At 38.6% G+C, this 54,971-nt stretch carries 65 protein-coding genes and 1 pseudogene (1 of these 66 running past the window's edge); 39 read left to right on the forward strand and 27 right to left on the reverse strand.

The features are described from left to right. Window positions 1–160 precede the first annotated feature (160 nt). Together ACH0CI_RS08370 and ACH0CI_RS08375 are read left to right on the forward strand one after the other, a co-directional pair. The gene (locus ACH0CI_RS08370; protein WP_335387679.1) at window positions 161–643 is read left to right on the forward strand and encodes a DUF2243 domain-containing protein; all 483 of its coding nucleotides are present in this window, start codon (window positions 161–163) and stop codon (window positions 641–643) included. Continuing rightward, window positions 636–1,394: a cytochrome c oxidase assembly protein gene (locus ACH0CI_RS08375; protein WP_033580546.1), complete on the forward strand. Its 759-nt coding sequence runs from the start codon at window positions 636–638 to the stop codon at window positions 1,392–1,394. Before ACH0CI_RS08370 ends, ACH0CI_RS08375 begins: the two co-directional genes overlap by 8 nt. Before the next feature lie 37 nt (window positions 1,395–1,431). Here ACH0CI_RS08375 and ACH0CI_RS08380 read toward each other — a convergent pair whose 3' ends face one another. Beyond that, window positions 1,432–2,316, reverse strand: coding sequence for a YitT family protein (locus tag ACH0CI_RS08380; protein ID WP_033580547.1), 885 nt, complete (start codon window positions 2,314–2,316; stop codon window positions 1,432–1,434). 301 nt (window positions 2,317–2,617) lie between these two features. On the opposite strand from ACH0CI_RS08380, the gene ACH0CI_RS08385 reads away from it, so the two are divergent. Both ACH0CI_RS08385 and ACH0CI_RS08390 read left to right on the forward strand, forming a co-directional pair. Further along, entirely contained in the window at window positions 2,618–2,743 is a 126-nt protein-coding gene (locus tag ACH0CI_RS08385) for a hypothetical protein (RefSeq protein WP_016764808.1), read from the forward strand. A gap of 98 nt (window positions 2,744–2,841) precedes the next feature. Further along, a complete protein-coding gene (locus ACH0CI_RS08390; RefSeq protein ID WP_335387682.1) occupies window positions 2,842–3,315 on the forward strand; it encodes a hypothetical protein in 474 nt (157 codons plus the stop codon). A 28-nt stretch (window positions 3,316–3,343) separates the two neighbouring features. On the opposite strand, the gene ACH0CI_RS08395 is transcribed toward ACH0CI_RS08390, so the two are convergent. Beyond that, window positions 3,344–3,802 (reverse strand): GyrI-like domain-containing protein, encoded by a 459-nt coding sequence (locus tag ACH0CI_RS08395; RefSeq protein WP_047750500.1) that lies wholly within the window; start codon window positions 3,800–3,802, stop codon window positions 3,344–3,346. A gap of 251 nt (window positions 3,803–4,053) precedes the next feature. Between ACH0CI_RS08395 and ACH0CI_RS08400 the strand changes: the two genes are divergently transcribed. After that, window positions 4,054–4,488 (forward strand): hypothetical protein, encoded by a 435-nt coding sequence (locus ACH0CI_RS08400; protein WP_033580550.1) that lies wholly within the window; start codon window positions 4,054–4,056, stop codon window positions 4,486–4,488. 88 nt (window positions 4,489–4,576) lie between these two features. Here ACH0CI_RS08400 and ACH0CI_RS08405 read toward each other — a convergent pair whose 3' ends face one another. Then, a complete protein-coding gene (locus ACH0CI_RS08405; protein ID WP_335387684.1) occupies window positions 4,577–4,804 on the reverse strand; it encodes a hypothetical protein in 228 nt (75 codons plus the stop codon). A gap of 128 nt (window positions 4,805–4,932) precedes the next feature. Between ACH0CI_RS08405 and ACH0CI_RS08410 the strand changes: the two genes are divergently transcribed. Next, window positions 4,933–5,931 (forward strand): NADP-dependent oxidoreductase, encoded by a 999-nt coding sequence (locus ACH0CI_RS08410; protein ID WP_406901251.1) that lies wholly within the window; start codon window positions 4,933–4,935, stop codon window positions 5,929–5,931. A 40-nt stretch (window positions 5,932–5,971) separates the two neighbouring features. Here the strand turns inward: ACH0CI_RS08410 and ACH0CI_RS08415 are convergent, their stop codons facing one another. Next, window positions 5,972–6,604: a YitT family protein gene (locus tag ACH0CI_RS08415; RefSeq protein WP_406901253.1), complete on the reverse strand. Its 633-nt coding sequence runs from the start codon at window positions 6,602–6,604 to the stop codon at window positions 5,972–5,974. A gap of 417 nt (window positions 6,605–7,021) precedes the next feature. On the opposite strand from ACH0CI_RS08415, the gene ACH0CI_RS08420 reads away from it, so the two are divergent. Next, a complete protein-coding gene (locus ACH0CI_RS08420) occupies window positions 7,022–7,846 on the forward strand; it encodes a 5'-nucleotidase, lipoprotein e(P4) family (protein ID WP_028414438.1) in 825 nt (274 codons plus the stop codon). Here the strand turns inward: ACH0CI_RS08420 and ACH0CI_RS08425 are convergent. Together ACH0CI_RS08425 and ACH0CI_RS08430 are read right to left on the reverse strand one after the other, a co-directional pair. Further along, window positions 7,787–8,053, reverse strand: coding sequence for a hypothetical protein (locus tag ACH0CI_RS08425; RefSeq protein WP_406901383.1), 267 nt, complete (start codon window positions 8,051–8,053; stop codon window positions 7,787–7,789). The genes ACH0CI_RS08420 and ACH0CI_RS08425 overlap by 60 nt on opposite strands. 191 nt (window positions 8,054–8,244) lie before the next feature. Next, complete coding sequence (locus tag ACH0CI_RS08430) at window positions 8,245–8,814, reverse strand: GNAT family N-acetyltransferase (protein ID WP_013083913.1); 570 nt, start codon at window positions 8,812–8,814, stop codon at window positions 8,245–8,247. A gap of 312 nt (window positions 8,815–9,126) precedes the next feature. Here ACH0CI_RS08430 and ACH0CI_RS08435 point away from each other — a divergent pair, with 312 nt between their 5' ends. Beyond that, window positions 9,127–9,918 (forward strand): sulfite exporter TauE/SafE family protein, encoded by a 792-nt coding sequence (locus tag ACH0CI_RS08435; protein ID WP_335708074.1) that lies wholly within the window; start codon window positions 9,127–9,129, stop codon window positions 9,916–9,918. A gap of 29 nt (window positions 9,919–9,947) precedes the next feature. Here the strand turns inward: ACH0CI_RS08435 and ACH0CI_RS08440 are convergent, their stop codons facing one another. From ACH0CI_RS08440 to ACH0CI_RS08450, 3 genes are all read right to left on the reverse strand, one after another. Further along, window positions 9,948–10,673 carry a class D sortase gene (locus tag ACH0CI_RS08440; protein WP_406901254.1) on the reverse strand — a complete coding sequence of 242 codons (726 nt, stop codon included), beginning with the start codon at window positions 10,671–10,673 and terminating at the stop codon, window positions 9,948–9,950. 1 nt (window position 10,674) lies between these two features. Then, window positions 10,675–11,808: a processed acidic surface protein gene (locus ACH0CI_RS08445; protein ID WP_335708072.1), complete on the reverse strand. Its 1,134-nt coding sequence runs from the start codon at window positions 11,806–11,808 to the stop codon at window positions 10,675–10,677. Window positions 11,809–12,151: 343 nt separating this feature from the next. Beyond that, window positions 12,152–12,283 carry a hypothetical protein gene (locus ACH0CI_RS08450; RefSeq protein WP_013057845.1) on the reverse strand — a complete coding sequence of 44 codons (132 nt, stop codon included), beginning with the start codon at window positions 12,281–12,283 and terminating at the stop codon, window positions 12,152–12,154. A 351-nt stretch (window positions 12,284–12,634) separates the two neighbouring features. Here ACH0CI_RS08450 and ACH0CI_RS08455 point away from each other — a divergent pair, with 351 nt between their 5' ends. The 4 genes from ACH0CI_RS08455 to ACH0CI_RS08470 all read left to right on the forward strand — a co-directional run bounded on the left by ACH0CI_RS08455 (window position 12,635) and on the right by ACH0CI_RS08470 (window position 17,261). After that, window positions 12,635–13,192 (forward strand): thioredoxin family protein, encoded by a 558-nt coding sequence (locus ACH0CI_RS08455; RefSeq protein WP_335708460.1) that lies wholly within the window; start codon window positions 12,635–12,637, stop codon window positions 13,190–13,192. A gap of 383 nt (window positions 13,193–13,575) precedes the next feature. Continuing rightward, the gene (locus ACH0CI_RS08460) at window positions 13,576–15,219 is read left to right on the forward strand and encodes a glutamate/serine transporter AimA (protein ID WP_047750503.1); all 1,644 of its coding nucleotides are present in this window, start codon (window positions 13,576–13,578) and stop codon (window positions 15,217–15,219) included. A gap of 301 nt (window positions 15,220–15,520) precedes the next feature. Further along, a complete protein-coding gene (locus ACH0CI_RS08465) occupies window positions 15,521–16,144 on the forward strand; it encodes a LysE family translocator (protein WP_155007959.1) in 624 nt (207 codons plus the stop codon). A 271-nt stretch (window positions 16,145–16,415) separates the two neighbouring features. After that, on the forward strand, window positions 16,416–17,261 hold the full coding sequence (locus tag ACH0CI_RS08470) for an N-acetylmuramoyl-L-alanine amidase (protein ID WP_406901256.1): 846 nt from the start codon (window positions 16,416–16,418) through the stop codon (window positions 17,259–17,261). Between the two features lie 46 nt (window positions 17,262–17,307). Here ACH0CI_RS08470 and ACH0CI_RS08475 read toward each other — a convergent pair whose 3' ends face one another. From ACH0CI_RS08475 to ACH0CI_RS08500, 6 genes are all read right to left on the reverse strand, one after another. Beyond that, complete coding sequence (locus ACH0CI_RS08475) at window positions 17,308–17,625, reverse strand: DUF3243 domain-containing protein (protein WP_013083905.1); 318 nt, start codon at window positions 17,623–17,625, stop codon at window positions 17,308–17,310. 219 nt (window positions 17,626–17,844) lie between these two features. Continuing rightward, window positions 17,845–18,351: a PCYCGC motif-containing (lipo)protein gene (locus ACH0CI_RS08480; protein WP_080974266.1), complete on the reverse strand. Its 507-nt coding sequence runs from the start codon at window positions 18,349–18,351 to the stop codon at window positions 17,845–17,847. An 84-nt stretch (window positions 18,352–18,435) separates the two neighbouring features. Continuing rightward, entirely contained in the window at window positions 18,436–19,056 is a 621-nt protein-coding gene (locus tag ACH0CI_RS08485; RefSeq protein ID WP_335708341.1) for a class I SAM-dependent methyltransferase, read from the reverse strand. A 58-nt stretch (window positions 19,057–19,114) separates the two neighbouring features. Continuing rightward, window positions 19,115–21,673, reverse strand: coding sequence for a heavy metal translocating P-type ATPase (locus ACH0CI_RS08490; protein WP_335708340.1), 2,559 nt, complete (start codon window positions 21,671–21,673; stop codon window positions 19,115–19,117). A 31-nt stretch (window positions 21,674–21,704) separates the two neighbouring features. Next, entirely contained in the window at window positions 21,705–22,064 is a 360-nt protein-coding gene (locus tag ACH0CI_RS08495; RefSeq protein WP_335708339.1) for an ArsR/SmtB family transcription factor, read from the reverse strand. A 300-nt stretch (window positions 22,065–22,364) separates the two neighbouring features. Continuing rightward, the gene (locus ACH0CI_RS08500) at window positions 22,365–22,793 is read right to left on the reverse strand and encodes a PAS domain-containing protein (protein ID WP_335708338.1); all 429 of its coding nucleotides are present in this window, start codon (window positions 22,791–22,793) and stop codon (window positions 22,365–22,367) included. A gap of 187 nt (window positions 22,794–22,980) precedes the next feature. Here ACH0CI_RS08500 and ACH0CI_RS08505 point away from each other — a divergent pair, with 187 nt between their 5' ends. The 8 genes from ACH0CI_RS08505 to qoxD all read left to right on the forward strand — a co-directional run bounded on the left by ACH0CI_RS08505 (window position 22,981) and on the right by qoxD (window position 29,596). Continuing rightward, a complete protein-coding gene (locus ACH0CI_RS08505) occupies window positions 22,981–23,220 on the forward strand; it encodes a hypothetical protein (RefSeq protein WP_033580560.1) in 240 nt (79 codons plus the stop codon). Window positions 23,221–23,300: 80 nt separating this feature from the next. Further along, window positions 23,301–23,453, forward strand: a complete 153-nt coding sequence (locus tag ACH0CI_RS08510) for a hypothetical protein (RefSeq protein WP_335708337.1) — start codon at window positions 23,301–23,303, stop codon at window positions 23,451–23,453. Between the two features lie 479 nt (window positions 23,454–23,932). Then, a complete protein-coding gene (locus ACH0CI_RS08515) occupies window positions 23,933–24,280 on the forward strand; it encodes a rhodanese-like domain-containing protein (protein WP_335708336.1) in 348 nt (115 codons plus the stop codon). 307 nt (window positions 24,281–24,587) lie between these two features. Continuing rightward, window positions 24,588–25,166: a hypothetical protein gene (locus ACH0CI_RS08520; protein WP_013057828.1), complete on the forward strand. Its 579-nt coding sequence runs from the start codon at window positions 24,588–24,590 to the stop codon at window positions 25,164–25,166. Window positions 25,167–25,732: 566 nt separating this feature from the next. Next, window positions 25,733–26,686, forward strand: a complete 954-nt coding sequence (gene qoxA, locus ACH0CI_RS08525) for a cytochrome aa3 quinol oxidase subunit II (RefSeq protein WP_013057827.1) — start codon at window positions 25,733–25,735, stop codon at window positions 26,684–26,686. Between the two features lie 46 nt (window positions 26,687–26,732). Then, the gene (gene qoxB, locus ACH0CI_RS08530; RefSeq protein ID WP_013083896.1) at window positions 26,733–28,676 is read left to right on the forward strand and encodes a cytochrome aa3 quinol oxidase subunit I; all 1,944 of its coding nucleotides are present in this window, start codon (window positions 26,733–26,735) and stop codon (window positions 28,674–28,676) included. After that, window positions 28,676–29,284, forward strand: coding sequence for a cytochrome aa3 quinol oxidase subunit III (gene qoxC / locus ACH0CI_RS08535; protein WP_013057825.1), 609 nt, complete (start codon window positions 28,676–28,678; stop codon window positions 29,282–29,284). The genes qoxB and qoxC overlap by 1 nt, the downstream gene beginning before the upstream one ends. A gap of 3 nt (window positions 29,285–29,287) precedes the next feature. Then, window positions 29,288–29,596 (forward strand): cytochrome aa3 quinol oxidase subunit IV, encoded by a 309-nt coding sequence (gene qoxD, locus ACH0CI_RS08540; protein WP_013057824.1) that lies wholly within the window; start codon window positions 29,288–29,290, stop codon window positions 29,594–29,596. 29 nt (window positions 29,597–29,625) lie between these two features. Here qoxD and ACH0CI_RS08545 read toward each other — a convergent pair whose 3' ends face one another. Beyond that, complete coding sequence (locus ACH0CI_RS08545) at window positions 29,626–29,964, reverse strand: hypothetical protein (RefSeq protein ID WP_028414424.1); 339 nt, start codon at window positions 29,962–29,964, stop codon at window positions 29,626–29,628. 1 nt (window position 29,965) lies between these two features. Continuing rightward, window positions 29,966–30,745 carry an undecaprenyl-diphosphate phosphatase gene (locus tag ACH0CI_RS08550; protein WP_025751115.1) on the reverse strand — a complete coding sequence of 260 codons (780 nt, stop codon included), beginning with the start codon at window positions 30,743–30,745 and terminating at the stop codon, window positions 29,966–29,968. A gap of 181 nt (window positions 30,746–30,926) precedes the next feature. Between ACH0CI_RS08550 and ACH0CI_RS08555 the strand changes: the two genes are divergently transcribed. The 3 genes from ACH0CI_RS08555 to ACH0CI_RS08565 all read left to right on the forward strand — a co-directional run bounded on the left by ACH0CI_RS08555 (window position 30,927) and on the right by ACH0CI_RS08565 (window position 32,945). Then, window positions 30,927–31,340, forward strand: a complete 414-nt coding sequence (locus ACH0CI_RS08555; protein WP_406901259.1) for a hypothetical protein — start codon at window positions 30,927–30,929, stop codon at window positions 31,338–31,340. Between the two features lie 101 nt (window positions 31,341–31,441). Beyond that, on the forward strand, window positions 31,442–31,984 hold the full coding sequence (locus ACH0CI_RS08560; protein ID WP_406901260.1) for a GNAT family N-acetyltransferase: 543 nt from the start codon (window positions 31,442–31,444) through the stop codon (window positions 31,982–31,984). A 133-nt stretch (window positions 31,985–32,117) separates the two neighbouring features. Beyond that, window positions 32,118–32,945, forward strand: coding sequence for an LCP family protein (locus tag ACH0CI_RS08565; RefSeq protein ID WP_406901261.1), 828 nt, complete (start codon window positions 32,118–32,120; stop codon window positions 32,943–32,945). A gap of 34 nt (window positions 32,946–32,979) precedes the next feature. On the opposite strand, the gene ACH0CI_RS08570 is transcribed toward ACH0CI_RS08565, so the two are convergent. Beyond that, window positions 32,980–33,243 (reverse strand): hypothetical protein, encoded by a 264-nt coding sequence (locus ACH0CI_RS08570; protein WP_013057818.1) that lies wholly within the window; start codon window positions 33,241–33,243, stop codon window positions 32,980–32,982. Between the two features lie 413 nt (window positions 33,244–33,656). On the opposite strand from ACH0CI_RS08570, the gene hutI reads away from it, so the two are divergent. Beyond that, window positions 33,657–34,934 carry an imidazolonepropionase gene (hutI, locus tag ACH0CI_RS08575; protein WP_335708352.1) on the forward strand — a complete coding sequence of 426 codons (1,278 nt, stop codon included), beginning with the start codon at window positions 33,657–33,659 and terminating at the stop codon, window positions 34,932–34,934. Between the two features lie 75 nt (window positions 34,935–35,009). Then, window positions 35,010–35,384 (forward strand): DUF7674 family protein, encoded by a 375-nt coding sequence (locus tag ACH0CI_RS08580; protein WP_335708351.1) that lies wholly within the window; start codon window positions 35,010–35,012, stop codon window positions 35,382–35,384. A gap of 47 nt (window positions 35,385–35,431) precedes the next feature. Here ACH0CI_RS08580 and ACH0CI_RS08585 read toward each other — a convergent pair whose 3' ends face one another. Continuing rightward, on the reverse strand, window positions 35,432–35,725 hold the full coding sequence (locus ACH0CI_RS08585; RefSeq protein ID WP_013083888.1) for a DUF3817 domain-containing protein: 294 nt from the start codon (window positions 35,723–35,725) through the stop codon (window positions 35,432–35,434). A gap of 260 nt (window positions 35,726–35,985) precedes the next feature. Between ACH0CI_RS08585 and ACH0CI_RS08590 the strand changes: the two genes are divergently transcribed. The 4 genes from ACH0CI_RS08590 to ACH0CI_RS08605 all read left to right on the forward strand — a co-directional run bounded on the left by ACH0CI_RS08590 (window position 35,986) and on the right by ACH0CI_RS08605 (window position 41,173). Further along, the gene (locus ACH0CI_RS08590; protein WP_335708350.1) at window positions 35,986–36,561 is read left to right on the forward strand and encodes a TetR/AcrR family transcriptional regulator; all 576 of its coding nucleotides are present in this window, start codon (window positions 35,986–35,988) and stop codon (window positions 36,559–36,561) included. Window positions 36,562–36,594: 33 nt separating this feature from the next. After that, on the forward strand, window positions 36,595–37,044 hold the full coding sequence (locus ACH0CI_RS08595; protein ID WP_034270292.1) for a DUF6188 family protein: 450 nt from the start codon (window positions 36,595–36,597) through the stop codon (window positions 37,042–37,044). Window positions 37,045–37,166: 122 nt separating this feature from the next. Continuing rightward, entirely contained in the window at window positions 37,167–40,205 is a 3,039-nt protein-coding gene (locus ACH0CI_RS08600) for an efflux RND transporter permease subunit (protein ID WP_335708349.1), read from the forward strand. 245 nt (window positions 40,206–40,450) lie between these two features. After that, window positions 40,451–41,173: a GDSL-type esterase/lipase family protein gene (locus ACH0CI_RS08605; RefSeq protein ID WP_335706848.1), complete on the forward strand. Its 723-nt coding sequence runs from the start codon at window positions 40,451–40,453 to the stop codon at window positions 41,171–41,173. Between the two features lie 29 nt (window positions 41,174–41,202). Here ACH0CI_RS08605 and ACH0CI_RS08610 read toward each other — a convergent pair. Together ACH0CI_RS08610 and ACH0CI_RS08615 are read right to left on the reverse strand one after the other, a co-directional pair. Next, window positions 41,203–42,243, reverse strand: a pseudogene (locus tag ACH0CI_RS08610) (alkene reductase); the annotation flags it as partial. A 173-nt stretch (window positions 42,244–42,416) separates the two neighbouring features. After that, a complete protein-coding gene (locus ACH0CI_RS08615; protein WP_080754499.1) occupies window positions 42,417–42,536 on the reverse strand; it encodes a DUF4023 domain-containing protein in 120 nt (39 codons plus the stop codon). Between the two features lie 206 nt (window positions 42,537–42,742). On the opposite strand from ACH0CI_RS08615, the gene ACH0CI_RS08620 reads away from it, so the two are divergent. Next, on the forward strand, window positions 42,743–43,060 hold the full coding sequence (locus tag ACH0CI_RS08620; RefSeq protein WP_028414413.1) for a hypothetical protein: 318 nt from the start codon (window positions 42,743–42,745) through the stop codon (window positions 43,058–43,060). Window positions 43,061–43,302: 242 nt separating this feature from the next. Further along, window positions 43,303–43,800 (forward strand): DUF6584 family protein, encoded by a 498-nt coding sequence (locus ACH0CI_RS08625; protein WP_335706849.1) that lies wholly within the window; start codon window positions 43,303–43,305, stop codon window positions 43,798–43,800. A 33-nt stretch (window positions 43,801–43,833) separates the two neighbouring features. Here the strand turns inward: ACH0CI_RS08625 and ACH0CI_RS08630 are convergent, their stop codons facing one another. Then, window positions 43,834–45,021, reverse strand: coding sequence for a macrolide family glycosyltransferase (locus ACH0CI_RS08630; protein ID WP_335706850.1), 1,188 nt, complete (start codon window positions 45,019–45,021; stop codon window positions 43,834–43,836). Window positions 45,022–45,240: 219 nt separating this feature from the next. Here ACH0CI_RS08630 and ACH0CI_RS08635 point away from each other — a divergent pair, with 219 nt between their 5' ends. Continuing rightward, window positions 45,241–45,957, forward strand: coding sequence for a CPBP family intramembrane glutamic endopeptidase (locus ACH0CI_RS08635; protein WP_047750514.1), 717 nt, complete (start codon window positions 45,241–45,243; stop codon window positions 45,955–45,957). A gap of 149 nt (window positions 45,958–46,106) precedes the next feature. On the opposite strand, the gene ACH0CI_RS08640 is transcribed toward ACH0CI_RS08635, so the two are convergent. Both ACH0CI_RS08640 and ACH0CI_RS08645 read right to left on the reverse strand, forming a co-directional pair. Then, window positions 46,107–47,216: a GerAB/ArcD/ProY family transporter gene (locus ACH0CI_RS08640; protein WP_028414409.1), complete on the reverse strand. Its 1,110-nt coding sequence runs from the start codon at window positions 47,214–47,216 to the stop codon at window positions 46,107–46,109. 15 nt (window positions 47,217–47,231) lie between these two features. Continuing rightward, window positions 47,232–47,465: a hypothetical protein gene (locus ACH0CI_RS08645; protein ID WP_274862557.1), complete on the reverse strand. Its 234-nt coding sequence runs from the start codon at window positions 47,463–47,465 to the stop codon at window positions 47,232–47,234. 222 nt (window positions 47,466–47,687) lie between these two features. Here ACH0CI_RS08645 and ACH0CI_RS08650 point away from each other — a divergent pair, with 222 nt between their 5' ends. From ACH0CI_RS08650 to ACH0CI_RS08665, 4 genes are all read left to right on the forward strand, one after another. Further along, window positions 47,688–47,960 (forward strand): hypothetical protein, encoded by a 273-nt coding sequence (locus tag ACH0CI_RS08650; RefSeq protein WP_274862556.1) that lies wholly within the window; start codon window positions 47,688–47,690, stop codon window positions 47,958–47,960. Between the two features lie 84 nt (window positions 47,961–48,044). Next, window positions 48,045–48,236 (forward strand): hypothetical protein, encoded by a 192-nt coding sequence (locus ACH0CI_RS08655; RefSeq protein WP_098248097.1) that lies wholly within the window; start codon window positions 48,045–48,047, stop codon window positions 48,234–48,236. Between the two features lie 42 nt (window positions 48,237–48,278). Continuing rightward, window positions 48,279–48,650 (forward strand): hypothetical protein, encoded by a 372-nt coding sequence (locus tag ACH0CI_RS08660; RefSeq protein ID WP_274862555.1) that lies wholly within the window; start codon window positions 48,279–48,281, stop codon window positions 48,648–48,650. 44 nt (window positions 48,651–48,694) lie between these two features. After that, complete coding sequence (locus ACH0CI_RS08665; RefSeq protein ID WP_335706851.1) at window positions 48,695–49,228, forward strand: GNAT family N-acetyltransferase; 534 nt, start codon at window positions 48,695–48,697, stop codon at window positions 49,226–49,228. 128 nt (window positions 49,229–49,356) lie between these two features. Here the strand turns inward: ACH0CI_RS08665 and ACH0CI_RS08670 are convergent, their stop codons facing one another. After that, window positions 49,357–50,106: a MerR family transcriptional regulator gene (locus ACH0CI_RS08670; protein ID WP_335706852.1), complete on the reverse strand. Its 750-nt coding sequence runs from the start codon at window positions 50,104–50,106 to the stop codon at window positions 49,357–49,359. 158 nt (window positions 50,107–50,264) lie between these two features. On the opposite strand from ACH0CI_RS08670, the gene ACH0CI_RS08675 reads away from it, so the two are divergent. Beyond that, window positions 50,265–50,717, forward strand: a complete 453-nt coding sequence (locus ACH0CI_RS08675) for a MarR family winged helix-turn-helix transcriptional regulator (protein ID WP_335706853.1) — start codon at window positions 50,265–50,267, stop codon at window positions 50,715–50,717. Window positions 50,718–50,739: 22 nt separating this feature from the next. Further along, window positions 50,740–52,347, forward strand: a complete 1,608-nt coding sequence (locus ACH0CI_RS08680) for an MDR family MFS transporter (RefSeq protein ID WP_028414403.1) — start codon at window positions 50,740–50,742, stop codon at window positions 52,345–52,347. A 35-nt stretch (window positions 52,348–52,382) separates the two neighbouring features. Here the strand turns inward: ACH0CI_RS08680 and ACH0CI_RS08685 are convergent, their stop codons facing one another. Then, the gene (locus ACH0CI_RS08685; RefSeq protein ID WP_165573525.1) at window positions 52,383–52,535 is read right to left on the reverse strand and encodes a hypothetical protein; all 153 of its coding nucleotides are present in this window, start codon (window positions 52,533–52,535) and stop codon (window positions 52,383–52,385) included. 25 nt (window positions 52,536–52,560) lie between these two features. After that, window positions 52,561–52,743 carry a YolD-like family protein gene (locus tag ACH0CI_RS08690; RefSeq protein WP_013083869.1) on the reverse strand — a complete coding sequence of 61 codons (183 nt, stop codon included), beginning with the start codon at window positions 52,741–52,743 and terminating at the stop codon, window positions 52,561–52,563. Between the two features lie 612 nt (window positions 52,744–53,355). Between ACH0CI_RS08690 and ACH0CI_RS08695 the strand changes: the two genes are divergently transcribed. Beyond that, window positions 53,356–54,971, forward strand: the 5' portion of a protein-coding gene (locus ACH0CI_RS08695) for an assimilatory sulfite reductase (NADPH) flavoprotein subunit (RefSeq protein ID WP_406901262.1). Its footprint extends 193 nt past the window's final position; only the first 1,616 of its 1,809 coding nucleotides appear in the window; the start codon lies at window positions 53,356–53,358; its stop codon lies off the right edge, out of view.

A 54,971-nucleotide genomic window follows, 5' to 3' on the forward strand; every position in this document is an offset into this window, starting at 1 on the left:
TCGCAAATACTATCCTATACCTTTATGGTGAAAAAATGGTGAAAACGTGATTAGGATATAGCTCCTATTTTTCCATATTATAGATTCATTTCTCTTTAATAGGGTATACGTTCATTAGAATCGATATAAACTTAAAGAACTGGCAGGGAGGGATATATATATGGAAAAGAAGCACGAAGCAACTGCAAATCAGCGCGTGGTTCACCGCGCTCGAAATAGCTGGTCAGGCTTTTTGTTTGGCGTAGGGTTAGTTGCTTTTATTGATGAAGCAGTGTTTCATCAGCTGCTTCATTGGCATCATTTTTATGATAAGTCCACAACGGCCGCTGGTTTAGTGTCAGACGGTTTGTTTCATGCATTCAGCTGGTTCGCTACAATTGCATCACTTTTTATGGTGGCAGATCTAAGGCGCCGGGGCGGCTGGTGGGTGAAAAGGTGGATAGGAGGAGTATTGCTTGGAGCGGGGGCGTTTCAGCTTTATGACGGGATCGTGCAGCATAAGCTTATGGGCCTTCACCAAATTCGGTACGGAGTGAAGATTGCACCTTACGACATTACGTGGAATGTACTTGCATGTTTGATGCTGCTTATTGGCATCGTTTTAACATGGTTTACACGTAAACAAGGTGCACATCATGATTAAATATGAAGTACTATCTCAGCTTTTATTAGCCCTGCCTTTTGTCGCTGCCTTTTTTTTATACGTGTGGGCTGTAACGTCTTCAAATGCAACGTATAGAAAATGGTCATTATATAGGACGTCCAGCTGGACACTTGGTATTTTATGCGCCATATCTTCTGTAGCAGGACCGCTCGCAGCTCGTGCTCATATGGACTTTACCGCGCATATGACGGGGCATTTGCTTTTAGGTATGCTAGCTCCGCTTTTAATGGCGTTAGGAGCACCTCTTACACTGCTGCTTCGCACGCTTCCGGTTCATGCAGCCAGAAAGGTGTCAAAACTTTTAAAAGGACGGTTTGTTCGGTTCATCAGCAGTCCGGTGACAGCTTCTGTTCTTAACGTAGGAGGACTTTGGATTCTTTATACAACAAGTCTGTATGGCATGATGCATCACTCTTTTTTCGTGCATGTCGCTGTACATATTCACGTATTTTTAGCCGGCTATTTATTCACCGTATCGATGATTTCAATTGATCCTTCGCCGCATCAAAAAGCTTTTACGCACCGAGCGTCCGTATTGGTTCTTGCTCTTGCCGCCCACGGTATTTTATCAAAATATGTGTACGCTCACCCGCCTATGCACGTCTCGGCAGAAGAGGCGCAGCAGGGGGCTATGCTGATGTATTACGGAGGCGATTTAATCGACTTATGTTTAATTGTACTTCTTTGTTATGAATGGTTTAAGCGGGTTCAAAAAGTCTCTTTTACATAAAAACGCGCAGAAAGCATCATGCTTTCTACGCGTTTTTTTAGTGAATGTTTCGTTTTTTAAAGCGTCCGCCGCGGACTTCGGTAATATCTGCAACGGCTAAAAAGGCAGTAGGGTCAAAATCTTCAACAATGGTTTTTAGCTTTGATTCTTCAAGGCGCGTAATGATGCAGAAAATCACTTTTTTATCATCGCCCGTATAAGCACCTTCACCGTGCAAATAGGTAACGCCTCGACCTAGACGCGCATTAATCGCATCGCCGATGTCATCAGAATGATCACTAATAATCCAAGCTGATTTTGATTCTTCCAATCCTTCTACAACTGTATCAATGGCTTTAGCCGCAATGATGTACGCAAGGATAGAATACATGGCGCGGTCCCACGTGAACACAAATCCCGCTGCTCCTAAAATGAAGAAGTTGAAAAACATTACAATTTCTCCTACAGAAAACGGAATTTTTTTACTGATTAAAATGGCAAGTATCTCCGTACCGTCAAGCGCTCCGCCGTAGCGAATGACGAGTCCAATTCCAATTCCGAGAATAATCCCTCCAAAAACGGTAGCAAGAAGAACGTCTGCGGTAAACGCGGGGACATGGTGAAATCTAGAAGTTAAGATGGATAAAACCAGTATGCCAAAAATAGTGGAAAGGGCAAATGTTTTTCCCATTTGCTTGTACCCGATAAATACAAACGGAAGATTTAGTACAAAAAGAAAGATTCCTAGATTTACGCCGGTAATATGCGAAAGCATGATGGAAATACCGGTAATTCCTCCGTCGACAACGTGGTTTGGAACAAGGAAGATTTCAAGTCCTGTGGCCATGAGCAGGGCACCGATCGCAATAGCGATGGCCCTACCGAATACCTGTCCCTTGGACAGCTTTCGGTGCTGAATTTTCGCTTTTTCGAGTTCTGTCATTTGCATGTCTCCTTTGATGTCTCCTATGTATTTCTCACTTTAGAAAAGTGAAACTATCTTTAATTATACCTTACTATGCACAATTAGTGGGAATAGACGACTTAATTACTTGTTTCAACCTATAAAAAAAGCCTGCTTTAGAGTCATAAGCAGGCTTTTTAAAGAGTAAAACGATGAAAAAAGATAGTTGGCTTCACGGCTTTAACTATATAGAGGCTTGATGAAAAAATGATGAAAATGCCGGCATGTGCGGTAAGAAAATCGGGGATACTAGTTAAAAAGGCCAAAAGGAGATGACGAAATGAGCGTGTGGATGATGTATAATCACTTGATGCACTCGCAAATCTTTTTAAGCAGCGTATTAATTAGCGGTATTCTTCTTGTTAGCGGAGGATTTGTGTACGGCAGAATAATGAGTAAAAAGTGAACCTAATATTGCCGCGGATAGGTTGTTAATGGAAGATGCTCAATAGTAGCTTGGTTAATGTTATACTTGCTCCATAAGCTTAGCGTGGAGGTGTCAGCATGAGCAAGCATCATGATCTAACAGCATCATACGGAGAATCGCTAGTGACGTGTGAACATCAGTTTGAAGCTAGCTATTACTATCATCAAGTGCGCGAACAGTGCATGAATCAGATTCATGAAATAAGCAAAGCGGTAGCTGAATTCACCGTTGATTTTACAGATGAAAGTTTGAAAATATTAGAGCTTCTTTACTATGATCTAGAAGACGGCGATCGCTTTGACTATTTTTCAATGACAAAAGAAGAATTCGAAGAGTGTATGGGCGTATACTTTGGTGAGGTGGTTACGTCTACTATTGATGAAGCGCGCTGGGTTGTGAAAGAATATCCGCTTATGGAAAACAAGTATGTGACCGGAATTGAAAAAGGGAATTTTTCACTCATGTTTCCCCATGGCTTTTTTAACCATAAAGAGCGTCATCCAGAGTGCGTTTTTACTCTTTATCATTTATATAAACAGCTGCAAAAATAGGAAAAAGGTGAACGTAAGTTCACCTTTTTTAATGTCCAAGCTTTATGGGAATATAAATATCCATTTCATATGTATCACTATATAAATTGCCGTGTATAGCTGTATTTACAATTTCAAGAGCAGGACCTTCAATCATGCTGTAAGGAGAGTTCGGCAGCCATTCATTCCAGATGCTGTTATACGTCGACCCAAGCGATGTAATGGGACCTCTGTGTTTAAACTGCAGGTATGTAAACGAAGGAAACGTATGAACGCTCATACCGCTTGGAATACAAGCCGTATCAGCTACTTCTGTACCTGCAATATAAAAATAATTTTCTCTTTTCGGAGCCATGCAAATGCCTGTAATCATATGAGGTTCTTTTGAAGAAGTAATCATTTCTTTTTCTTTAAGTATTTGCTTCAAAAGATTCTCTTTTTGATACTCTCCGTTTTTTGCTATGCCTATCACTGAAAATCCTTCTTTATATACAACTTTACCTTGCATAATCCACCTCGAATTTTTCAAGCTCTAGCTTTTATTCTATCAATCATAAATTACTTTACCGTGATTGTAACATAATCTTAAGTAGATATCGATGCAGAAAATGGAACATTACAGTAGCCAGCTTTTGTGAATTAAGAAATAGTTTTAACAAGCTGGTTTAAGGAGGTCTTTGAACTCTTAGTCATGTAAACTAAAAGGTAAGTATATACTTTATTACCGTATATTCCATATAAATAAAGGGAGGGAAAGTAATGGGAGACGTGATTCAAAGCCAGCTGAATATATTTTCATCGCAGTCTCAAAGCGTTCAGTCGTTGACTTACGGTTCTGAAACAAGCATTTTAACAGTAAATGCTGAGACGAAAAAAAACAATCAGAAGATGAAAATAGATGGGTTTGCGACAATTGAAGCAAACATTCCTCTTGGATTAACTAGTTATCAATACGGGGTAACACTTAGAGTATATAGAAATTCTCAGCTTTTGTTTTCACAGAATTTACAGCAAGGAGCTGCAGCCGTTCTAACACTGTCATTTACTCAGCAAAATGCTCTTTCTTTTACATGGGTAGATACAGTAGCATCAATTGGCACATACACGTACTCAGTCAGAATGGAATTTTTTGTCCGTTCTTCAACTGGGGTGAGCGTTCAAACGACTACCCGTGCAATTGCGATTACTACATAAAAACAGCGCCAGAATTCTGGCGCTGTTTTTTTACTGATGCAACACTTTATTTATATAACGTTTACGAAGAGTAAATCCGGGAAACTCCTTAATATAAGTCAAAATGGTAGCTAAACCAGTAGTCGTCCTGCACATTCTTTGTGTTTGAAGCGACAATATGCTCATAACCTTGTTCATCTGTGGCAATCCAGTTATAGTTGATATCCATTTTAATCGGATACATATTGCCTTTTTTAAACAAAATAACGGGGGGAGTTACTTCAACAAACTCGTTTAGTTTTTTAACAACATTTTCTTTACAGCGAATTAGCTCCATGTCTTTTTCTCCTTCGGTGTTATTGCACAATCATATTTTTTGCGTTGTGCACAATATATAATTTAAAATAACAAAGGTAAGTTTAGCACATTTTACAAAAAACAGAGAAATAAAAAGGAGCGATATCGATGAATGAACAAATTTTATTAGCAGAACGCCCAAAGGGAATGCCAACAAAAGATACGTTTAAATACGAAAAAATTGAAATGCCTACAGCGAAAGAAGGCGAGGTACTTGTTCAAACACTTTACCTTTCTGTTGATCCGTATATGAGAGGACGCATGAACGATACAAAATCATATGTTCCTCCATTTGAGCTAAACGCACCGCTTGCAGGCGGCATTGTAGCACGCGTAACGGAATCAAAATCAGATCGCTTTAAAGAAGGCGATATCGTGACAGGTATGCTTCCTTGGAAACGCTATTCAGCCGCAGAAGCAAAAAACTTACAGAAAGTTGATCCAGAGCTAGCACCAATTACAACGGCTATCGGCGTTCTTGGTATGCCTGGTCTCACAGCTTATTTTGGACTACTTGAAATCGGTCAGCCAAAAGAAGGCGAAACAGTAGTCGTTTCCGGTGCAGCAGGTGCTGTTGGATCTGTTGTTGGTCAAATCGCTAAAATTAAAGGCGCACGTGTTGTCGGCATCGCAGGTTCTGAAGATAAAATTGCTTATTTAAAAGATGAGCTCGGATTTGATGAAGTGATTAATTATAAAAAAGGAAATGTGAAAGAAGCATTGAAAGAAGCGTGTCCTAATGGAGTTGATGTTTACTTTGAAAACGTCGGCGGAGAGATTTCAGATGCAGTTGTTAGCTTATTAAATAAATTTGCGCGCATTCCACTTTGCGGCCAAATTTCACTGTATAACTTAGAAAAACAAGATGTTGGACCACGTGTTCAAACATCTTTATTAATTAACAGTGCGCTAATGAAAGGGTTTATCGTAGCCGACTATGCTGACAAATTCCCTGAAGGCATTAAGCAGTTAGGCGAATGGGTGCAGCAAGGGAAAATCAAGTACAGCGAAAACGTAGTAGAAGGTTTTGAAAATGTACCTGAAGCGTTCCTTGGGTTATTCGAAGGAGCAAACTTAGGAAAACAGCTTGTAAAAGTAGCAGAATAAGCGTAAAAAAACCGTGCGGGATCATTTCCGCACGGTTTTTTTACATAGTTGAAGCCGTTTGTTGTTTGGCTTCTTCTTCAATATGTTCACCAGTTCGTTCGATTGGCGAGCGTTTGTGATAGCGTCCAAGCAGTCCTGTCATGATGAAAATACCAATTAACGAATAAAGAACTTGAACTACGCCGAATACCACTGTTGCAGAGCCTACAATCAACACATCTGTCAAAAGCATTGTTTTACCTGGATTAATGCCAAATCGTTTATCAAGAAACACGCATAGCATGTTGATTCCGCCAAGAGAAGAGCCGTGGCGAAACAAAAAAATCAGTCCAATGCCAACGATAACGCCGCCCACAACCGCGGCTACAAGCGGATGCGGAAGCGAAAACGAAAAGTTGGCAGCTAATAAATCGGACATCACTGACATCAGGCTAACGCTGATGAAGCTTTTTATCGTAAACTGCAGTCCAATTTGTGTAAGAGCCATAAAATAAAACGGTAGATTGATGATAAAGAACAATACCCCAAATGAAATACCGGTTAAATGCTGCAGCACAATGCCAAGTCCGGCCGTTCCGCCAATAACGAGGTTAGAAGCGGTTAAAAATTGAATTCCGATGGCAACGCATAAGCAGCCAAAGGTAATCCATCCCCATTGTTTTACGTGATTCATATCTCCATCCCCTTTTGTATATTTATACAATACTTTCGATAGAAAACACCGTCTTTTAATTCACAAAATCTATTTTACTATATATCTTTTCAAAAAAAAGCACTTTTGTGAGAGAATCTAACACAAGATAAAAAGTTAGATAATTCAGATTTATTGAGTTCTTCTGGAGCAAATGAGTGATAAGCCGATATGTTTCTAAAAAAAGATTAAAAAGAAAGAATGAGAAAAACGGATTTTGGAAAATGTATAAACAAATATTTGGATAATGGTCAAAAAAAGGGAAGGAATATCAGTTAAAACGAAATATTTTAATTATTAATTAAAATATTATTCGTATTTGTGTTGATTTTTTGTTTGATTGAGGTAATATATAACATCATTAGCATGAAAATATGTAGAGATGGAAGTGGATGCAAAATGAATAAGAAATTATCAGCGTTGACAGGGGTGGCTGTACTTGCTTTTTCGCTTACAGCATGTGCCCCTCAGCAGGAAAAAGAGGTTTCTGCTGAGAAAAAAGAACCCGTTCAAAATCTAGCTGATCAGCAAATTATGGCGGACGCTTGGTACCAGACATCCGGCGAAATGAAAGCTTTGTATTACCAAGGCTATAATACAGGGAAGCTTCGTTTAGATGAGGCGCTTGCAAAAAGTACCGATAAAAAGCCTGCCATTATTTTGGATTTAGATGAAACCGTGCTTGATAATAGCCCATTTCAAGCTTCAGCCATCAAAACGGGTAAAGGATTCCCTTATAAGTGGGATGAATGGGTGCAAGCAGCAAAAGCGAAAGCAGTGCCAGGTGCTGTCGATTTCTTGACGTATGCAGATCAAAAAGGTGTAGATATTTACTACATTTCAGGCCGTACAACTTCTCAGCTTGAGGCAACAATTAAAAACCTAAAGAATTTACATATTCCTCAAGCAACCAAAGACCATGTGCTGTTGACGGGTCCAAAAGACGAAGGAAAAGAAACGCGCCGTCAAAAAGTAGCGACGAATCATAATGTAGTCCTGCTGTTTGGTGATAACTTATCTGATTTTAGCGGCTTTGATAAAAAGTCGATGAACGATCGAAATAAGCTTGTAGAAGAACAAAAAGAAGCATTTGGTCAAAAGCTAATTGTGTTTCCAAATCCAATGTATGGAGATTGGGAAGGAGCTATTTATAACTACGACTACTCAATTTCGGACAAACAAAAAGATAAGCTTCGCCGCGAACAGCTTCAATATTTTAATTAAAAATAGGTTGAAACATAACGAAATCGCTCCAATCAAAAGGCGAACAAATTGGATACATGAGCTGAACCGCTTGTTACACCGCTGTTGATTTCCGTACAAGACTTCGCTTTCCGCGGGCGGCCGATGAGCCTCCTCGTCGCTTCTCTCCTGCGGGGTCTCATCTATTCCGCTTTTCCCGCAGGAGTCTTCGTCTTGCCCTCCAATCAACAGCTGGTATCACCTGCATTGAATGAAACCTGTGTTCAGCATCACAATAAAAAATCCGAACGAGGTTGATTCTTCATTAAGAATCAACCTCGTTCGGATTTCTCTTCAACTCACATATTGTTGTCCCAGCTTCTTTTAATCTTTTTACTATACCCTATTTAAACGATAGCTTGTACAAATGATCCTGCTTTTTAAGAAAGAAGCCACGGAGCATAAGGAGCTTGCTTCCACTCGTGTTTTAACATGCCATAAATTACAAGATCATGGTAGTGATCATATAGATATTCACCTTCTCTGCAAATGCCTTCTTCTGTAAAACCTAGACGCGTAGGGATGGCTTTGCTTTTTTCATTATTAACGCCGCAGCGTATTTCGACTCGATGAAGGTTTAACGTATTAAATGCATAATTCAGGCATCCGTGTACGGCTCTTGTCATAATGCCTTTTCCTTGGAAATCATGTCCAATCCAATAGCCGAGACTTGTACTTTTATTTCCCCAATTAATTCCGTGGAAACCAATCATTCCGGCGATTTCTCCGTAGTACCGAATGATCGCCTGGAACCCTTGGTTATTATAATATTGAGCTCTCCATTCAGGGATGAGTTCATCATAGTCAGCAATACTTTGCATGCTATCTACCCATGGCAGCCATTCTTTTAGGTAAGGTCTTGACTCGTTAATAAGAGAAAGCAAGGGGAAAGCGTCAGTTGATTCAATTAAATGCAAACTAACTTCGTCATCAATTTTGTATTCAAACATACGAAAGCCTCCTGTGATGATGGGCCTGCTGAGATAAGCGTAGCGTGTAGGCAGTTCTAACATCTAGTTTTTCTTTATTCTACCACAAGTAGCAGAGCGGAGAACGAGGAAGTTTGAGCTAAACGTAAATAACGCATAAAGTCGATAGGATTTTAATGATTAAAAAAATTAATAATTGAAAGCACTTTTATCAATATTTTTACAGAAAAGAAGCATATACAGTGATACAATGGAAGAAGAGATAAGGCGTTGTATGTATACATACTTTCTAACAAACATGATATTGGATTGATAAAAGCAGGTGGTAAAAACATGGATGTACAACTATTAATAACGGTATTTGCACTCGGGTTTTTCGGGTCATTTTTAGCAGGTATGCTTGGAATTGGAGGGTCAGTTGTTTTGTACCCGCTGTTGCTATTTGTTCCGCCTCTTGTAGGAGTGGGAATATTCAGCGCACACGAAGTAGCTGGTATAGGAGCCGTGCAGTCGCTGTTTGCCTCCGTTTCAGGAGCTCTTGCTTATAAAAAGGGCGGCTATTTGAATAAACCGTTAATTTTATATATGGGCGTCAGTGTCTTAGTTGGTAGTCTCATTGGTTCAACGCTATCAAACTCGTTTTCAGAAGGAATGATCAATTTCATTTACGGCGTGATGGCAACAATTGCTGCAGGATTAATGTTTATACCCAAAAAAAATAATCCAGCGGCCGATTCATTCGAAGTGACATTTTCAAAACCTTTGGCAGCAGCCCTGGCGTTTTTAGTTGGGATTTGCGGGGGAATTGTCGGAGCAGGAGGCGCATTTTTACTTGTTCCTATTATGATTACCGTGTTAAAAATTCCTGTGCGCGTAACGATTGCAAGCTCATTAGCCGTGACGTTTATTTCGTCTATGGGAACAACATTCGGTAAAGTAATGACGCATCAAGTCCTTTTGCTTCCGGCGCTTATGATTATTGGAGCAAGCTTACTAGCAGCTCCGATTGGCGCTTTTGTCGGGCAAAAGACGAAGGTAGCGTCGCTGCAAGTGATCTTAGCAGTCGTTATTACGGCGACTTCGTTGAAAATATGGTTTGATTTACTAATGAAATCTATTCATTAAAAAAAGCTGCCTCTTTAAGGGCAGCTTTTTTATTTTGTTGTTGATGCAACAAGGTGAGCGACTAAAATATAGCGTTCAGGTGCTGAACCAACGTAGTTAAATGGATAACAGGTGCTGACGGTTAAAGTGGCTCTAGGTTTTGGCACAATAACGGTCCGGTCATCCGCATCCACAATTCGTACTTTATTTACTTTGTATGTGAAGGTGCCTGCTGCTGTACTTACCACAAGCGAATCGCCTTCACCCACGTCGCCAAGCTTACGAAAAACCGTATCGCGATGTCCTGATAGAACAGAATTGTCGTTTTGACCAGGCAGCACGCTTCCCGCAAAATGACCGACGCCTTTTTCTAATTCATCTTCGTTCGTACCGTGATAAATTGGCAGCTTCGCGTTTAATTTAGGAATATATAGTTCTCCCATTAAATCACCGATTTTTGGCTGTTTCGGATAAGAAACATTTGACACTTTCGGCTTTTTTTCTGAGCTAGCAGTACGAGAGTGTACCGCTTTTTGGGGATCAACAGAAGAAGCTTCAGCAGAAGAGTCTGCCGTTGATGAGTCCTTGCTTTTAGAGACTGAAGCTGCGGCTGGTTCTTCTGTATCCATTGTTTTAAATGCCAAATAGCCTCTTGCAAATTTATAGGCGTTTGTTGTTGTAAACCAAAGACCAAAGCAGATGACAGCGGCTAAAAGGGAAAGAACAATCAACCGCTTTTTACGATTGATTGTTCTTCTTGTTTTTCTTGGTTCCATTTTATGCGCGTCTCACTTTGCGGAAAAGAACAAAGCCAGCTGCTACAAGCACTAATCCAATTAATGTATTTGTTACATAATTAGAAGCCGTTTCCGGAAGTTTTCCGCCTTTAACGGTTTTTTGTACAGCGCCGTTCGTTTGTTGCTTCACAGGTTCTTGTTTCTTTTCTACTGCTGGTTTTTGCGCTTGAGCTGGTTTTGCTACAGCTTCAGCAGATTTCTCTACTTCTTTTCCTGTGTCTGTGATGATATCAGAATTAAACATATCGCCTGTGATCACCATGTCTGCTAAAAATTTACCGTCTGTTGTATAAAGAGAAATTTTTAGACTTGCATTTTTTAATTCTTCTAAGTTGATTAAATCAGTAAGAGAAAGCGGTTTTTCATTTCCGCCTTGTACAAGTGAAAATTTAGCGTCTAAATGGAAGATTGATAGCATTTCTTTATAAATAGACATTAATTCAGCGATTTGATCAGCAGATAATTCTGTTGCTGTATCAAAATCTTCGAATGCCGCTAAGCGCTCGCCTAATTGATCTAAGCGGTTAAGCGTTGCTTCATTTGAAAGCTCATCTTCTAACGATGTAAAATGTGCTTCGATTCGATTTAACTCTTCTGAAGTTAAGCCTAATTCAGACTGCATAAATGATAGTAAGCCGCTTAAATCTTCTTCGCTTAATTCATCATCGTAAGAAGTGTCTTCTTCGTCATATGACTCATCATCTTCATACCAGTCATCGCCCTCTAGATAGAAGCCGACATCATCGTATAAATCCTCTAGGTACACATAGTCGTCTAAGCTTTGGCCGTTCTCTTTTAATAATGCATTTAAGCTTGTTTTGTCTAAGTCAAAATCTGCATACAAATCTTGCACGTTATGTAAGTCAGCTGCAATCGGTTCACCTAAAAAATCTTCTAAATCTGCGATTGTATCGTAGTTTTCAAGACTATCGTCATACAGTGAAAGTGAATATTCAACGTCGTCTTTGGTTACTTCAAAGCCTCGCGTTTGGCTTACGGATTTTAAATATTTGTTGAAGTCTGCGTCAAATGTTGACGCGGCTGCGAATGAAGACGTTGGAAATACGCCAACAAACAGCAGAAATGATAATAAAATTGTCCCCAGTTTTTTCATCAATTTTCTCCTTTTTTTTACGTTTTCTACAAGATTATATAGTAAGAGTTATAAATTTACAATATATACTTATATTATATATACTTTGAATATAGTGGTAATTTAAGGTATTTATAGAACTATATATTTTGAGAATACCATATGGAAGGGAGCGAAAAGCCCTAGGTAGAAAAAAGGGGGAAATAAAGAAAAAGGTTTATAATTTTTTTGACAGAGCAGAAATATAAAGAAACATCAAAAAAGAACAGCACTTAGAAGCTGTTCTTTTTGAAATGATATGTAAGCATTAGCATAGATAGTTGAAATTCGATACCGTTCCGCTTTAGAAAAAGGTGGCTACGAGTTATGATTTTAGTAAGGATAGTGAAGAAAAGTGAGAGCGCGGTTTTGTCAGCTCTATTTTAATTCCTTTTAGTCTTAAACGTTCTACAAACTGTTTGCGTTTTTTTCGCTTTTCATGCGGGGATTGATTCATATTCGCCTCATCCTCCATATTTAGTCAAGTAGCTAACATATCATTATCATAATCAAAAGATGACGGTTACACAATAAACATTCTCAAATATTCACAAAGATTTAAAATTTGTTACATTGATAGTGTACATGTACCCCATTCTCTTTTTTTATAACATCTCAATGTGCTGTTTTTAAATTGAAGGTTTATGAATTCCGTCGCAGAATAAAAAAACATGATCAAAATGAGCACGCAGACTTTTATATTTTGATTCATGGTGCTTAAAAGCTATACTAGTAGTGCGTATAGAAAAGACGAAAACGAGATTGGATATCTCATCTATTTGTATACAAAAAAGAAAGAGGGATCTTGATGAAAACAGACCAGCAGTATTTTGAAGAAGGAAAATCAATTCAAACATATATGAACGACATGAGTACATTAAAAGAGGAAAGTTTAGCTGTTTATGAACAATTTCAGCTTCCTAAAGATGGACTGGCTGACAAATTAAAAGCTCACAAGCTTCACTTCTTAGCGATTACTGAAGATTGGTGCGGAGATGCGATGATGATTAACCCAATCATTCGTAAAGTAGCTGAAGCTGCCGGTATCGATGTGCGTGTTGCACTGCGCGATGCGGACACCGAATTAATTGATCGTCACTTAACAAACGGCGGCCGTGCTATTCCGATTATTTTAATTTTTAATAATGAAGGAAATTTACTAGGTAAATGGGGTCCTCGTGCTCCTGAAGTTCAGCAAATCGTGGATGAGCTTCGCGCCGAACTTCCTTCAAAAGAAGATCCTTCGTTTGAAGAAAAGCAAAAAGAAGTCTTTTCTGCGTTACGAACAAGATATAAAGAAGAACCGGCTCTTTGGTCGTATGTTTATAACAGCTTCAAAGAAACAGTGTTAGCTGTTGTAAAATAATTTAAAAAAGCAGGGTAAAATGAGCGCTTCATTTTACCCTGCTTTTTTTCTAGTTATTGCAGCAAAATCGTTTGTATATCACTTTAATGAAAAGGCTGTTTTTATAAATGCTAGTGTTCAAAACGCGCACTTTTAATTGGTGAAACGCACAAAATTCTAAAAATAAAAATATTTTTTATTCAAAACGCGTACTTTTTTAACTTGATGATGATATAATAGCAAATAATAAATGAAGAAGGGGGACGCGTGAATGAATGTAAAAGCTTTTGGTTAGTACTTTTAAGCAGCATTTTTAAAGATCAAAATGAATTTTATTTTTTAAATTTAATGAAAGCGCTTAATAACTCACTTCTCAGAATATATAGAAGAAAGGTGTTAGATACATGAATAACTTACATAGAAAAATGGGAACGTTTTCTCTCATGATGGTCGGCCTTGGATCTATTATTGGATCAGGATGGCTGTTTGGGGCATGGAGAGCTGCTCAAATTGCAGGCCCTGCAGCAATTGCTTCTTGGATTATTGGAATGGTTGTTATTTTATTTATAGCTCTTTCTTACAGTGAACTAGGATCGATGTTTCCAGAAGCAGGAGGTATGGTTAAGTATACGCAGTACTCGCACGGCTCATTTCTTGGCTTTATTGCGGCTTGGGCAAACTGGATTGCCATTGTATCCGTTATTCCTGTTGAAGCGGTTGCCTCTGTTCAGTACATGAGTTCATGGCCGTGGGAGTGGGCGAAATGGACAGGGAGTTTAGTAGAAAACGGGATTCTTACTGGAAAAGGCTTGGCTATTGCTACAGGGCTATTAATCATTTATTTTCTTTTAAATTATTGGACGGTAGGCTTATTTTCGAAAGCTAATTCACTTATTACCGTTTTTAAAATTGTAATTCCAGGGCTTACAATTGGTGCTCTTTTATTCGCAGGATTTCACGGCGGAAACTTTTCCTCTGCAGGAGGCGTTGCTCCAAATGGATGGGCAAGCGTGTTGACAGCTGTTGCTACGTCTGGGATTGTGTTTGCTTTTAACGGTTTTCAAAGCCCTATTAACATGGCGGGAGAAGCGAAAAATCCGGGACGCTCTATTCCAATTGCCGTGGTAGGATCCATTTTGATTGCAACCGTGATCTATGTATTGCTTCAAATTGCGTTTATTGGAGCGGTAAATCCTTCAGAAATCGTAAAAGGATGGAGTCATCTGAACTTTAATTCGCCGTTTGCCGATTTAGCGATTGCACTAAATATTAACTGGCTTGTTATTGTTTTATATGCCGATGCGTTTGTATCGCCATCAGGAACGGGTATTACGTATACAGCTACCACGTCACGCATGATTTATGGTATGGAAAAAAATAAATACTTGCCGAATATACTAGGACGAGTTCATCCGCTTTACGGTGTTCCTCGTCAAGCCATGTTTTTTAATCTATTTGTCTCATTCATCTTTTTATTTTTATTTAGAGGCTGGGGAATTTTAGCCGAAATTATTTCTGTAGCTACGTTAATTTCATATCTTACTGGTCCTATCACAGCTATGACGTTAAGAAAAACGGGGACCGATCTTTATAGACCTTTACGTATAAAAGGGTTAAATGTAATAGCGCCTCTTGGCTTTATTTTTGCTTCACTTACTCTTTACTGGGCGAGATGGCCGTTAACTGGACAGGTATTATTTATTATTTTAATTGGTTTGCCAATTTATTTTTATTATCAAGCAAAATCAAAATGGAAAGGCTTTGGTCAAAACTTCCGAGCTGGCGTTTGGATGATTGTCTACTTATTATGTATGATGACAATCTCCTGGATAGGAAGTGAAAAATTCGGGGGACTCAATATTATTAAATACGGCTGGGATATGGGACTTATTGCAATTGTTGCACTTTTCTTTTATGCTTGGGCACTTAAAAGCGGGTACAAAACAGAGTATTTAAAAGAAGCAATTCATGTTAATAATGAAATGAAAGAAGCGGAAGCACAGACTGCCTCGGCTAAAGAGCAAGTTATAGAAAAACAAATTAAATAAGTAGTAAAAATGAGGCTGGGACAAAAGTATTTCAGTTGAAGTCAAATGCGAACTATTAATTTTTTTTTGATTGGTAGTTCGTGTTTTTTTGTTGTTATGTTGAATATAGATTTCATGTTTTCAATTGCTTCTAGCAGTTGATTGGAGGACAAGGTGAAGCCTTGCACGGAAATCAACTTTAGATTAGATTGATTTAGTTATGTCCCAGCCTTTTTTTTATGGATGAATTTTCTTTTTTTGAATACTAGATAGTAAAAAATGCTATAATGGTTGGCAAAATCATGCAGGGGGAGAACGAATTATGGATATCGTATCAATCACTTCTTTTTTAGGTGTAGCCGCTTTGCTTACGGTTATGCCTGGTCCTGATAACTTATTTGTTTTAGCACAAAGCATATCAAACGGTAAATATGCAGGGATTTCGACTTCATTAGGTCTTTGCACGGGCTTGCTTGGTCATATAGCAGCGGCAACGTTGGGTCTGTCGGCTATTATTTATCAATCAGCTTTAGCATTTGCTATTGTCAAATACGCTGGGGCAGCTTATTTATTATATCTGGCTTATAAGACGTTTACAGCGAAAGATTCCGCTCTCGCTGTTGAAAATAAAGAAGCCGTTGAGTACAAGATGCTATATAAAAAAGGAGTGATTATGAACCTGCTAAATCCAAAAGTTTCGCTTTTTTTTCTTGCTCTTTTACCTCAGTTTGTTAATCATTCAACCGGACACGCCACACAGCAAATGCTTGTTTATGGAGCTGTGTTTTTAGTTCAAGCGCTGATTATCTTTACGTTAATTAGTCTATTTGCAGGGAAAGTAGGGGAGTTTTTGCGAAAATCTCCGGCGCTGTCTAAGCGGCTTAATCTCGTGCAAGGCTCTATCTTTACGCTTATTGGCTTAAAAATTGCTTTTAGTGAGAAATAGCAAAAGATAAGATGGCGAACCTGCTTTTTATCTCTATTAAAAGGCGTGGACATAGGTTAGTTAAAGGGAGATCCGAACGATAAATCCAATTCGTTCGGATTTTTTATGTTTATGGTAAAATCCAGTTTTTTAAGTTATTGTTCTCTAACCTTTAAGAGGACGAACCCTTCTTGTCCACTTACATATATATATAGAATGAGAGATAAAACATCGGACAAAGCCGGTGTTAACCCCAAGTTTTTTCATATTATGGCTGAAAGGAAAGGTTCACATGAAAAAAGTATGGCTAGATGCAGGGCACGGCGGTACAGATTCAGGCGCTTTAGGAAATAATTTACGTGAAAAAGATATTACGCTGCAGCTTGTATTACACGCGCGGGCGTATTTAGAGCATAACTATTTAGTAGATGTTCAAGTAACTCGTTCAACCGATGTGTTCGTTTCATTATCAGATCGAGCGAACCGAGCTAATGCATGGGGAGCAGATATATTTGTTTCGATGCACATTAATGCCGGCGGAGGTACTGGATTTGAAACGTATCGCTATCCATCACAAGAGGGAAGTCAATCTTCTCTTTTACAAAAAGAGCTTCATGCAGAGATTTTACCAACCATGCGCAAATTTGGAACGATTACAGATCGCGGTTTAAAAACAGCTAATTATGCTGTACTGCGTGAAACAAATATGCCTGCTGTTTTAACTGAAAACTTGTTTATCGATACAACAGCCGACGCTGAAAAACTAAAAAACGCGACGTTTCTTCGTGAAGTGGGAGAAGCACACGCGCGTGGAATTGCTGCGTATTTAAACTTACCTTCTACTAGCGTTACATTCTATACCATTCAATCTGGAGATACGTTTTATAGCATTGCAAAGAAGTATAATATCACCGTTCAGCAGCTGCAGGATGCAAATCCCGGCGTAGATCCTACCAAACTGCAAATTGGGCAGCAGATTGTTCTTCCTGTCACTACGTATACTGTACAAGCAGGAGATACGTTCTATAGCATTGCAAAGAAGTGTAATATGACTGTTCAGCAGATGCAGGATGCAAATCCCAGCGTAGATCCTACCAACCTGCAAATTGGGCAGCAAATTATCATTCCCGCTGTTTAATATCTGTAAATAAAAAAGATGACACGGCAGCGTGTCATCTTTTTTATTATTGAACTAATCTTACAAGCATATGGGCAAGGTGATGCTGCTGTTCTTTGTCTCCAACTTTCCACAGTTCGTGAAGCAGGTTTTCCTCTCGATTGCGAGGCTCTTCATGCTTAGCGAGATAATCAGCTACTTTCTGAGCTGTTTTAGCCAGCTGTTCCTCATTCATCCCTAACTTTTCACCTTTTGAGACCTTGTCCCCTAGATAACTTTTAAATCCTTCGAAGCTAGAGAGAATATCCTCTTTTTTCTCCTCGCTCATAGAATTAATTGCTCCTTCAACTTTTGCTGAATGATTTGTTTCTACAGAATTACTCATAGATTTTTTCTCCTCTCATGGTTATATTTGGGTGTTAGAAAGCATATTCCCTGAGGATTCAGTAAATAAACGTCCAAATGTGTTATTTTTACATGATGGCGTTTTACAAGGACTTAAAAAGGTGAGGTCAAACGAGATTTTATCAACCAATAATAAAATGACAAAAAAAGACTTTGAATAAAGAAATCAAAGTCTTTTCATGATTTTTATACTGAAGCATCATACTTCCGGCGTAGGAGTAGGCGTGGCATAGCCTTCCTTATATTTATGATCAATTTCTTGACGAATGTCTTCGATGCTTTTGCCTTTGCTGTAGTCTACTACAGCTTGAGCCGCTATTTCTAAGCAGACACCGCATTTTGTTCCGTGATCATCCCACGTTACTGCGCCGTTTTCTTTGTTTTCAAAGATAAAACAGTCGTAGTTGTTTTGATGATTAGCTTCTTCTCCACATCCGCAGTAGCAAGGAATGTTTTCTAGTAAGGTTTGATGCTTAGCAGCGGCTGCATAAATAAGTTGCATATCTTCGGGCTTGTCACTCAGAAAGGAAGGGAGAGTTTCACTATTTTTTGTTTCTTCTCGTTTATCCCCTAATGTGTGCGGTTGATGTTCTTCATGTTGTGTTGTTTCTGTATGTTTGTTAGCTGAACTTTCTTTACTTTCGTTTCCACAGCCGGACACCATGCCTGCTGCAAGGACAACTGGTATGACCTTTGATTTCATCATCAAAATGTTCATCCTTTCTTCAATTAAAGATAGAAAATAATATGTACATCCATCACGTTAAAAAGACATCATTCGTCTTTGAAGTCATTCATCAACTTTCTGCAAAATAATTTTCCGATACATACCTTTCAACATGACGCTTGAATTTTCCTTCAAGATAAGCTGATCCCGGCTTGCTTCAAGCATATGTTCAAAAGAGAGGCCAATATCTGTTCCTAGTAATTTTACGAAGAGGCGGAATATTTTTTTAGGAAAAGCCGCGGATTTCTTTTTGGTTTCAAATTTATCAAAAATCAGGATCGTTCCCTTAGGCTTTACTACTCTTGTCATTTCTTTTAAAGTTTGCTCAGCGTCAGGTACTACGCTAAGAATCAAGCTTGCTACAACAACATCAAACGAAAAAGAGTCGAATGTTAGCTGCTGAGCGTCCATTTGGTGGAAAGTTATAGACGGGTTTTTGTATTTATCTTTTGCTTTTTGAAGCATTTCACTGGAATAGTCGATGGCTGTTACATTTACTTGATGAGGAATAAAAGCTAAATCGGCACCCGTTCCAACACCTACAAATAAAATGCGCTGCTCAGACGAAAAGGGGACATCTTGAAAGACTTTTTTTCTGGCTCGATAAAACATCCCGTTATTAAAAAAGACATCATAAAAAGGGGCCCAGCACTTATAAATAAATTGGTTCCAGCGGTTATTCACGTAAACCCTCCTAAAAAATAAGCTTTCCAACGCATGCTGGAAAGCTTATAGATTCCATTTATTTTTTCATTTTGAGTAAGCGAAGGCTGTTTAAAATAACAAGTAGCGCTGCTCCTGTATCGCTTAAGACGGCAATCCACAGAGTAAGCCACCCTGGGAAGATAAAGGCTAAGGCAATGACTTTAACAATAATAGAAAACCAAATGTTTTGTTTGATAACAGCTAACGCTTTGCGACTTAGCTTCATTGTATGAGGAAGCTTTTCTAAATTGTCTGCCATCAGGACAATATCAGCTGTTTCCATGGCTGTATCAGTACCAGCACCGCCCATTGCAATGCCAAGATCAGCAGTAGCAAGGGCAGGGGCATCGTTAATTCCATCTCCAACCATAGCCGTTTGATACCCTTCATGTTGAAGCTGCTGTATGGCCTTTACTTTGTCTTCAGGCAGCAAATCAGCGAAATAGCGGTCTACCCGAGACTGAGCAGCAATCATTTTAGCTGTTCCTTCGTTATCACCGGTTAACATCACAATTTGCTGCATTCCGTTTTGCTTAAGGCTTTCTAAAGCAGATATGGTTGTATGTCTGATGGTATCAGCTACGCTAATAATGCCTAGAACACTTTTAGCTGTTCCGACAATAATAATCGTTTTACCTTCGTTTTGAAGCTTTTCAATCTGAGACCAGCAGTGTGTTAGAGGTGTTCCTAAATCTGAGAATAATTTTGCGTTACCTGCGTAATAAACCGTGTCTTGAATTGTTGCTTGCACGCCTTTTCCCGTAAGGATTTTAAAATTTGATCCTTGTAAAGAAACGACTTTTTTCTCCGCAGTATAATCCACAATAGCGCGGGCAATAGGGTGATTCGAATAATCTTCAAGCGTTTTGGTTATCGCTAAAAGCTGATTTTCTTCAGCAGCAAGGGAAACAACTTCTGAAACGGCTGGTTTGCCTTCTGTTAGCGTTCCTGTTTTATCAAAAGCAATCGCATTGATTGCACCGGCTTTTTCTAAAAACGTCCCGCCTTTAATGAGCACACCATTTTTCGCCGCGTTTCCAATCGCAGATACAATGGCGACGGGAGTCGAAATGACTAGCGCGCATGGACAAGCGACAACTAATAATTCAAGCCCTTTGTAAAACCACTCGCTCCATGCACCATCAAACAGGGGAGGGATGACCATAATGAATAAAGCTAAAATAAAGACAATAGGTGTGTAAATGGTTGCAAATTTATCAACAAATGCTTGAGTCGGCGCTTTTTTCTCCTGTGCTTCTTCTACTAAATGAATGATTTTAGCAATGGTCGTATCTTCGACTAGCTTTGTGACTTTAATTTCTAACGATCCGCTTTCGTTAATCGTGCCGGCATAGACAGCATCGCCCATTACTTTATCAACGGGAATAGATTCACCTGTAATAGGAGCTTGGTTGATACTGGATTCCCCGTTTATAATTTCACCATCGAGCGGAATTCGGTCTCCTGGTTTTACGACAATCGTGCTGCCAATTGAAATATCTTCCGCAGCTTTTTTAATCAGCTGCCCGTTTTCCTTTACCCATGCTTCAGAAGGAGCTAAATCCATCAAACCTCGTATCGAGTTTCTTGTTTGTTCAATTGATCTTGTTTGCAGAGCTACACCTAAAGCAAATAGCCAGACGACCGTAGCACCTTCAAGCCATTCACCAATAACAGCTGCTCCAAGTGCTGCAACGGTCATTAAAACATTCATGTCTAAAGAACGGCTTTTGATTCCGTAATAAGCACTTTTAGCCGGCTTATATCCGCTAACAATCATGGCAATAGCGTACAGTACAGTTGTCATATAAGAAGCAATTCCTGTATGAGAACCGATAAAACCTAGTGCGATGAGAATACCTGAAAAAATAATCGGACCATTTTTGCCTTTATGGTGTCGAGATTCAGCGGGCTGCCTGCTGCTGGTCACTAAAGTAGCGGTATACCCAGCTTTAGATACTTCTTTAATAATGTCATCAGCTTCATTATCATGTTCAATTTGTGCTTTTCCCGTTGAAAAGTTAACGCGTACGTCTTTGACAGCAGGAACTGTTTTTAAATGATTCACAATCGTGTTTGCACAAGCTGCACAGTCCATTCCTTCAATCAAATACGTTTTCATTTTCTTATTTGATTGAATAGGCTCAATACTAAAGCCCAGTCTTTCCACTGAGTTTGGAATGAGTGACAGAGCTGATTCACTTGCCGCCGCCACTTGAAGCTTTCCTGTATTGTAGTTGATTGCTACGTGTTGAATATCGTTTAACGTTTTTAAACTTTTTTCAATCGTAGCAGCACAAGAAGGACAATCCATTCCATACACGCGGTATTCAGCCGTTTCTTCTATGTCACTGCCTGTTGCTATATCGTGATCGCTGCAGCACGAATGCTGGCTTTTATCGGTCGTTAACGCACTTGTATCTGAACAGCAGCTGTGACTGTGTGCGTGACTCTTTGTACTACAGGAAGAAGGTTCTTCAGTAGGTGCGGCTTCTGAAGAAGAGGAGCAGCAGGGGCTGTTCTCAATTTCTGATGAAGAAGGGCCGCTGCAGCAGCTTCCGGTATGGTGATGATGTTTTTTATCTTCGTGTTTCATTGTGTCCCACTCCCTATACGGTAAGAAAAACTTAAATGGTTACATCTTCTTTTTTAGCAAACATAATATCAATTACTTGTTTAATATGTGCATCCCTTAAAGAATAAAAAGCTAACTTTCCTTCTTTGCGATAATTGGCAATTCCTATATTACGCAGCAGTCTTAAGTGATGAGAAGCAGTCGCAACTGTAGAGCCTACAATATTGGCTACGTCACATACACATAATTCCTCGCCTTTATACAGAGCCAAGACAATTTTAAGCCTCGTTTCATCTCCTAACGCTTTGAACAGGGCAGAAACCCCTTGAACAGCTTGGGCATCGATGGCAGGCTTAATACGATTTACTTTTTCCTCATTAAAACAATAAATATCACAGCGGTCTTTTGGCATGATTTCCTCCTTCATTCAAACATTCAAATGATTGTTTGTTTATAATATATGTCAATTTAAAAAAATGTTCAAACATTTATTGATTATTCGGACTTTTTTTCTGAGCAAAACATAAATATAGGAAGAATAAATATGGAAAGTATGCCTATTAGTGTATGTACTCTGTACTAAATGGTGCGGGCGAAAAGAGAATGACTTTACGTGTAGAACAAAACAAAAAGCCACCCCTATAGGTAGCCTTTCAATGACTTTTAAAAATGAGAGAAATAACCGAATACAGCGCAAATTATGTTCATTTGGTTATCGTTTTAATCGATTAAATAATAAATCTGCTGCATTATTTAACACCTTGTCCGATTCTTTTAATCGCTTGTCTGAGTTTTCTAAATAGGATTGAGCAGATAATACAACATCTAATGGATCCTTGACATTTTTCTTTTCAGTGCATACTAAATGACCAACATTATTTTTCCAATGAATCGTGCATTTAAAATTCACAAATGTATCATCGCTCGTTCTCAAACGCAAATGCCTGATGATGGGGTTAGATGAAGATTGCTGTGACAGCATCCACATTGCTTGTTTCCGGTCGTCTTTATGAATAATGCTCCACAGACTGGAGACTGAAGAAAAATAAGAATGTGCTTGACTAGAAAAATGCAGGATTTCACCTTCTTGATTTAATTGAAAGTAAGGAACGGGGATCCATTTAAGTATGTTACTTTCCATCATGCACCTCTCCCAACTTAAGTAATCTCTTTTACCATATCACAATTACCTAATATTTGTATGATTTTTATCATTTTTCCCACTCTTTTCTCCGTTTTAACCTGTAAAAGCTACCGAATTATTCAGTTTAAAACACTTGAAAAAGGAACGTGTGTTCGGTAAACTAAAAATTAAAGGAGCGAATTCTATGGAACGGCTACTTCAAGAAAGCTACTCTTCGAAACGACCTGTTGAAATTATTTATATGGATGATAAAGGATGTTTGACACAGCGATTTATCATTGTGTATAAAATTGATCCTCAGAGCGTAAAAGCTTGGTGCTTACTAAGGAACGAGAAACGAACGTTTAAAATAGAGAATATCCTTTCATGCGGATTCAGCAATAAAAGGAAAAGCAGTTTTAGGCAGAAAGCTCACTCAATTTAAGAGGGGCTTTTTCATATCATTTCCTCTTATGGCGTGTGAGTTATTTTCATACACTATATCCACGAGAAAGGGGAATGAACATGACATTAAACCAAGGAAAGAAAACTAAACATATTGCTAAAGGGAGCACGGAAGAAGAAAATATGACAATGCAGGGTGAGAAAAAACCGCATGAAGCACAAAGTACCTCTTTGTCTCATAATAATTGTCGTGCAAACCTTGACGGAGATTAATCTAGCAAAGGAAAGCTTTCGTCTCCGAGGCTTTCCTTTTTTGTGTATATTGCATTTTTAAGTTAACTCGTATTTTTCTGAGCCAATCACAATATAGTCTTTCGCTTCACGTGTTCATACTATCCTATCTCGCATCCTTCGTTTTTAGAATCATTTTTCTGACGTTCTTGCAACATTGGGTCTGCTATATTACTCATAAGCGACCCTTAGCTTTAACGGGAAAGAAGAGGGGAAATGAAGATAAAAATTTTGCGTTTCTTCATTATAAGAAGAAAAAACGATCTGTTTACTAGTATTTAAATCTTTCGAAAAATCAAAATAAATAATGATTGATTTCGTCACTTTATTGTGGTTTCATAATAAAGTGTAAAAAGACCATTTTTCTTTCAGAGAGAAATGAGATAGAGTACTTCTGTGTTGATTCTTTCTTTTGAATATAGTATACATACAGGGGTATAGAAATTAATTGGGAGGAAAACATGGCGATATTATATATGAGCATAGGTATTTTACTTTTATTAGTTTGTTACAGTTTTTATAAACGCTATGTTCCGGTGCAAGGAATAAAGAAAGTGACGACCGCCGACTGTGCTTCTACAACGATTTCGTATGTAGATGTTCGTCATTTTCATGAAATGAAACAAAACCCCTGTCAAAAAGCAATCCATATTCCGCTTCCTTATTTAGAGAGACAGCATGCAGAAATTCCATATAAAGAAGTGGTCGTAATTGTTCCTGACAGCATTTCCCGAAATTTAAGCATTCGGCAGCTCAAAAAACATGGATATCAGGTCAAAGGATACATGTGTGCGGAAAGATGTGTATAATAAAAAAACGGCAAATAAGCCTTAAACGACTTTGATATAGAAGGATATAATAGATAAGCTAAGCGATACTCATTTCAAAATGGGTATCTTTTTTTGCTTTAAGGATTAAGAAGGGGAGTGGAGATCGGTTTCTTTTGGTTCAACAGCTACTGAGTCTTTTAGCGTATTTTTATGACAAAAGGTTTGAAAAATCCCTTTTGTGGTAAAAAAAAACGTAGTTCTCCTAGTGCATAGACAGAGGTTTAATAGGAAGTTATAATTTAGGCAATTACATAAAAGGGGAGTAAGCTAAGGAAGGTGAATAGATGTGCGAAAGATAAAGCGGTTGCTATTTCTGTTCATTTGTATAGCGGTTGTAATTGTTGCGTATGAGATGATTCGATATCCGATTGAAAACAATGCTGCAAGTGTGCAGCAGCATTTGCGAAATTGGGAGCATAAAGAAAGTATTGATGGTTCTGCAAGGATTACGCTGCAAGATTTTAAACGGGTTGATCACTCTAATACATACATAGCCTTATTCTCCATACCTGGTGATAAAGAAGGAATGGCCGTATTGAAGCAAGGATGGAACAAACGCCTGCGTATTGAAGTCAGTACCAAAATGAGCAATTTAGTGGATTATGATGATATCCATACAAATAAAGGTACATATGCGCTGTTTACAGGAACAAATAGAAGTAAACAAATTGAGCGCGTAAAGGCGGCTCTGGTGCACGATACATATACAATTGATGCCGCGGTTCCAAAAAGTGATTATTTTGTGCTGTATGAAAAAATACCGAGTCATATTAAACATCCGTTTCCAGCAACGACAACGCTGCTAGATAAAGCAGGGGATGATATCACGGTTAAAGAATTTATGGATCAAGAGCTGCGTGAATAACACGCGGCTTTTTTCTATAATAAAAAGCTTTTTAAAAAAATTCACGTTTTGTTCATATTTTCGAAAGAAAGAATTTTAAGCAAAAAAATCAAATATTTGCTACAAAACAAAGGGGAATTAACGGGCAAAATAAGTTTCATACAGGGCGTCACATTTTCTTTGAAAATTTGTCACAAAATATTCAATTATGTCGATGTGTATTGATATATCAATGTTGAAGCAAACATGCAAAGCTATTTTTGCAGTTATTCCTAAAGAAATAGTTAAGAAATGGGAGCTGAATCCTTTTATTTACATTTATTCATACCAAATTATGTGATAGAATATCGCAAGGTTGAAGCACTCTAACCCCATTGGTACAGTCACTATATTAGAATATTTTTAATATAAAAAAATAAAGCAAAAGGGACGAAAAAAATGTCATTTTGTATTACAATAGTAGTGGCCTACAAATAAGGGGGAAGAGAGTCTGTATAAAAATGTCGTTATCTAGCGAAAGATAGCGCATTTTGAATGTTCATCAATATAGGCTTCGCATCATGTGTTGTTAGAAAGGAGAGTTTTAAGTGAAACCAAAAAAAGGATTTTGGAAGCTAGTAGGTTTACTATCTGCGCTTTCACTAGTATTTTTGAGCGGTTGTTCAAAACTTGCTGTATTGAACCCGCAAGGTCCTGTTGCAAAAACGCAATCTGATTTAATCATTTGGTCTATGTGGATGATGTTGATCGTGGTTGTTGTCGTATTTGCTATTTTTATATTTGTTCTTGTCAAATATCGTGAAAAACCTGAAAACATGGACTATGAGCCACCTGAGCAAGAAGGTAACTTAAAGATGGAGGTTATTTGGACAGCATTCCCAATCATCATCTTAATTCTATTAGCAGTGCCAACTGTTAAAGCGATCTACTCTGCAGAAGAAGTACCGGCAGAATCAAAGGATAAAGATCCAATCGTGATTCACGTTACATCTGCAAACTGGAAATGGATTTTCAGTTATCCGGAACAAAATATCGAGACGGTTAACTACGTAAACATTCCAGCAGATACGCCAGTGAAATTTGAGTTAACAGCTCAAGGACCTATGAACTCATTCTGGGTACCAGAACTTGGCGGACAAAAATATTCGATGAACAATATGTCAATGCCATTATACTTAGAAGCTGATAAGCCTGGTTCTTATATGGGACGTAGTGCTAACTTCTCGGGTGAACATTTCACTCAAATGCAGTTCGAAGTTCAAGCTCAAACGGACAAAGACTTCAAAGAGTGGGTTAGTGACGTAAAAGGCACAGCTGGTAAATTGACTGAAAAGAAATATGATCAAATCCTAAGCCCAGGCGTTGTTGGTCGTCAAACTTACAACGGTACACATTTAAAATGGATTGACCATGCAAAAGATGTATACATTCCTGGCAAAGAGCTAGAACGTGGTACAGGACATGATCACAGCAAGATGAAAGAAGACGAAAAAACGAGTAATGAAGAAATGGAAAACATGGATCACTCAAATCATGAATAACATTCATTTATTACACTAAATAACGTAATGATTGGGGGAAGACATAATGAAGCTAGATGAATTTTTCGTCACTGGCGAACCTATGATTTACGCTGCTGACGCAGCAATCGCTATGACGGTCATCGGTATCGTTTTTGTCTTAACATATTTCAAGAAATGGAAATGGTTATGGACAGAATGGTTAACAACAGTTGACCATAAAAGACTCGGTGTCATGTACATCCTTTCAGCTGTATTAATGCTTTTCCGCGGCGGAATTGATGGAATCATGATGCGTATGCAGCTTGCATTCCCGGGTATGAACATTTTAGATGAACATCACTACAACGGAGTCTTCACGGCTCACGGTGTTATCATGATCTTATTCATGGCAATGCCATTTATTATCGGACTAATGAACGTAATCGTTCCATTACAAATTGGTGCGCGTGACGTAGCATATCCGTTCTTAAACGCAATCAGTTTCTGGACATTCTTTATGGGAGCAATGCTATTTAACCTTTCTTTCGTAATCGGAGGAGCTCCTGATGCAGGTTGGACAAGTTACTTCCCGCTTGCAGGTAAAGAATTCAGTGAGGGTATTGGAAATAACTTCTATGCCGTTTCACTACAGATTGCTGGTGCTGGTACATTAATGACTGGTATCAACTTCTTTGTAACAATTTTAAAAATGCGTGCCCCTGGCATGACAATGATGAAAATGCCAATGTTTACTTGGTCAATCTTCATCACATCAATTATTATCATTTTCGCGTTCCCTGTATTAACAGTAGCGCTTGCACTTATGACACTTGACCGTGTATTCGGAACAGCCTTCTTTACAATGGCTAACGGCGGTCTTCCAATGATGTGGGCTAACTTATTCTGGATTTGGGGTCACCCTGAAGTATATATCGTTATTTTACCGGTATTCGGTGTCTTCTCAGAAGTTATCAGTACACATTCTCGTAAGAACTTATTCGGTTATAAAGCAATGGTAGTATCAATGGTCGGTATCGCATTCTTAAGTTACCTTGTATGGGTGCATCACTTCTTTACAATGGGTAACTCACCGTCAGTTAACTCGTTCTTCTCAATCACAACGATGTTAATTGCAGTACCAACCGGAGTTAAAATCTTTAACTGGCTCTTTACAATGTATAAAGGCCGTATCAAATTTACGACTGCGATGCTTTGGTCATTAGCGTTTATTCCAAACTTCGTAATCGGTGGGGTAACAGGGGTTATGCTTGCGATGGCATCAGCCGATTATCAATATCATAACAGTTACTTCCTAATCGCTCACTTCCACTATGTATTAATCTCTGGTACAGTGTTTGGCTGTTTCGCAGGTTTATACTTCTGGTATCCGAAAATTTTCGGTCACACGTTGAACGAAAAATTAGGAAAAATTTCATTCTGGATTTTTGTTGTTGGATTTAACGTATGTTTCTTCCCACAATTCTTCCTAGGTTTAGACGGTATGACTCGTCGTATGCAAACTTATGCAGACAACCTTGGCTGGAACGGATTAAACTTAGTTTCAACAATCGGTGCATTCTTAATGGGTCTTGGCTTCTTCGTATTAGTAGTTAACTTGTTATACAGTGCATGGAAAAACAAACGCGACACTGCAAACGATCCTTGGGATGGTCGTACACTTGAGTGGTGGACTAAATCACCAGTTCAAGCTTACAACTTTGCAGTAATTCCTCATGTGAAAGAAATGGATGCATTCTGGCACATGAAAAAACGTAATGAAACAGAAATTAAAGCAGAAGACTTAAAACCAATTCACTTACCAAGCAACTCTGGTGTGCCGTTTATCTCAGGTATTTTCTGGTTTATCGGTGGATTTGGCTTAGTATTTGAATGGATTCCAATGGCAATCGTTGGATTAGCAGGTATTTTTGCTTGTATGCTTGCTCGTTCATTTGATTATGATCCGGGCTTCTATGTAAAAGTAGATGAAATCAAGAAGGTTGAAGGAATTACAGGGGGTGACAAATAATGGCAGGACATTTAGATAAATCATTGCCGTTAGAATACCAAGAAGAACAAAGTCGCCTGAATATCCTTGGATTCTGGATTTTCTTAGGTGCCGAGATCGCGTTGTTCTCTACGCTGTTCGTAACGTACTTAACGTACCATACGCGTACAGCGGGTGGCCCTACTGCAGAAGAACTGTTCGTTGTTAAAGATTTTATGATCGAAACGCTGTTACTACTATTCAGTAGTTTCACGATGGGAATTGCCATCTTTAAAATGCGTAATAATGATTTAAAAGGACTTTTAGTTTGGTTTGTTATTACACTTGTTCTTGGTGGAGGATTCCTTTTCTACGAAATTCGTGAGTTTTACATGTACGCAGTTCACGAAGGTGCAACAATGCAAACAAGTGCCTTCTTATCAGGGTTCTTTACACTACTTGGAACGCACGGTCTTCACGTAACAGTCGGTGTATTCTGGGCAATCAGTATTATTATTCAATTAGTAAGACGAGGATTAACACCAGTTACTGCTCGTAAAGTATTTATTATCGGTTTATACTGGCATTTCCTTGATGTTGTATGGATCTTCATCTTCACGCTTGTATACTTGAACGGATTGGTGGGATAAGACATGGAAAATAAACAAGGCCAAAAAGCAGGTTTTCCGCTTAGTCATGTATTTGGGCTTATCCTTTCACTAGCCTTAACATTCGCAGCGCTTGGTTTAGTAGTGCTAGCTGATCTATCAAGAAGCATTACGATGACTCTTATCATGATCCTAGCGTTATTACAAGCAGCAATGCAGCTAGTAATGTTCATGCACATGACTGAAAGTGAAAATGGTAAAGTACAGGTTGCAAATATTCTTTACAGTTTCTTTATTGCACTTTGTATCGTTGTTGGTACACTGTGGATTCTTGCAGCTCACTTTAACCATTAAAAATAAAACCACTTACTTCGGTAAGTGGTTTATTTTTTTTCATTCAGTTTATATTTCAACGTTTGATATTCTCCCGTAGCCACTTTTTTTACTACTTTTCCTTTATCATCTCTATAAACATTTACTTGTTCGTATACTTCAATTCGGTATCCGCCTCTTTTTTCTGTTTTAACATGAACTTCTTTGACCGACATATTTAATTGTTCCGCAGCGTCTTCATCAGCAGAAGTTTCAACAGCTCCTCCATCAAGTGAAAGGTGAGATAAGCTGTCAAATGACTGCTGGGAATTGTTATCAACATAGCTTGTCACGACTAAAATGCCGGCAAAAAACAATACTAAAAAAAGCGTCCGGACTTTTATCTTCATCTTAAAACACCCCCGTAAACTGACAAACAAGCACGACTGCACCTAATATCCAAACGTAAATCGCAAACGTTTTTAACGAATGATGCTTTAAATAATTGATCATCCATTTTACCGCTACATAACCGAATAAAGCAGATGAAAGGGTAGCGACGAATAAAAAGAAAACGGAGAGCTGCTCGACTTCACCTGTGACTACATCTTTTAACTGAAGTAACACTGCTCCGCAAATGGCCGGAGTCGACAATAAAAAGGAAAAATAAGCGGCTGTTTCACGGTCTAATTTTCGCATTAACGCAGCTACCATCGTTAAGCCAGACCTGGATACAGCAGGGAATATCGCAGCTGCTTGAAACGAGCCGATAAAAAAAGCATCTCCGTATGAAATATGATCCATTTTTTTATAGCCATTTTTTACGGAATCACCAAACCATAACAGCAGTCCCGTCGCAAGAAATTCCCAGCCGATCGTTAGGCCAGATTTAGAAATGCTGTCAAAATAGTCTTTAAACAAAAGACCAATCGCAACTGCAGGGATCGTTCCTATCACTAAAAGCCCTGTAAGCTTGCTAAAGGGATGCCGAATAATATGCCATAGCTCACGCTTATAAAAGACAAACACAGCAAGCAGAGTGCCCATGTGCAGCATCGTATCTAAATACAATCCCGCATCGTCTAAGCCAAATAAGTGGCGCCCTAAATACAAATGCCCCGTGCTGCTTATCGGTAAAAACTCTGTAAGCCCCTGAATGATTCCCAAAATAAATGCTTCAAACCACGACATCTTATCACCTCATACAGCGTGTCCTTATTAGTAGTGTATAGAGGAAGTTCTGAGAACATGACAAAAACATGGAAGTATAGGCATTCATTTAGTGAAATAAATACGTAAAAATAGGTCATAGTATAAGAAGAGACGACCATTCTTATCTCCATCTCATCCACTATGGAAAGAGGTGCTTAAAATGATACGAAAATGGGTTGCTGTATGCTTCGTATTCGCTGCTTTTATTTTTCCGCAAGCAGTAAGTGCTGAACAGCCAAAAGTAGAGGTGTTTCAAATTGAAACGGGCAGAGTCGTTCGTTCAACGCCCAAACCTCCAAATGTTCAAAAAGAAGCCGAAAAAAGTATTGCGTCCATTACTGGTTTATATAAAAAGGCAAGTCCGCTTCCTAAAAAAGGCTATCTTGTTAAAGTACCTCTTGATCCAGCCGTGAAAATTGAAAATAGTGCGGTCAACACGCTGGCAAGTGAAGTTATTTTTGTTCTTGAACCGAACCAAAAACCAATCATGATGGTATTTGACAATGAAAATAGAACCTATTTTTTTGAATTTACTCATGATTTAACTCTTCTCAGAAAAGCATTACAGCTATAAGTCATCGAAATGATGACTTTTTTTTACATAGACAGTTGACAGTTTATTATGATAAATGTAATATATTTAGAAAAGTCAGAAATAATAAGGGGGAGAATTATGTGATAGCTCTACGACCGTTCTCCAAAAAAGACTTTAAACAGCTAATGAATTGGATTCCCTCCGAGTCATTTATGGTGCAATGGAGCGGCTCTAGCTTTTCTTTTCCGCTTACTCCTAGACAGTTAAAACACTACATTCGATATGCAAATGAAGATGGTGCCTCTACCTATGCTTTTTCTGTAATAGATGACAATGAACAGCTTATTGGGCATATTTCCCTGGCTCATATTGATTATTATCATAAAACAGGAAGAATTGGCCGAGTGCTGCTTGGTGAAAAGTATAGAGGAAAAGGGTTTTGCGCGCACATGTTTGAAAAAGTGTTAGCTTTCGGTTTTGAAGAACTGGGCCTTCACCGAATTTCGCTCGGCGTCTTTGATTTTAACGAGCGGGCGATTCAGTCTTATGAACGAATTGGCTTTACACGCGAAGGCCTTCTTCGAGATGTCCGGTTTGTAGATGGACAGTACTGGAGCTTAATTGAAATGAGTATGCTAGAAAGTGAATGGGCACAGCGTGATGTGCATCAAAAATCAAGCTAACATCTACTAGTGAAAAGCCAGCTTCCCAACAAGCGGGCTTTTTTGACGTGTGCTTAAATTTCCTCAAGAAGGTATAAATTTTCATTCATTAAGGCATATAGAGAGTAAGTGATGTGTAAAGGAGGCCGTATGAATGAAAAAATACAAAGTAGGCATCTTAGCGGCATGTATGTTGCTTTTAGGAGCCGCTGGGTTTGGAATTGTCTATCAGCATCAAACATCTGCTAAAGAGCAGCCTCATTCGTTTAATGTACTCGTTATGGGCGTAGATGAAAGGCCAGGCGATACGGGCCGTTCAGATGTATTAATGGTGCTCAATTTAGATAAAAGCCATAATAAAGCAAAGGTTATGCCGATTCCTAGAGATACGCGCGTGCACATTGATGGAAAAGGGACGGATGAGAAAATTAACCATGCTTATCGATACGGAGGCATTCCTTTAACCGTGCGCACGGTTGAGAGTTTTTTAAATATTGACGTTGACTACTATGTGAAAGTAAATATGGAGGGGTTCAAAGATGTAGTCGATGAACTTGGCGGCGTGAACGTGAATAACCCGTTTCCTTTTGTGTTTGATTCATTTATCTTTCCTGAAGGAGAAAATGCGTTGAACGGTGAAAAAGCTCTTGCCTATGTACGGATGAGACATGAAGACCCAAAAGGTGATTTAGGAAGAAACAATCGCCAGCGTCAAGTGGTGGAAGCTCTATTAGATAAAGGAATGAACATGTCAACGGTGAAAAATATCCCAAGTCTTCTTACGCTCGCAAAAAAGCATATCCAAACGAATATTGATGTCAGCGATGCATTTACGATGTATAACGTCATTAAGAATGGACGGCCTGATTTCGAAACGGTAACGGTAAAAGGAGAAGGACAAATGGTAGATGGTACATGGTATTATGTTGTAAAACCATCTGAAAAAAAGCAGCTGAGCGCTATGTTTCAACAAACCCATTAATAAAAAAGAGGGCTGAATTTTTTCAGCCCTCTTTTTATTCACCAATTTCTTCTTGACGCTGCAAGCAGGAAATTTGTTTTTTCTCTGGATGGACACCAAATGTATAGCCCCACGTTTGCAATTTATCTAGAATGATTTCGTCTTTTTTAAAGCCAAAGATCATCACTACATCTTGGTTTTCATCTAAAAGCAAATACTTTTCATCTTTGCGCCACATCGTTAAGTTTGACGCATAGAAAAGATTCCAGCCGTTATTCATGCGATGGCCGGTTGCTTGGTTTTTATAGTTGACAATCATATTTCTTCCTCCATTAGTGAATCTTTCTAAAAGTAAAACTTCAAAGAATATTATAAACGTTCTCTTCCTAGAAATCTATTATTTATCCTATTGAGGGGACCTCGCCGTGATGTTTATAAAATACATGTGATAAAAGATTTAGTGTATAAGGATATATCTGTATAAAACAAGAGTCAATAAGTAAGAAAACGGAGAAAAAAAGGGTCTAAAAGCGTATATAATTGAAAAAAATATAAGTTATCTAGCTTTAAAGACTTAAAAACACGCTTTTCAGACCATGGACATGCTTTTTCAAATTTCTACCTACAAGAAAGAAGGCAGAGGTGCGAAATGTGTAGGTGAATCTAAATGAGTTTACGGTAAACATGGAGCCCCAAAACTTGGTATACGCTAGAAAAGGGGGAAATTCAACGATGTCCAAAAAAGTGCTATGGATTAAAAATGCTTCGCAAGTTGTAACGGCCAAAGAAAATAAAGGTCCTTTAGCTGGAAAAGAAATGAGAAACTTGACGGTGATTGAAAATGGCTCAGTCTGGATAGAAGGAGATCAAATTGTGACCGTAGGTACAACAAAAGAGCTAGAACAAAAATATGAAAGGGAAAGAAATGATGCAACGATTATTGATGCTTCTCACAAAATTGTAACTCCGGGTCTGATTGATCCTCATACACACGCTGTCTACGCTGGCTCTCGTGAAGAAGAATTTTATAGGCGGTTTGAAAGACCAACTTCTTACTTGGATTTATTAGAAGAAGGTGGAGGTATTCACTCCACTGTCGTTCAGACACAGGAAGAGTATGCGTATCGAATTTATCAGCAGAGCTATGAGCGTCTTACGTCTTTTCTAGCTCACGGAGTCACAACTGTAGAAGTGAAAAGCGGATATGGCTTAGAACTAGAAACAGAACTAAAGCAGCTGCAAATCGCTAAAATGCTGAATGATACACACGCAGTTGATGTCATAAGCACCTTCTTAGGAGCACACGTCGTACCTTTAGCATATAAAAGAGATACGCAGAAATACGTCAATTTACTTATTCACGAAATGATTCCTCAAATTTCTTCTTATAAGCTCGCAGCGTTTAATGATGCTGTATGTCTTCCAAATGCTTTTTCATTCAAACAATGCCAAGAAATACTCGAAGCCGGGAAAAGCCATGGCATGCTTCCTAAAATACATGCCGACCCCTTTGAATACTGCAGAGGAGCGGAGCTCGCAGCAGAGGTAGGAGCAATATCAGCAGATTATCTTTTGTATGCTTCTGATGAAGGATTAAAGAAACTGGCTGAAAAACGGATCGTAGCCACACTTTTACCGGGGAATTCCTTATTTGTTGGAATGAAATGGCCAGATGCTAGAAAAATGATCGATTTAGGCGTTCCGGTTACTCTTTCTACAGACTGCAATCCAGGTTCATCTCCAACGACTTCACAGCAATTTGTGATGAATCTGGCATGTATGAATATGAACATGAGTCCTGAAGAAGTGCTTGTAGCCACAACTATTAACGCAGCTCATGCTATTAATCAAGGAGATAAGATTGGGAGTATTGAAGCCGGAAAACAAGCTGACTTAGCGATTTTTAATGTCTCTAGTTATCGAACCCTTCAATATCAGTATGGCTTGAATCATATTGATAGCGTAGTGAAAAAAGGAGAAGTAGTTGTAGAAAACGGTAAAGTTTTGTAAAACAAGTTTATAGAAAAAGAGAAAAGGGTAAAGAATAGAGAATTTGTCACACATGCAAAGGCAGGGAATTTAGATATGATTACAAAACAAAATGTTATTCCATTACTAAAAGAAGCTTGCCCATCTTTTGAGCCAAGCGAAGAAATCAACTTCAACGATAAAGAAGAGCTGCAGTATGAATTAAGCCGAGTAGCGGGTCATTTGATCTCTCTTGAATATAACGGCCAGCTCGAACGTGAACCGGATGTGTTTGAAGCGATTGAACAGCTGTATATAGAAGGTGAATCTGATGTGAAAGAAGCTGTTACAACGGGACTCTTTCAAGCAATGCATGAAATGATTATAGATCAGCAAATTAGTCCAGAAGAAATTGGAATGCTATTAAAACCTCACTCACTGAAGTGGTGGAAAACGATTGACCACTTTAGCGAAAACAGTGCGGAACAGTAAGGAAAAAGAACGTCATGGAAACATGATGTCCGTGACGTTCTTTTCTTTTACTGTTCTTTTTTCAGCTGGCGCTCTAAAATAAAAGGACCAAACGGAATAACCGACATAAGAAATGCAAATAAAGAGCGGCCGATTGACCATTTATGCGCGAATTTTACATGAACGACTGCAAGAGCATACAGCACAAAAAGTGCACCGTGTGCTGCGCCTACAACTGATACAGCTTCGGGTATGCCTGCTGCATATTTTAGCGGCATAGCAATGCCAAGCAGCAGTAAAAATGAAATTCCTTCTAAAATTCCTACTAAGCGCAGGCGACCGATTGGTGATGTAAGAACCATGTTTTCTCCTCCCGTAACGACGGAATAAATTTCTGTATCGATGACAAAAATGTACCATAGCAAGCTCTTCATATACAAGCATCATTTGTATCTGTCACAAAAAAGTCGAAAACGCTTTAATTTGCTCTATAGAAGTGTTGTGTTTAAAAAACGGACATACACTTGTGATGCAATGTATAAAGAAGCACACTACTTGTTGACAAGTTATTTTAATTATTTTATATGTATAGTATCGAAAACGTATGAGAGGATTTTTTACCATGACAAACCGAAAACAGCAGCGGGAGAAAATTTTAGATGCTGCTTTTGAAGTGTTCGGATCCAAAGGTTACTATGAAGCAAAAATGATTGATATTGCTAAACTAGCGGGTGTATCTAAAGGAACGCTTTACTTGTACTTTTCGTCTAAAGAGTCGCTTTATATCGCTGTTAATAATCGTTCGTTTGATGAGTTTTTGTATCATGCAAAGCGAAGAACAGATAAATGCGAAACGTTTCACGAAAAGCTCTATTCAGTTGCGAAACATCACCTGCTCTTTTTTTACGAAACTAAAAAATATCCGGACTCTTTTTGGCAGGCCCCTCACCAAATGCCAGAAATGATGGATCGTCTTCATCAATTTTTTGAGGATTATCACGGGCTTGTTGCTAAATTGATTAAAGAGCAAAAAATAAAAAACGCTTTTTTACACTCAAAAGCGTTTTGCAGCATGTTAAATGGGTATAGGATGGATATCGTTTCCGATGATGATATAACAGAAGAAGATATCATGAACTATGCGGAGTTCATTGTGAACTTATACATTGAAGGCTGCTATTTTGAGACCCAAAAATGACTCGTCGGTACTGGTTGATAATGGAGGGATATGATGAGTAACAGCAGCACAGTAATTAATTTTTCATATTTTCAAGAACAAACCGTTACAAAGGTAAACACAGACAACACCCTGCCGTTTTCTCTTGGATTTAGTAAAGGCGGACTTGTGGCAGAATGTCCATGGAGACTAAAAAACAAACGCAGCATCTTGCTTGGTCAAGCAGACTGGAAATCGCTACATTCCGCCGAGCAGCGTCAGCAAGTCGAAGCGCTGCTGCTTGGCCAGCGCATTCTTTCTATACAGTGGTATGAAGATATCGGTATACTTCGAATTGCGTTTTCTAATGGGTATGCGCTAGATATGTTTCATGACAGCTCGTTTTTTGAAGGCTGGGATTTATATGGTCAAGACGGCTTTTCCTTTATCTCGCTTCCAGGGGGAGCGTGCGACCATCAAATTTCAGTTTGTATAGACAGTTCATCAGCACATGAAAGGAGGTGAGTTTTTTTTACGAAAAACTGACCCATGGGTACTCTAAAATTGTTTAAAAAAATAAAACGGGTCTGCAGCTATTAAAGGATGAAGGCTTCTCAAATAACTTAGTTACGTAACGGAGGAAAAAGATGAATTTTTTGACGAGATTTAGTTTAAAAAATGCGGTAGCTGTGTTTATCGTTTCATTTTTACTTATTTTAGCGGGGCTATATTCATTTTCAAAACTAAAAATTGATTTACTACCGAATATCGAATTTCCGCAGCTGTCCATTGAAGCAACGTATCCTGGAGCTTCTCCTGATGACGTAAATGAAAGTGTCACGTCGAAAATCGAAGACCAAGTAAAAGGAATTGAAGGCGTTAAAAGCGTACAAAGCGTATCATATGAAAACGTCGGTATTATTAATTTAGAATTCCCGTTTAATACGGATTTAGATAAAGTTGAACAGCAAATTAACTCGTCGATAAAAGAATTAGATTTGCCAGAGTCATCAAATGTAGACGTAAACCGTTTTTCATTTGGTTCCTTCCCGATTTTCAACATTTCACTGTTTGCAAAAGATGATGCAAATCTTGAAAAAGTATTAAACGATGAAGTGATTCCTGAATTGAATAAAATTCAAGGTATTAACTCCGTCTCCGTTGGCGGTGTGAAAGAGGACCTTTTACAAATTACGGTCGATAAAGAAAAAGCAGCTCAAGCTGGTTTAACGCTTGATGGGATGAAAGAACAAATTAATCAAAAAGCCGTTTCCTTCCCAGCAGGAACATTAAACGGAAAAGAGCTCCAAATTCCAGTGCGAGTAGAAGAAAAAGTTGCCACGATCGATGCATTAAAGAAAATCCAGCTGAAATCCACGATGAACCCTGAAGCACAGCCTGTGAAACTTGGCGATATTGCCAAAGTCGAAGCCGTAACAGAACAAGGCGAATATACACGCTACGACGGCAAAGACGCACTGTCGATGGCCATCACAAAAAAGCAAGACGCTAATACGGTTGAAGTGGCCAACGAAACGATGAAGATTTTGAAAAAATATGACGATCAGTTAGACTACGCAATTGGCTTTGACTCAGCTGATGGCATTGAAAAGTCTGTTGAAACATTAGTACGCGAAGGATTGCTCGGGGCATTATTTGCGTCACTCGCCGTGCTGATTTTCTTGCGTAACTTCCGTGCTACGATCATTGCGATTATATCGATTCCATTATCGCTGTTAGTATCAGCTATTTTCTTAAACCAGCTTGATATTTCCCTTAACATTATGACACTAGGTGGAATGGCTGTAGCCGTTGGGCGCGTAGTGGATGACAGTATTGTTGTTATTGAAAACATTTTCAGACGCGTTCGTCGTTCAGAAGAAGGCATGAGCAATGAGCTTGTGGAATCGTCCACAAAAGAGATTTTAAAAGCAATTACCTCGTCTACGATTACAACGGTTGTCGTATTCTTGCCAATTGGCTTTGTAGGAGGAATTACAGGAGAGTTCTTCTTGCCGTTTGCCTTAACAGTTGTTTTTTCACTGTTAGCATCTCTTCTTGTAGCGATTACAATCGTGCCGATTCTCGCAAAGTTTGCATTTAAAAAAGTACCGCCTGAAGAAAAAGAAGGAAAGTTGCAGCGGGGGTATGCAAAAGCGATTGCATGGTCACTTAATCATAAAATCAAAATTTTAATTTTATCCTTTGTTTTACTGTTTGGCTCATTTGCGCTTGTTCCTTCACTTGGCTTTACCTTTATTCCAAATGAAGAACAAAAAATGCTTCAAGCCAACGTTCAATTACCGGCATCTACATCCCTTGAAAAAACAAACGATGTATCCTTGAAAATTGAAAAGATGTTTGCGGACCAAAACGAAATTTCAGACGTGACCACGGAAGTTGGATCACGCGACTTCTCAACAGGTGTAAAACGTCCGAACCAAGTTGGCTATTTCTTGAATGTAAAAGAAGGCGTGAACGTTGATACATTTATTGATAAAGTTCAAAAGAAAATGGAAAGCATCACGAAAGAAGAATCACCAAAAGCAACGGTGAATGTACAGGAAGCATCAACAGGAGGACCGCCTACAAATAATAACGTGACGGTTGATTTATATTCTTCTAATTTAGATGACTTGCAAAAGGCAGCTAAGCAAGTGGAAAACCACTTAAACAAAGACAAACGTCTTAAATATGTAACAAATAACTTCTCAGATAAGCAAAAGCAGCTTGTAGTAGAAGTAGATCCTGATAAAGCTGCAGATTACGGGGTATCTGGATTTCAGCTGCTTGGTACGATCTCTGATCAAACCAAACCGGTATCCGTTGGAGACTTAAAATTAGATAATACAAAACGAGCGGTTCAGCTTTCGTACGATAAAGACCTTGCCTCAGTAAAAGAAATTAAAGACCTACAAGTGTTTACAGAGAGAGGGCCTGTGTTAGTAAAAGATATCGCTGACGTTCGTACAATTGATACGTTCACTTCTATTCAAAAGCTCGACGGCAAAGTATTTGCGCGAGTAGAAGCAGACATCAAAGGCGATGATGTTCAAGCTGTGACCAAAGATGTTGTAGATGGAGTGAAAAAGCTAGACTTGCCGAAAGATGTGAGCTTGGACGGAGGAGGCGGAAGCGACGAGACAGTAGAAGTCTTCCAATCTCTAGGTCTAGCCATTTTAACAGCAATCGGCCTCGTGTATTTAACAATGCTCGTTACGTTTGGAAAAGCGCGTATTCCATTTATCATTTTATCGTCACTCATTTTTGTGCCAATCGGTTCGTTAGTTGGTCTTGTCATTGCAAAAGAACCGCTGTCTGTCAGCGTCATGATTGGATTCTTAATGCTGATTGGAATTGTTACAACAAACGCGATTGTGCTTGTAGATCGAATTACCCAAAATCGTGAACAAAAAGGCATGACGATCCGCGAAGCCCTTATTGAAGCTGGGAAAACGCGCTTGCGTCCAATTTTAATGACGGCGTTTGCTACCATTGCTGCATTAATCCCTCTGGCGCTTACTACGTCAAGCGGAACGCTGATTTCAAAAGGCTTAGCGATCACGGTAATTGGAGGGCTTACGTCATCTACTCTTCTTACCTTAATTATTATTCCGGTTGTATACGAACTCTTCTTCGCAAGACAAGTAAAAAGAGAAAAACAGCTGGAAAAAGAAACGACATAAGAACTATTTTCTAATAGAGGAAAATATGACCATAGACTATATGTTATAATAAAAGTACGTTTTAACCCCTTATATTATAGAAAAAGAAGCGGCGCTTTCGAGCGCCGCTTCTTTTTTATGTAAAATCATTATTTACAAAAAATGATTAAATGTCTTGTATGGAGGGAAAGAGTGTTAACAGGAAGCTTTACTATATCATTGTAGAGTTATCTAAAAACCATACAAAGTACAGGAGTGTCGTTTTCGTGAGTTCAACAAAGAAAGTTGTATTTATCAGTTCCATTATTTTAAATGTCCTTTTTATAGGTGTTTTTGCTTTTTATGCAACAAGCAGCAGCGCGATGAAAAATCCGCTGTCATCTAAGGGTTCGTCTAAGCAAAGCTATAGAGACAATCCTTATTACATTGAACGGACTACTTTGTTCAAGCAATTAAGTATTCCTAAAGAGTCAATCGTATTTCTCGGTGATAGCATTACCCAGCGCTCTGAGTGGAGCGAACTTTTTCATAATAAGCAGATTGTCAATCGAGGCGTAGCCGACGATACAACTGAAGGGGTATTGCATCGTTTAAAAAGCATTACAGATGCTAAACCAAAAAAGATTTTCTTAATGATTGGCATTAACGATTTAAATGAGCAAAAATCTGTAAAAAAAACCAAAGCAAATTATGCTGAAATTCTTGAGCGTATTCATAAAGAATCACCGGATACAAAAGTCTATATTCAAAGTGTACTGCCCGTCAACAATAAAAAATGCGGCGACGCAGTGGACAATAAAGATGTGATAGCGTTAAATAACTATTTAGAGCATCTCGCTAAGAAACATAATGATTCTTACATTGACCTGTATTCGAAAGTATCCAAAAACAATCAGTTAAAAAGTAGTTTCACGGTGGATGGTCTTCATTTAAAAGGCCAAGGCTATGCTGTTTGGAAACAAGAAGTTCAGTCATACGTAAACCAATAAAAAAAGCGCTCCGGAAGGAGCGCTTTTTTTTAGATAAGCTCTGGTAAATGTTTTTTAGCATCGTATTCGACAAGAGCATCATCGTTTTTAATGCGGTGTAAATAATCAGGATTTGAAATTAGCGGGCGGCCAATAGCAGCTACGTCGATCCAGCCGGCTTGAAGCGCTTTTTCAGCTGATTCAGGCGTTAAATCACCCACGCCGATAATCGGTCCATCCCAGTACTTACGCGTGATTTCATAAAGGTTTTGGCCGTTTTGGACATCTTCGTAAAAATCAAGCATAGACGGGTGAATAATCTCAATGCCTGTTTCTTTAAAAGCTTCTGTATACGTTTGAATGGCTTTTTCGGTATCATCCCAGCGATAGTCTGGTTTATCAAGCTTATGAGGAGAGAAGCGAATCACAACGCGTTCTTTTCCGATAGCGTCAATAACAGCAGAAATCACTTCTTTCATAAACGTTAATCGCTGTGCAAGGTCGCCTCCGTATTCATCCGTGCGTTTGTTAGACCAGTCTGAATTAAATTGATCAATTAAATAGCCGTGAGCACCGTGAATTTCAACGCCGTCAAAGCCTGCTTCAATGGCATTTTTAGCTGCTTGAGCGTACTGTCCTACAACTTCTTTAATATCTTCTTTTGACATTTCTTCAGGCTCTTCGTACGGCTTACGGAAACGAGGTACTTGACCTTGTGCTGCAATAGCAGAAGGGGCCTGAGGTTTATGCCCATTGATTAACCCGGAATGACTCAAGCGGCCAACGTGCCAAATTTGAGCGATAATCGTGCCGCCTTCTTCATGAACAGCTTCTGTTACAGGCTTCCATGAATCAATTTGGTCTTGTGTATAGATACCGGGAACGCCAGGATTTCCTTTTGCGCGTTCGCTGATAACAATTCCTTCACTAATAATTAAGCCAATACCATCCTTTGCGCGGCGGCGGTAGTAGTCTACAACGTCTTGACCGACTACGCCTGTCTCTGGATCAGCAAAGCATCGTGTCATCGGTGCCATTGCTGTACGAGTGTGTAAATCAAATGCTTCAATGTTTGTTGGTTGGAATAATTTTTCAAATTTACTCATTTTATATTCAGCTCCTTAAGAGGAAAGTATAGCTGCGAACGTTTTTGCAGCGGGTTCAGTTTATTGTAACAGGGGATTTGTTTTATCTTCAAACATTTCGACTTCCGAAAAATGATTACAAAAAAAGCCGGCTGTTTTGACAGCCAGCTTTTACAATATTAATGCTGTTTGTTAGGAAGTTTTTTCTCCGGGTGGCCAGTAGCTTGACCCTGCTTATTTTTACGCTGCTTTTCTTGATTGTCGTTCAGCTTTTGAACAAATTGATTTGTGTTTTCCATTATCCATACCTCCTTTATGAGCTTTCCCTGTTACTATAACCCATTGCATTCAAAAACATGACGCCAATCCGCTAAAAGCAGCTCCGTATATACACCGGTATATAGAAATTAACAGGAAAATCGTGTATACTGTTGTAAAAATAACGTTAATGTTTCGTGAGTTTATAATTTCTTATTCATTCATGAACAAGAAAAGGTGTTACGCAATGAGTGATTTTTTTAGCGGGAAAGAAATGTCGTTTATTTTAATTTTGACATTCAGCGTGTACATATTTGTCTGGAATGTGCCCCTTCAGGCGACCAATGCCATGATGATTTACTTTATTCTGCTGTTTTTGTATACAGTCAGTAAGCTGCTTTTTTCTCCTCAGTTCCGACAATTTCCGCTTGTTAAGGTGCTATTGGCCATTTTATTTGTTCTTATGCTGGCTGAAATAATCGTTGCTTACAGCACTCATAGCATAAAGATTACAGATTTACATCACATTTTCGATTATTTCAGTCATATGGATTTGTATTCATAATTTTTTTGAATAGCTTTGTTAACATGCTTTCGCAAACTATGGGTCTCTTACTTTTGAACATACAAGACGATGAAAAAGCAGGGCATATTGTATATAAAGCTTAAGAAACGCCTCTATTCTTCAGCTTTTTCTCTTTTAAAGGAGTAGGAGGTCTTTGTTCATGACCGTGCTCTTTCAAAAATTAACTATCGTTCATTGTACGCTTAGTAAGATGAGTATAAAAGATAAAAAAGGAGAGGCGCATGAGGGATGTAGTTTCCAAAAAAACAAGGCAAAATATCCATCGAGACATTGAACAAGGGAACTTAGGAAAAGTGAGAGACCGCCTGCACGGTTTGCTCGTTACATATCCAAATGAGCTGTCTTTGCGAAAAGAACTCGGAGATATTTATTATCGTCTTCAAGATCTTCAAATGGCAGGGCGCTACTGGTATTTAGAAAAAGAAAAAACAGTGGAAATGACTCGCGCTTGTCTGCTCTTTGAAAAGAAGTGCGGCGATAATCCAGCTGTAATTGCAAGAGCATTAAAATTCAAAGGAGACAAAGAGCAAATTCACGATTTACGTATTCAGGAAATGCTCTCACAAACTCAGCTTACGGTCATAGAAAAATTGATTGAACCGCCGGAGGAAGAAACGATAGGGGATAAGCTTATTGTAGCTGGATGCGCGTTGATTTTTCTTACAGTCGTCAGTTTACTAATCATTGGCGTATATACCGTTTGTACATGGCTGTTTTAATGCGAAAAAGGTGCACATCAGTGCACCTTTTCTTTATGAATGTTGCTTCACTACGTGATTGATAATTTGCTCGGCTGCAGCAGCCGGTCCAGATGCCTGCTGGAAACTTGCGTTGATTTCTTTAATTCCTTTTTTATAGGAATTGTCGCGGACAACTTCGTCAACGGCACTTCTTAAAAGAGAGGCATTTACCGTTTCTTTTGCTAAGCGATAACCAGCGTTTAGTTCCACGAGCCTTTGAGCAACGATCGGCTGATCTTTGCCATGAGGTAAAACGACTAACGGTACGTTAAAATGAATAGCTTCGTTTACGCTGTTCATGCCTCCGTGCGTGATAAAAACGTCCGCTTCTTTTAACACGTCAAGCTGAGGAACATAGGGCAAAATAATAAAATGCTCTGGCGCTTTTTTAATTCTTTTAAAATCGGCCCGGTCTCCTGCTGCAATCACAACTTTTCCATCAAAATCGCTAAATGCGTCGATGCAAAGGTTGAAAAAGCCTTCTACGTCATGAAGTACCGTTCCCATTGAAATATAAAGAACTTTTTCGTCTTTCAGCTTTTCTAACGGAAAATCATGAGAGCGGTGACGCTTTGGAAAGCTTGGCCCAATAAATAAACACGAGTCATCAAAATGTTCATGAAGCGGCTGGAAAAAGCGGCTTGTGTACACGACCGTTAATTCGCCTTCATTGTTCATAAATTGAAGCAGATTTTTAGGTTCTATGCCAAACTGATTTTTAAGCAGGCTGAGCCCGTACTGAGCTTGTTCATCCGGCTGAAATGGAACGTCTGAATCAGGATGAAGAGGCATCATTCTTAAACGGTCTTTCGGCATTAAAAAAGAAGCAGATGATACAATGCCAGGGATCCGCAAATAATCACGCACTAATTCGCCTGCTCCAAACTTGTCGTAAAACACAAAATCAAATTCAATTTTTTTTGATAATATATGAACAAGCTTCAGCGTATCTAAAGACGTTTGGATGTGGATGTTTAAAAAAGCGTTGATTCCTTGAGGAGTTTCAGGCTTGATGGATACACCGCTTAATAAGTCTGGGTGAATGTGTACGATAGCCCCGGCGTTTTCAAGGCGCTCTTTAAAACGCTCGGCCGTAATATAATGAACTGTATCACCTCGGTCTGAAAAAGCTTTTACCATTCCAAGCGTTGGGTTTATGTGACCTTCAGCGGGAAAGTTGATCATTAAAATGTTTGCCATTTTTTCACTTCACTTTCGGTAAGATTTCTTCAAGCGTAATCAAATATAAGGAAGTTGACAACTAATTTGGTTAGCGCATTTATTTTTTGAAGCCCTGCCTTTGTGTATAAAATGTGAAAAAATATAACTTTTTTCCTAAAAAATAACATAATTAAACTGAGTTTATGATAGAATTTTGAGAGCACTAGAGAGAAAGAATCATTTTTGGAGGTTGCTATTTTGAGTACGTTATCAACAAATTCAGAACCGGTTTTAAAGCCTAAAAAGAAAAAAGAGTTTACTTACTTCACATTGCTTCTATTTATCGTGTTGGGCTTTGGACTGCAAATCATAGCCGGAATTGGAGTAGCTATTTACGATGAAGTTATGGGTTCAAATATGACAGGAATTTTATTAGAAGGCCCATATGCTCTGCTTGTAGACGCGGCATTTTTTCTAGGGGTTGCGGTGCTTTATAGACCTGTGCGCAGATTTTTAAAACCTATGTGGAACGTCTCGGTATTAAAAGAAGGGAAAACGTATGTATATATTGTGGTAGGCTTTTTAATTGTAGCCGCGGTGCAGTACGTGATGCTTTCATTTTTAAACGTAGAAAGCGCAGATCAGCAGCAAAAAGATTTAAATCAAGGCAGTTTTAATCAAACGCTGCTTTCAAGCTGGATATTTTTTATAAGTGTAGCAGTTATCACGCCTATTAAAGAAGAGCTGCTTTATAGAGGTGTTTTATGTGGTTTCTTAACCAAACGCCATCACGTGCTTGTGGGCATTTTCGTTTCCGCTCTTGTATTCGGTCTTTTACATATTGGCTTTCCGATTACAGCTACCGTCATGGGACTTGTTTTCGCCATTATTTATTATCGAACAAAATCTATTTTCCCATCTATGATTTTACATATGCTGTGGAATGGATTAGTGAGTATAACCGTGTTCTTTTAAAAGAGGGTAAAACAAAGTAGTTTCGTTGAGGGAAAATCCGAACAATTCATCGTTCGGATTTTTTTATTGGTAGGATGAATCTAAGTTTCATGCATGTAGCTTCCTTCTAGCTGTTGACTGGATGGATTTCGTTATGTCTCAATTTCTTTTTATTTCGATAAAGACGCCGAATGCTTTACGCGAATTTTCCCAACTATTAATAATCCAAGAGGGTAAAATAGTCCAAATAACAGACTGTACGGAATCCACGTATCTCTGTCCCACGTTTGTTCATAGGGAATGCTTGGATACACGATAAGTGAAAATGTAACGGCAATAATGCCTAGCGGAAGAGTTAAAATTCGGTAGTTTTTTAATTCAAGAATTTGAGCGAGTCCGGAAACGGTCGCATAATAGTAGAGAGACGTTTTGAAATAAAGAGATAAAAACCACATAATGGCCATGATTACTTCAATATTTTTCAGAAAATCGGCAACTTCGATACGCCTTGCAAGCTCATAGCTTGGATATAAAGCGATACGTGTATACGTATTTCCAAGTACAAGAATGCCAAGTAATAAAATAATAATCATAATGCCTCCGCCGATTAAGCTTCCTGTAAAAAAAGCGCGGTTTCGCTGATCAGGTTCCCCTACGTGAGCAGGGAAAACGGTCAGCAATACAATAAAAGTGAGAGACGTAATACTTGTAAAGACCAGAATAGATCTAATAATAGGCTTAACGCCTACCTCTAACAAAGGCTGCAAATTCTCATAATGAATTTGAGGGAAGATCGAAAAAACTAAGATTAAAAACGGAATAACAAACCAAGGAAAGAGAATTTCAGCACAGCGGGCAATCGTTTCAATGCCAAGACGAACGCCGACAATCACAATTCCCATAAACAAAATATGAACAGCAAGCATAGGCGTTTGAATAATAATGCGAGTTGTTAGAAATGAGCCCACGTAAAACAAAACTTGACTGCAAAAAAGAAGAGTAGAAGCGACAAATAAAAGAGAGACAAACTTTCCTAGCCACTTGCCTAAAATGGCTTCGTTTAGTTCTACAAGGGTTTTATTCGGATAAAGGCTAGAAAGTTTGATATACATCCATACAAGAAAAACGCCTACACCTACGCCTAAAATGGCTGGAATCCATGCCTCTTGTTTAGAATCAGCCGTTAAGCTTCCAGGTACGACTAAAATAGTGTCGCCTAAACTATAAAAAATCACGAGTATTCGAAACTGTGCTGCGGATAATTTTATCTGACTATGCACGTTGTTCACTTCCTTTTACTTCAACAGACTGAACAAAAAATCACTAAAAGGTTTTAATAAAAAAGCAATGCCGTCTCCAGGGTTAGGGATTTCCACACCGCCATATTTTAAACTAACAATTAAAATACTTACTGCGAACAAACTCCAAAAAATTCGCTTTTCTCTTTGACTGTTCACTTTTTTTAAATAAGGTATTTCTACTAAACAAACAGCCGCACAAAGTAAAAAAATCCCTAAAAATATAAGCATGTATCAACCTCAATTAGTAACCCTTCAAAAATAATGAAGGGATGTTAAAGACGCCTGTGTTTCAAAAATAGTATCACCCAAAATGGCTTCATTTATGAAAAGTAAGACTAAAGGCAGTGCAAAACCGTGTTATAATGACCAAGTTGAGCGTTATAATAGAGAAAAAACAGCATGATTACAAACAAGTAGATACATAACAAGGTAAGGATGGGAGAGAGATGGATGGCAGACGAATTCAAAAAAATGCTAGATGACAAAGAAAAGGTACAGCTTATGATCGCCGCCATTGTCATGCTCGGAGGCCTGGTCGTTTTGTTAAAAAGCGTTGCAACGGGTCAGGCAATGGGCCAAAAATGGCTAGAAAGTAAAGGGAATGTAGACACAGATCTGTATGTTGAAACGGTAAAAAGCTACATACACCTGTATCAAATTGTGGGTGGCGTCATGTTTGGAGGAGGCCTTCTCACGTTACTTCGTGCTAAGCTAAAGAAATAAAGCGGCAGCAAAATAAAAGATCATAGTCCAAAAGAAGTGTCATATCTTTTTAATAACTTAAAAAATAGTGAAAAGGAGTTATGTATGAATAATGAAGAAAATACACCGGCTTATCATCTGTTTATGATGATAGGAGCGCTTGCTATGCTGATTTTTGGTGTTGTCGGTTTCTTTATTAAGTATCCTGCTACGTTAAGTTTTGTGATGTGCATTGGCGGAAGCATCATATTTTTGCTACATTTATTTGAATATATGAAACCTAAAAATGAACTATAGCATCTTCAAACGAGGAAATCTAGAAGCAAAGGAAGATGAGAAATGCAGAAACATCGTACGTACGAAACGCTAGTTGATCTTTATCAAAAAAGCGCAAAAATTCATTATGAAATCGATTATCGAGATAAAAAATCTTTAAAAAAAGGAAACCGAGCTGCAGAAGATATGAAAAAAATTGCGCAGCTCATTCATTTATACTATCCAGGCATGCTCTTTGAATTTTCAACACTGCTGACGAATCCTACTTATCGAATTGACCTATGGGCTGCACATCATATTTTAGAAATTATGAGCTATTCACCAATGCTTGAGGACAACGCGCTTTCCGTCATTGAACGCTACGCCGACGAAAATGATTTTACGGCTTTAGGGAATCGCATGTGGTTAGGTCAGTGGAGAGAAAAACAGCGCTAAAACCCATATAGGCAAACAAGAATAACTAAAAGGAAGATAGATATATGAGTTTACGTACATTAAAGAATGGTATAGACGTCACCATTCGAGAAGCAGAATCAAAAGACGCAGAGAAAATGATTGCTTTTTACAATCGAGTGGGAGGAGAAAGTGATTTTCTTTCATTTGGAGAAGGAGAGTTTCTTAGACCAGTTTCAGAGTATGAAGTGTTTTTAGCTTCTGTAAAACAAGAGCAAGACTCTCTTATAGTCGTGACTGAAAAAGAAGAGAAAATCATTAGTATTGCATCCATCACCTCGTCTCAAAACCCGCGTAATAAGCATGTGGGTACCCTTGGTATCGTGGTAGAGAATGCTTACAGCGGGCTAGGGCTAGGAAGACAGCTAATGATTGAGCTGATTGAATGGGCACGTATGAATAAACAAACAAAAAAAATCGAACTTGTAACGCGAGAAGATAATCAAAGAGCTATTTCTTTATACAAACAGCTAGGGTTTCAAACAGAAGGATTAAAAGAAAAAGACACCTATATAAATGGCGTCTACTACAATACAATGCTTATGGGTCTTCACTTATAAAAAGAGGCTGAGACAAAAGTATGTTAAGTGAATGAAAATCCGAACGATTCATCGTTCGGATTTTTTCATTGTGGTGATGAACGTAGGCTTCATATAATTGATGTAGTTATATCTCACTCTCTTTTGATTTATTGTTTTTTAGCATCAGCAAATGTACTCATCGCCTCGTTCATGAATTTCGCTAATCCTTTTCCGTATTGATCGATGTTGGTTGTAAACCGCTCATCTTGTACATACATCTCTCCAAGACCTTTAAAGGCTTCTAACGAATACGTTCCAAAGTTCTCATTTAAAAATTGATACCATTGCTCAATGGCTTTTTGAGCTTCTGTAGAGGATGGTGACAGATCACGCAGAGAAGCTAAGTGAGTGTAGATACTTTCCCATTCGTTTGACATGCGCTGCTGTTCTTCATGTGAAAAGCTTTGTACTTTTTCATTCGCTTCATCTACGCGCTGATTTCCCCAGCGCTTCCGGGCTTCTTCTTCGTATGGGTTATGCGAAAAATCCAGTCCGTTAAACCGCTCTTTTTCGTTCATTTCAATCGCTCCTTTTTCATATTGAATCGTTTTATTAATGGTTGCAATCATTTGATCGAGCCGACTGCGCTTTTCAATAAGCATGTTTTTTTGCAGTATTAACGCTTCTGTACGATTAAATGTTGGGTCTGTTATAATCTCGTGAATTTGTTTTAAAGGGAAGCCAAGTTCTTTAAAAAATAATATTTGCTGAAGCATATCAAGATTAGCCGGTGAATAAAGCCGGTAGCCGGATTCACTGACAGCATCAGGTTTTAATAGCCCGATTTCATCATAGTGATGCAGCGTGCGGACGCTGATTCCTACTAAGTCAGCCACTTCTTTTACTTTTCTGTTCATTCTTTCATCTCCCTTCTGAAATCTACTATAAAATATAACGCAGCGTAAGGGTCAATACTAAAAAAGAAATAATTGACTTTTAATTTATATGCATTTATATTTAATTAGCATTAACTATTTATAACATGAAATAAATAAGCAAGCCTGGAGGAATAGATGTGACAAAAAGCAATCAGTATCTTGGGGAGATTCGTTCATCGCTTCAAGTGCTATTTGAAAAAATGCAGCCCGAAATGATGGAGAGCCTTAATGAGCATGAGATGACTCCTACGCAATTATTTGTTCTTTCTTATTTAAAGAAAGTAGGGAGCAGTAAGGTTTCTCAAATTGCAGAGCTAATGGATGTAAAACCGAGTGCCGTGACTCTTTTAGTGGATCGTCTTGAACAGCACAATTTTGTTGTAAGAGAACACAATAAAGAAGACAGAAGAGTTGTTGACATTACCTTAACGGAGTTTGGGCATCGCAAACTTGAAGACGTGCTAAATGGTCGAAAAGCCATTATGGACCGCTACCTTTTGCATCTAACAGAAGAAGAGCTTTCCATGATGGCTTCTATTACGAAAAAGCTTGCAACATCAGCTGCTTCTTATAAAGATAAGCAGCATTAACAAAAAAGAGGAGAGACACACGATGGAAAATCAAAAAAATTCAAAGCGCACGCTTTTATTAATTGGGTTAATTATTGCAATGTTCTTTTCTGCACTTGATGGAACCATTGTCGGAACAGCTATGCCAAGAATCGTAGGAGATCTTGGTGGTTTAAGCATGATGACATGGCTGACAACAGCCTATTTATTAACGTCAACAACGGTTGTTCCGATTGCAGGAAAGCTCGCTGATTTAGTAGGACGCAGAGTAATTTATGTTACAGGACTTATTATTTTTATGGTGGCTTCTGCTTTATGCGGGATGGCAAATAATATGACAGAGCTTATTTTATTCCGTGCATTACAAGGAATTGGGGGCGGCGTTATGATGCCGATGGCAATGATTGTAATCGGTGATTTATTTACAGGAAAAGCACGAGCAAAGTTTCAAGGAGTATTCGGAGGAATTTATGGTCTTGCTTCTGTCATCGGTCCGCAAATTGGCGGATGGATTGTTGATTCATTGAACTGGAAATGGGTGTTTTACATTAACTTGCCGGTAGGGATACTCGCTACCGTTTTTATTGCGCTCGGACTTCAAGGAAAAAAACATACAGGACCTGTTAAATTCGATGTAGCTGGTATGTTCACAATGGTTATCGGAGTAGTAAGCTTGCTTCTTGCCCTGAGCTTTGGAGGAAAAGATTACGACTGGAACTCTTGGCAGATTATTAGTTTGTTTGCACTTGCTATTGCTGGGATTATAAGCTTTATTATTGTGGAAACGAAAGCTAAAGAACCAATTCTTCCGATGTATTTATTTAAGAACCGAACGTTTACGCTTTTAAACATCATTGGCTTTTTTATGAGCATCGGTATGTTCGGAGCTATTACATTTGTTCCGTTCTTTATGCAAGGAATAGTTGGAGTCAGCGCCTCAGAATCAGGTACCATTATGACACCGATGATGATTTCAATGATTGTAACGAGTATTATTGGAGGTCAGCTTGTTTATAAAGTTGGTATCAAGCCTCAAATCGTTACGGGTATGCTCATTATGGCAGGAGGGTTCTTCTTGTTAACAACATTAGACCTTCATACTAGCAAGCTTGTTGCCACTTCTTATATGGCCATAATCGGTTTAGGAATGGGGCTTGTGATGCCAATTTTAACGCTTGCTCTTCAAGAAAGCTTTTCAAAAGAAGAGCTCGGTGTTGTTACATCATCAAGTCAATTTTTCCGTTCAATTGGAGGAACGTTCGGTATTACCATTTTAGGAGCGATAATGAACGCCAAATCAGGTACGCTTCTTACTGACAAACTCGTTCCATATTTAAACTCATTGCCTGCTCAAGCAAGCGCTTTTGCCGACGGGTTCAAAAAAGCGATTGATACGAATCCTGAAAGTGTGCTGCAGATGCTGTTTAGTCCTGAGGCGCTAAAGAGTATTCCAGCTGCGCTTTCAGACAGCATTGTGCCTATTTTGAAGACCTCGCTAATGAGCGCATTGCACAGCGTCTTTTTCATGGGCTTAGCTTTTATTATTTTAGGAGCGGTATGCACATTGTTCTTAAGACAGATCAAGCTTTCAAATAAAAAAGCCGAAGAAAAACCAGAAGAAGGCATTGCTGAAGTAGAGCCATCACATTAAAAAAAGCGCACAAATTTGTGCGCTTTTTTTCTATATTAACTAGTTGTTTCATTAGGCTTGCGAAGAAAAGGGGATTGTTTAGACGTGTCATACGAAATTTGATCAAGCAAATACGATAAATATAAGTTCAGTTCAAACCGATCTTCCGTCACAAAATCTGTAAGCGCTTGCTTATTATCTTTCCACATAGTAATTCCTCCTTAATTTTACATACTAATGAATGGATTTAATATCAGAAAGCAAAAGGGAAACAACGGCTTCATTTTCGTCTTTTACGGATAGAATTTGCTGATGGAGATTTAAGTTGTGCACGCGGCCTTTGCACGTTTGCAACGTTCCATCTTTATAGTAAGAAACAGTTATCGTCCCACTTTTCGTTAATTCTCGTAAAAACATTCAAGAAGCCTCCTTAAAAAAGATTACCTGATTAAAAGCCAGTCCTTTCATTTGAGATGAGCAAAAGGGAATGGTATGTACTGCAAGCTTCCCTTTATATTCTTCACCGTGTATGAATAGATAAAAGGTTGCTAGCTCACCTATAAAATGTCCTAAATTTCAGAATATACTGTCTTTTACGTATAGTGTTTTTTAAAAGGATTAATGTTACATTTATTATGTAACATTCTGATGAGAAAGAAAACCGTTTCTACAAAACTTCTCTAAAAATTACAAAATATTCATATTCGTGTGAAGGATGTAGAATGAGCAGATATGGAAGTAACTGCATTTATAAAAAACGTAACGACAGCTTCAATTATTAATGATCTTAATACTAGTTATCAATTATATGTATTTTACTAATTTATTCTTCTCCGATAAAATGCAGGTAGACGAATTTGATAAGAATTTTCTAATGATTTATATAATTAAATTTGATATAATCTATAGGAATAATAATGTATGAAGGGAAACATCATTGATTAATTAGACACAGGTATTACATGTTGTTGAAGATGATTCGTAAAAGCATACATATTTAAATTATATACTTTTGTGAGGTGGACAGTGTTGCAACTTAAGGTAGTAAACAGCCCTTTTAATCAAGAACAAGCAGATTTGCTTAATCGCCTTCTGCCGACATTAACAGAAGCACAAAAAATGTGGTTGAGTGGTTATTTAACAGCATCTCAATCTACGTCTGCCGAAGGAACGCCAGACGTTTCTACAGCAGCGCCTGCTCAAGCGGAGCAGACGATTTCAAAAGACGTAACGATTCTTTACGGATCACAGACAGGAAATGCTCAAGGTCTTGCTGAAAATACAGGCAAAACGCTTGAAGCAAAAGGTTTTAATGTAACTGTATCTTCTATGAATGATTTCAAACCAAATAATTTAAAGAAACTTGAAAATTTATTAATTGTTGTAAGTACACATGGAGAAGGAGAGCCGCCTGATAACGCGCTATCTTTCCACGAATTTCTTCACGGCCGTCGAGCGCCAAAGCTTGAGAATTTCCGTTTTTCTGTCTTGTCGCTTGGAGACAGCTCATACGAATTTTTCTGTCAAACAGGGAAAGAATTTGATGTGCGCTTAGCAGAACTTGGCGGTGAAAGACTGTATCCGCGCGTTGACTGTGATTTAGATTTTGAAGAGCCCGCAAATAAATGGCTTAAAGGTGTTATTGACGGATTAAGCGAAGCGAAAGGACACAGCGCTTCGGCAGCTGTTCCGGCGGAAGCTCCTGCAGGAACTTCGCCGTACTCAAGAACAAATCCTTTTAAAGCAGAAGTGCTTGAGAACTTAAACTTGAACGGCCGCGGATCAGATAAAGAAACGCGACACTTAGAACTATCTCTAGAAGGTTCAGGTTTGACGTATGAACCGGGAGACAGTTTAGGTATTTATCCTGAAAATGATCCTGAGCTTGTTGATCTTCTTCTTAACGAATTCAAGTGGGATGCGAGTGAAAGTGTAACGGTTAATAAAGAAGGAGAAACGCGTCCTCTTAGAGAAGCGCTACTCTCTAATTTTGAAATTACCGTGTTAACAAAGCCGCTTTTAAAGCAAGCAGCTGAGCTTACTGGAAATGATAAATTAAAAGCGCTTGTAGAAAATCGCGAGGAATTAAAAGCATACACACAAGGCCGTGATGTAATTGACTTAGTTCGTGACTTCGGCCCATGGAACGTATCAGCACAAGAGTTTGTAGCTATTTTACGCAAAATGCCAGCGCGCCTTTATTCAATTGCAAGCAGCTTGTCAGCAAACCCTGACGAAGTTCATCTAACAATTGGAGCGGTACGTTACGAAGCGCATGGACGTGAGCGTAAAGGTGTTTGTTCAGTCCTATGTTCAGAACGTTTGCAGCCAGGTGATACGATTCCTGTATACCTTCAAAGCAATAAAAACTTTAAGCTTCCTCAAAACCAAGAAACGCCGATTATTATGGTGGGACCTGGTACAGGTGTGGCTCCGTTCCGCTCATTTATGCAAGAGCGTGAAGAAACAGGAGCAAAAGGTAAGTCATGGATGTTCTTTGGAGATCAGCACTTTGTAACAGACTTCCTTTACCAAACAGAGTGGCAAAAGTGGTTAAAAGACGGCGTGCTAACGAAAATGGACGTGGCGTTTTCACGCGATACTGAAGAAAAAGTATACGTACAAAACCGTATGCTTGAACATAG

The sequence above is a fragment of the Priestia sp. 179-F W1.4 NHS genome (genome assembly GCF_045369295.1).
In the GTDB taxonomy this organism is placed as follows: domain Bacteria; phylum Bacillota; class Bacilli; order Bacillales; family Bacillaceae_H; genus Priestia; species Priestia zanthoxyli.

Bases quoted from the DNA above. Each gene is read 5' to 3' on its own strand.
- ACH0CI_RS08370 (WP_335387679.1), top strand. From the start codon at position 161: ATGGAAAAGAAGCACGAAGCAACTGCAAATCAGCGCGTGGTTCACCGC.
- ACH0CI_RS08375 (WP_033580546.1), top strand. From the start codon at position 636: ATGATTAAATATGAAGTACTATCTCAGCTTTTATTAGCCCTGCCTTTT.
- ACH0CI_RS08380 (WP_033580547.1), bottom strand. From the start codon at position 2,316: ATGACAGAACTCGAAAAAGCGAAAATTCAGCACCGAAAGCTGTCCAAG.
- ACH0CI_RS08385 (WP_016764808.1), top strand. From the start codon at position 2,618: ATGAGCGTGTGGATGATGTATAATCACTTGATGCACTCGCAAATCTTT.
- ACH0CI_RS08390 (WP_335387682.1), top strand. From the start codon at position 2,842: ATGAGCAAGCATCATGATCTAACAGCATCATACGGAGAATCGCTAGTG.
- ACH0CI_RS08395 (WP_047750500.1), bottom strand. From the start codon at position 3,802: ATGCAAGGTAAAGTTGTATATAAAGAAGGATTTTCAGTGATAGGCATA.
- ACH0CI_RS08400 (WP_033580550.1), top strand. From the start codon at position 4,054: ATGGGAGACGTGATTCAAAGCCAGCTGAATATATTTTCATCGCAGTCT.
- ACH0CI_RS08405 (WP_335387684.1), bottom strand. From the start codon at position 4,804: ATGGAGCTAATTCGCTGTAAAGAAAATGTTGTTAAAAAACTAAACGAG.
- ACH0CI_RS08410 (WP_406901251.1), top strand. From the start codon at position 4,933: ATGAATGAACAAATTTTATTAGCAGAACGCCCAAAGGGAATGCCAACA.
- ACH0CI_RS08415 (WP_406901253.1), bottom strand. From the start codon at position 6,604: ATGAATCACGTAAAACAATGGGGATGGATTACCTTTGGCTGCTTATGC.
- ACH0CI_RS08420 (WP_028414438.1), top strand. From the start codon at position 7,022: ATGAATAAGAAATTATCAGCGTTGACAGGGGTGGCTGTACTTGCTTTT.
- ACH0CI_RS08430 (WP_013083913.1), bottom strand. From the start codon at position 8,814: ATGTTTGAATACAAAATTGATGACGAAGTTAGTTTGCATTTAATTGAA.
- ACH0CI_RS08435 (WP_335708074.1), top strand. From the start codon at position 9,127: ATGGATGTACAACTATTAATAACGGTATTTGCACTCGGGTTTTTCGGG.
- ACH0CI_RS08440 (WP_406901254.1), bottom strand. From the start codon at position 10,673: ATGGAACCAAGAAAAACAAGAAGAACAATCAATCGTAAAAAGCGGTTG.
- ACH0CI_RS08445 (WP_335708072.1), bottom strand. From the start codon at position 11,808: ATGAAAAAACTGGGGACAATTTTATTATCATTTCTGCTGTTTGTTGGC.
- ACH0CI_RS08450 (WP_013057845.1), bottom strand. From the start codon at position 12,283: ATGAATCAATCCCCGCATGAAAAGCGAAAAAAACGCAAACAGTTTGTA.
- ACH0CI_RS08455 (WP_335708460.1), top strand. From the start codon at position 12,635: ATGAAAACAGACCAGCAGTATTTTGAAGAAGGAAAATCAATTCAAACA.
- ACH0CI_RS08460 (WP_047750503.1), top strand. From the start codon at position 13,576: ATGAATAACTTACATAGAAAAATGGGAACGTTTTCTCTCATGATGGTC.
- ACH0CI_RS08465 (WP_155007959.1), top strand. From the start codon at position 15,521: ATGGATATCGTATCAATCACTTCTTTTTTAGGTGTAGCCGCTTTGCTT.
- ACH0CI_RS08470 (WP_406901256.1), top strand. From the start codon at position 16,416: ATGAAAAAAGTATGGCTAGATGCAGGGCACGGCGGTACAGATTCAGGC.
- ACH0CI_RS08475 (WP_013083905.1), bottom strand. From the start codon at position 17,625: ATGAGTAATTCTGTAGAAACAAATCATTCAGCAAAAGTTGAAGGAGCA.
- ACH0CI_RS08480 (WP_080974266.1), bottom strand. From the start codon at position 18,351: ATGATGAAATCAAAGGTCATACCAGTTGTCCTTGCAGCAGGCATGGTG.
- ACH0CI_RS08490 (WP_335708340.1), bottom strand. From the start codon at position 21,673: ATGAAACACGAAGATAAAAAACATCATCACCATACCGGAAGCTGCTGC.
- ACH0CI_RS08495 (WP_335708339.1), bottom strand. From the start codon at position 22,064: ATGCCAAAAGACCGCTGTGATATTTATTGTTTTAATGAGGAAAAAGTA.
- ACH0CI_RS08500 (WP_335708338.1), bottom strand. From the start codon at position 22,793: ATGGAAAGTAACATACTTAAATGGATCCCCGTTCCTTACTTTCAATTA.
- ACH0CI_RS08505 (WP_033580560.1), top strand. From the start codon at position 22,981: ATGGAACGGCTACTTCAAGAAAGCTACTCTTCGAAACGACCTGTTGAA.
- ACH0CI_RS08510 (WP_335708337.1), top strand. From the start codon at position 23,301: ATGACATTAAACCAAGGAAAGAAAACTAAACATATTGCTAAAGGGAGC.
- ACH0CI_RS08515 (WP_335708336.1), top strand. From the start codon at position 23,933: ATGGCGATATTATATATGAGCATAGGTATTTTACTTTTATTAGTTTGT.
- qoxB (WP_013083896.1), top strand. From the start codon at position 26,733: ATGAAGCTAGATGAATTTTTCGTCACTGGCGAACCTATGATTTACGCT.
- qoxC (WP_013057825.1), top strand. From the start codon at position 28,676: ATGGCAGGACATTTAGATAAATCATTGCCGTTAGAATACCAAGAAGAA.
- qoxD (WP_013057824.1), top strand. From the start codon at position 29,288: ATGGAAAATAAACAAGGCCAAAAAGCAGGTTTTCCGCTTAGTCATGTA.
- ACH0CI_RS08545 (WP_028414424.1), bottom strand. From the start codon at position 29,964: ATGAAGATAAAAGTCCGGACGCTTTTTTTAGTATTGTTTTTTGCCGGC.
- ACH0CI_RS08550 (WP_025751115.1), bottom strand. From the start codon at position 30,745: ATGTCGTGGTTTGAAGCATTTATTTTGGGAATCATTCAGGGGCTTACA.
- ACH0CI_RS08555 (WP_406901259.1), top strand. From the start codon at position 30,927: ATGATACGAAAATGGGTTGCTGTATGCTTCGTATTCGCTGCTTTTATT.
- ACH0CI_RS08565 (WP_406901261.1), top strand. From the start codon at position 32,118: ATGAAAAAATACAAAGTAGGCATCTTAGCGGCATGTATGTTGCTTTTA.
- ACH0CI_RS08570 (WP_013057818.1), bottom strand. From the start codon at position 33,243: ATGATTGTCAACTATAAAAACCAAGCAACCGGCCATCGCATGAATAAC.
- hutI (WP_335708352.1), top strand. From the start codon at position 33,657: ATGTCCAAAAAAGTGCTATGGATTAAAAATGCTTCGCAAGTTGTAACG.
- ACH0CI_RS08580 (WP_335708351.1), top strand. From the start codon at position 35,010: ATGATTACAAAACAAAATGTTATTCCATTACTAAAAGAAGCTTGCCCA.
- ACH0CI_RS08585 (WP_013083888.1), bottom strand. From the start codon at position 35,725: ATGGTTCTTACATCACCAATCGGTCGCCTGCGCTTAGTAGGAATTTTA.
- ACH0CI_RS08590 (WP_335708350.1), top strand. From the start codon at position 35,986: ATGACAAACCGAAAACAGCAGCGGGAGAAAATTTTAGATGCTGCTTTT.
- ACH0CI_RS08595 (WP_034270292.1), top strand. From the start codon at position 36,595: ATGAGTAACAGCAGCACAGTAATTAATTTTTCATATTTTCAAGAACAA.
- ACH0CI_RS08600 (WP_335708349.1), top strand. From the start codon at position 37,167: ATGAATTTTTTGACGAGATTTAGTTTAAAAAATGCGGTAGCTGTGTTT.
- ACH0CI_RS08615 (WP_080754499.1), bottom strand. From the start codon at position 42,536: ATGGAAAACACAAATCAATTTGTTCAAAAGCTGAACGACAATCAAGAA.
- ACH0CI_RS08620 (WP_028414413.1), top strand. From the start codon at position 42,743: ATGAGTGATTTTTTTAGCGGGAAAGAAATGTCGTTTATTTTAATTTTG.
- ACH0CI_RS08625 (WP_335706849.1), top strand. From the start codon at position 43,303: ATGAGGGATGTAGTTTCCAAAAAAACAAGGCAAAATATCCATCGAGAC.
- ACH0CI_RS08630 (WP_335706850.1), bottom strand. From the start codon at position 45,021: ATGGCAAACATTTTAATGATCAACTTTCCCGCTGAAGGTCACATAAAC.
- ACH0CI_RS08645 (WP_274862557.1), bottom strand. From the start codon at position 47,465: ATGCTTATATTTTTAGGGATTTTTTTACTTTGTGCGGCTGTTTGTTTA.
- ACH0CI_RS08650 (WP_274862556.1), top strand. From the start codon at position 47,688: ATGGCAGACGAATTCAAAAAAATGCTAGATGACAAAGAAAAGGTACAG.
- ACH0CI_RS08655 (WP_098248097.1), top strand. From the start codon at position 48,045: ATGAATAATGAAGAAAATACACCGGCTTATCATCTGTTTATGATGATA.
- ACH0CI_RS08660 (WP_274862555.1), top strand. From the start codon at position 48,279: ATGCAGAAACATCGTACGTACGAAACGCTAGTTGATCTTTATCAAAAA.
- ACH0CI_RS08665 (WP_335706851.1), top strand. From the start codon at position 48,695: ATGAGTTTACGTACATTAAAGAATGGTATAGACGTCACCATTCGAGAA.
- ACH0CI_RS08670 (WP_335706852.1), bottom strand. From the start codon at position 50,106: ATGAACAGAAAAGTAAAAGAAGTGGCTGACTTAGTAGGAATCAGCGTC.
- ACH0CI_RS08680 (WP_028414403.1), top strand. From the start codon at position 50,740: ATGGAAAATCAAAAAAATTCAAAGCGCACGCTTTTATTAATTGGGTTA.
- ACH0CI_RS08685 (WP_165573525.1), bottom strand. From the start codon at position 52,535: ATGTGGAAAGATAATAAGCAAGCGCTTACAGATTTTGTGACGGAAGAT.
- ACH0CI_RS08690 (WP_013083869.1), bottom strand. From the start codon at position 52,743: ATGTTTTTACGAGAATTAACGAAAAGTGGGACGATAACTGTTTCTTAC.